The sequence below is a fragment of the Hydrogenophaga sp. L310 genome (assembly GCF_055703065.1).
This window is the reverse complement of the sequence record NZ_JBVPZA010000007.1, coordinates 108905-164368: the sequence shown is the minus strand read 5'-3', so window position 1 is coordinate 164368 and position 55464 is coordinate 108905. Positions and strand designations below refer to the sequence as shown.

Annotated in this window: 55 protein-coding genes and 1 pseudogene (2 of these 56 only partly in view); 17 read left to right on the top strand and 39 right to left on the bottom strand. The window is 66.0% G+C overall.

Annotated elements, in window-relative coordinates:
* The 4 genes from AC0GNO_RS13775 to AC0GNO_RS13760 all read right to left on the bottom strand — a co-directional run.
* A protein-coding gene (locus AC0GNO_RS13775; protein WP_472904337.1) for an SNF2-related protein crosses the window boundary here: on the bottom strand, positions 1 to 2188 show its 5' portion. Its footprint begins 668 nt before the window's first position; only the first 2188 of its 2856 coding nucleotides appear in the window; it begins with the start codon at positions 2186 to 2188; its stop codon lies beyond the left edge, outside the window.
* 91 nt (positions 2189 to 2279) lie between these two features.
* The gene (locus AC0GNO_RS13770) at positions 2280 to 3089 is read right to left on the bottom strand and encodes a crotonase/enoyl-CoA hydratase family protein (protein ID WP_472904336.1); all 810 of its coding nucleotides are present in this window, start codon (positions 3087 to 3089) and stop codon (positions 2280 to 2282) included.
* Between the two features lie 68 nt (positions 3090 to 3157).
* A complete protein-coding gene (locus AC0GNO_RS13765; RefSeq protein ID WP_472904335.1) occupies positions 3158 to 4453 on the bottom strand; it encodes a c-type cytochrome in 1296 nt (431 codons plus the stop codon).
* Positions 4414 to 5142 carry a c-type cytochrome gene (locus tag AC0GNO_RS13760; protein ID WP_472904334.1) on the bottom strand — a complete coding sequence of 243 codons (729 nt, stop codon included), beginning with the start codon at positions 5140 to 5142 and terminating at the stop codon, positions 4414 to 4416. Before AC0GNO_RS13760 ends, AC0GNO_RS13765 begins: the two co-directional genes overlap by 40 nt.
* Positions 5143 to 5202: 60 nt before the next feature.
* Here AC0GNO_RS13760 and AC0GNO_RS13755 point away from each other — a divergent pair, with 60 nt between their 5' ends.
* The 5 genes from AC0GNO_RS13755 to AC0GNO_RS13735 all read left to right on the top strand — a co-directional run bounded on the left by AC0GNO_RS13755 (position 5203) and on the right by AC0GNO_RS13735 (position 8503).
* Complete coding sequence (locus tag AC0GNO_RS13755; protein WP_472889932.1) at positions 5203 to 5448, top strand: cysteine-rich CWC family protein; 246 nt, start codon at positions 5203 to 5205, stop codon at positions 5446 to 5448.
* Positions 5448 to 5681 carry a hypothetical protein gene (locus AC0GNO_RS13750; protein ID WP_472889931.1) on the top strand — a complete coding sequence of 78 codons (234 nt, stop codon included), beginning with the start codon at positions 5448 to 5450 and terminating at the stop codon, positions 5679 to 5681. Before AC0GNO_RS13755 ends, AC0GNO_RS13750 begins: the two co-directional genes overlap by 1 nt.
* The gene (locus AC0GNO_RS13745; protein ID WP_472904333.1) at positions 5678 to 7171 is read left to right on the top strand and encodes a DHA2 family efflux MFS transporter permease subunit; all 1494 of its coding nucleotides are present in this window, start codon (positions 5678 to 5680) and stop codon (positions 7169 to 7171) included. The genes AC0GNO_RS13750 and AC0GNO_RS13745 overlap by 4 nt, the downstream gene beginning before the upstream one ends.
* 226 nt (positions 7172 to 7397) lie before the next feature.
* Positions 7398 to 8174, top strand: a complete 777-nt coding sequence (locus tag AC0GNO_RS13740) for a class II glutamine amidotransferase (protein ID WP_472904332.1) — start codon at positions 7398 to 7400, stop codon at positions 8172 to 8174.
* Positions 8171 to 8503 (top strand): DMT family transporter, encoded by a 333-nt coding sequence (locus AC0GNO_RS13735; protein ID WP_472889928.1) that lies wholly within the window; start codon positions 8171 to 8173, stop codon positions 8501 to 8503. Before AC0GNO_RS13740 ends, AC0GNO_RS13735 begins: the two co-directional genes overlap by 4 nt.
* Before the next feature lie 21 nt (positions 8504 to 8524).
* Here the strand turns inward: AC0GNO_RS13735 and AC0GNO_RS13730 are convergent, their stop codons facing one another.
* From AC0GNO_RS13730 to AC0GNO_RS13660, 15 genes and pseudogenes are all read right to left on the bottom strand, one after another.
* Positions 8525 to 9088 carry a hypothetical protein gene (locus tag AC0GNO_RS13730; RefSeq protein WP_472904331.1) on the bottom strand — a complete coding sequence of 188 codons (564 nt, stop codon included), beginning with the start codon at positions 9086 to 9088 and terminating at the stop codon, positions 8525 to 8527.
* Positions 9089 to 9327: 239 nt separating this feature from the next.
* Entirely contained in the window at positions 9328 to 9615 is a 288-nt protein-coding gene (locus AC0GNO_RS13725) for a VF530 family protein (RefSeq protein ID WP_472889926.1), read from the bottom strand.
* A gap of 133 nt (positions 9616 to 9748) precedes the next feature.
* Positions 9749 to 10693, bottom strand: coding sequence for a glutathione synthase (gene gshB, locus AC0GNO_RS13720; RefSeq protein ID WP_472904330.1), 945 nt, complete (start codon positions 10691 to 10693; stop codon positions 9749 to 9751).
* Positions 10690 to 11876, bottom strand: a pseudogene (locus tag AC0GNO_RS13715) (benzoate/H(+) symporter BenE family transporter). Before AC0GNO_RS13715 ends, gshB begins: the two are co-directional and overlap by 4 nt.
* Positions 11877 to 12071: 195 nt before the next feature.
* A complete protein-coding gene (locus AC0GNO_RS13710) occupies positions 12072 to 13940 on the bottom strand; it encodes a potassium transporter Kup (RefSeq protein WP_472904329.1) in 1869 nt (622 codons plus the stop codon).
* Between the two features lie 370 nt (positions 13941 to 14310).
* Positions 14311 to 15603, bottom strand: coding sequence for a glutamate--cysteine ligase (gshA, locus tag AC0GNO_RS13705; RefSeq protein ID WP_472904328.1), 1293 nt, complete (start codon positions 15601 to 15603; stop codon positions 14311 to 14313).
* 232 nt (positions 15604 to 15835) lie between these two features.
* Positions 15836 to 17116, bottom strand: a complete 1281-nt coding sequence (locus AC0GNO_RS13700) for a glutamate-5-semialdehyde dehydrogenase (RefSeq protein WP_472904327.1) — start codon at positions 17114 to 17116, stop codon at positions 15836 to 15838.
* A 147-nt stretch (positions 17117 to 17263) separates the two neighbouring features.
* On the bottom strand, positions 17264 to 18316 hold the full coding sequence (gene holA / locus AC0GNO_RS13695) for a DNA polymerase III subunit delta (protein ID WP_472889921.1): 1053 nt from the start codon (positions 18314 to 18316) through the stop codon (positions 17264 to 17266).
* A gap of 7 nt (positions 18317 to 18323) precedes the next feature.
* Positions 18324 to 18890 carry an LPS-assembly lipoprotein LptE gene (locus tag AC0GNO_RS13690; protein WP_472904326.1) on the bottom strand — a complete coding sequence of 189 codons (567 nt, stop codon included), beginning with the start codon at positions 18888 to 18890 and terminating at the stop codon, positions 18324 to 18326.
* A gap of 38 nt (positions 18891 to 18928) precedes the next feature.
* Positions 18929 to 21607: a leucine--tRNA ligase gene (leuS, locus tag AC0GNO_RS13685; RefSeq protein WP_472904325.1), complete on the bottom strand. Its 2679-nt coding sequence runs from the start codon at positions 21605 to 21607 to the stop codon at positions 18929 to 18931.
* A gap of 257 nt (positions 21608 to 21864) precedes the next feature.
* Entirely contained in the window at positions 21865 to 22242 is a 378-nt protein-coding gene (locus AC0GNO_RS13680) for a hypothetical protein (RefSeq protein WP_472889918.1), read from the bottom strand.
* 180 nt (positions 22243 to 22422) lie between these two features.
* The gene (locus tag AC0GNO_RS13675; RefSeq protein WP_472889917.1) at positions 22423 to 22887 is read right to left on the bottom strand and encodes an ExbD/TolR family protein; all 465 of its coding nucleotides are present in this window, start codon (positions 22885 to 22887) and stop codon (positions 22423 to 22425) included.
* A gap of 55 nt (positions 22888 to 22942) precedes the next feature.
* Complete coding sequence (locus tag AC0GNO_RS13670) at positions 22943 to 23602, bottom strand: MotA/TolQ/ExbB proton channel family protein (RefSeq protein ID WP_472889916.1); 660 nt, start codon at positions 23600 to 23602, stop codon at positions 22943 to 22945.
* A 219-nt stretch (positions 23603 to 23821) separates the two neighbouring features.
* Positions 23822 to 24646 (bottom strand): 4-hydroxy-tetrahydrodipicolinate reductase, encoded by an 825-nt coding sequence (gene dapB, locus AC0GNO_RS13665; protein WP_472889915.1) that lies wholly within the window; start codon positions 24644 to 24646, stop codon positions 23822 to 23824.
* The gene (locus AC0GNO_RS13660; RefSeq protein ID WP_472904324.1) at positions 24643 to 25095 is read right to left on the bottom strand and encodes an outer membrane protein assembly factor BamE; all 453 of its coding nucleotides are present in this window, start codon (positions 25093 to 25095) and stop codon (positions 24643 to 24645) included. Before AC0GNO_RS13660 ends, dapB begins: the two co-directional genes overlap by 4 nt.
* A 340-nt stretch (positions 25096 to 25435) precedes the next feature.
* Between AC0GNO_RS13660 and fur the strand changes: the two genes are divergently transcribed.
* Positions 25436 to 25876 carry a ferric iron uptake transcriptional regulator gene (gene fur / locus AC0GNO_RS13655; protein WP_472889913.1) on the top strand — a complete coding sequence of 147 codons (441 nt, stop codon included), beginning with the start codon at positions 25436 to 25438 and terminating at the stop codon, positions 25874 to 25876.
* Between the two features lie 63 nt (positions 25877 to 25939).
* Here the strand turns inward: fur and hprK are convergent, their stop codons facing one another.
* From hprK to AC0GNO_RS13635, 4 genes are all read right to left on the bottom strand, one after another.
* The gene (gene hprK, locus AC0GNO_RS13650) at positions 25940 to 26890 is read right to left on the bottom strand and encodes an HPr(Ser) kinase/phosphatase (protein WP_226463849.1); all 951 of its coding nucleotides are present in this window, start codon (positions 26888 to 26890) and stop codon (positions 25940 to 25942) included.
* On the bottom strand, positions 26887 to 27357 hold the full coding sequence (locus tag AC0GNO_RS13645) for a PTS sugar transporter subunit IIA (RefSeq protein WP_472904323.1): 471 nt from the start codon (positions 27355 to 27357) through the stop codon (positions 26887 to 26889). Before AC0GNO_RS13645 ends, hprK begins: the two co-directional genes overlap by 4 nt.
* A gap of 143 nt (positions 27358 to 27500) precedes the next feature.
* On the bottom strand, positions 27501 to 27830 hold the full coding sequence (gene hpf / locus AC0GNO_RS13640; protein ID WP_177132680.1) for a ribosome hibernation-promoting factor, HPF/YfiA family: 330 nt from the start codon (positions 27828 to 27830) through the stop codon (positions 27501 to 27503).
* Between the two features lie 152 nt (positions 27831 to 27982).
* Entirely contained in the window at positions 27983 to 29236 is a 1254-nt protein-coding gene (locus AC0GNO_RS13635) for an MFS transporter (RefSeq protein WP_472904322.1), read from the bottom strand.
* A gap of 66 nt (positions 29237 to 29302) precedes the next feature.
* On the opposite strand from AC0GNO_RS13635, the gene AC0GNO_RS13630 reads away from it, so the two are divergent.
* Both AC0GNO_RS13630 and corA read left to right on the top strand, forming a co-directional pair.
* Positions 29303 to 30571: a patatin-like phospholipase family protein gene (locus AC0GNO_RS13630; RefSeq protein WP_472904321.1), complete on the top strand. Its 1269-nt coding sequence runs from the start codon at positions 29303 to 29305 to the stop codon at positions 30569 to 30571.
* 211 nt (positions 30572 to 30782) lie between these two features.
* Entirely contained in the window at positions 30783 to 31769 is a 987-nt protein-coding gene (gene corA, locus AC0GNO_RS13625) for a magnesium/cobalt transporter CorA (RefSeq protein ID WP_472889909.1), read from the top strand.
* On the opposite strand, the gene AC0GNO_RS13620 is transcribed toward corA, so the two are convergent.
* From AC0GNO_RS13620 to AC0GNO_RS13605, 4 genes are all read right to left on the bottom strand, one after another.
* Entirely contained in the window at positions 31762 to 32448 is a 687-nt protein-coding gene (locus tag AC0GNO_RS13620) for a 5'-methylthioadenosine/adenosylhomocysteine nucleosidase (protein WP_472904320.1), read from the bottom strand. The genes corA and AC0GNO_RS13620 overlap by 8 nt on opposite strands.
* A 174-nt stretch (positions 32449 to 32622) precedes the next feature.
* Positions 32623 to 34311 carry a long-chain-fatty-acid--CoA ligase gene (locus AC0GNO_RS13615; protein WP_472904319.1) on the bottom strand — a complete coding sequence of 563 codons (1689 nt, stop codon included), beginning with the start codon at positions 34309 to 34311 and terminating at the stop codon, positions 32623 to 32625.
* A gap of 242 nt (positions 34312 to 34553) precedes the next feature.
* Positions 34554 to 35972 (bottom strand): Re/Si-specific NAD(P)(+) transhydrogenase subunit beta, encoded by a 1419-nt coding sequence (gene pntB, locus AC0GNO_RS13610; protein WP_472904318.1) that lies wholly within the window; start codon positions 35970 to 35972, stop codon positions 34554 to 34556.
* 14 nt (positions 35973 to 35986) lie between these two features.
* Positions 35987 to 37603 carry a Re/Si-specific NAD(P)(+) transhydrogenase subunit alpha gene (locus tag AC0GNO_RS13605; protein WP_472889905.1) on the bottom strand — a complete coding sequence of 539 codons (1617 nt, stop codon included), beginning with the start codon at positions 37601 to 37603 and terminating at the stop codon, positions 35987 to 35989.
* Between the two features lie 206 nt (positions 37604 to 37809).
* Between AC0GNO_RS13605 and AC0GNO_RS13600 the strand changes: the two genes are divergently transcribed.
* From AC0GNO_RS13600 to AC0GNO_RS13590, 3 genes are all read left to right on the top strand, one after another.
* Positions 37810 to 38295: an NUDIX hydrolase gene (locus AC0GNO_RS13600; RefSeq protein ID WP_472889904.1), complete on the top strand. Its 486-nt coding sequence runs from the start codon at positions 37810 to 37812 to the stop codon at positions 38293 to 38295.
* Between the two features lie 76 nt (positions 38296 to 38371).
* The gene (locus tag AC0GNO_RS13595) at positions 38372 to 38872 is read left to right on the top strand and encodes a pyridoxamine 5'-phosphate oxidase family protein (RefSeq protein ID WP_472889903.1); all 501 of its coding nucleotides are present in this window, start codon (positions 38372 to 38374) and stop codon (positions 38870 to 38872) included.
* Complete coding sequence (locus AC0GNO_RS13590) at positions 38869 to 40218, top strand: GAF domain-containing protein (protein ID WP_472889902.1); 1350 nt, start codon at positions 38869 to 38871, stop codon at positions 40216 to 40218. Before AC0GNO_RS13595 ends, AC0GNO_RS13590 begins: the two co-directional genes overlap by 4 nt.
* Positions 40219 to 40236: 18 nt before the next feature.
* On the opposite strand, the gene AC0GNO_RS13585 is transcribed toward AC0GNO_RS13590, so the two are convergent.
* The 4 genes from AC0GNO_RS13585 to AC0GNO_RS13570 form a co-directional block, all read right to left on the bottom strand.
* Positions 40237 to 40980 (bottom strand): hemerythrin domain-containing protein, encoded by a 744-nt coding sequence (locus tag AC0GNO_RS13585; protein WP_472904317.1) that lies wholly within the window; start codon positions 40978 to 40980, stop codon positions 40237 to 40239.
* A 159-nt stretch (positions 40981 to 41139) separates the two neighbouring features.
* Positions 41140 to 41544, bottom strand: coding sequence for an alternative ribosome rescue aminoacyl-tRNA hydrolase ArfB (arfB, locus tag AC0GNO_RS13580; protein ID WP_472889900.1), 405 nt, complete (start codon positions 41542 to 41544; stop codon positions 41140 to 41142).
* Between the two features lie 88 nt (positions 41545 to 41632).
* Positions 41633 to 42172 (bottom strand): cytochrome b/b6 domain-containing protein, encoded by a 540-nt coding sequence (locus AC0GNO_RS13575; protein WP_472904316.1) that lies wholly within the window; start codon positions 42170 to 42172, stop codon positions 41633 to 41635.
* A gap of 30 nt (positions 42173 to 42202) precedes the next feature.
* Positions 42203 to 42460 (bottom strand): PepSY domain-containing protein, encoded by a 258-nt coding sequence (locus AC0GNO_RS13570; RefSeq protein WP_177132712.1) that lies wholly within the window; start codon positions 42458 to 42460, stop codon positions 42203 to 42205.
* A gap of 562 nt (positions 42461 to 43022) precedes the next feature.
* Between AC0GNO_RS13570 and AC0GNO_RS13565 the strand changes: the two genes are divergently transcribed.
* Together AC0GNO_RS13565 and AC0GNO_RS13560 are read left to right on the top strand one after the other, a co-directional pair.
* Positions 43023 to 44456, top strand: coding sequence for an ethylbenzene dehydrogenase-related protein (locus tag AC0GNO_RS13565; protein WP_472904315.1), 1434 nt, complete (start codon positions 43023 to 43025; stop codon positions 44454 to 44456).
* 2 nt (positions 44457 to 44458) lie between these two features.
* Positions 44459 to 45007, top strand: a complete 549-nt coding sequence (locus AC0GNO_RS13560) for a DUF2231 domain-containing protein (protein WP_472904314.1) — start codon at positions 44459 to 44461, stop codon at positions 45005 to 45007.
* 36 nt (positions 45008 to 45043) lie between these two features.
* Here AC0GNO_RS13560 and AC0GNO_RS13555 read toward each other — a convergent pair whose 3' ends face one another.
* The 7 genes from AC0GNO_RS13555 to AC0GNO_RS13525 form a co-directional block, all read right to left on the bottom strand.
* The gene (locus tag AC0GNO_RS13555; protein ID WP_472904313.1) at positions 45044 to 45898 is read right to left on the bottom strand and encodes an ABC transporter permease; all 855 of its coding nucleotides are present in this window, start codon (positions 45896 to 45898) and stop codon (positions 45044 to 45046) included.
* Position 45899: 1 nt separating this feature from the next.
* Positions 45900 to 46772 carry an ABC transporter permease gene (locus tag AC0GNO_RS13550; RefSeq protein ID WP_472904312.1) on the bottom strand — a complete coding sequence of 291 codons (873 nt, stop codon included), beginning with the start codon at positions 46770 to 46772 and terminating at the stop codon, positions 45900 to 45902.
* Between the two features lie 4 nt (positions 46773 to 46776).
* Positions 46777 to 47892, bottom strand: a complete 1116-nt coding sequence (locus AC0GNO_RS13545; protein WP_472904311.1) for an ABC transporter ATP-binding protein — start codon at positions 47890 to 47892, stop codon at positions 46777 to 46779.
* 9 nt (positions 47893 to 47901) lie between these two features.
* Positions 47902 to 48966 carry an extracellular solute-binding protein gene (locus AC0GNO_RS13540; RefSeq protein ID WP_472904310.1) on the bottom strand — a complete coding sequence of 355 codons (1065 nt, stop codon included), beginning with the start codon at positions 48964 to 48966 and terminating at the stop codon, positions 47902 to 47904.
* Between the two features lie 163 nt (positions 48967 to 49129).
* On the bottom strand, positions 49130 to 49381 hold the full coding sequence (locus tag AC0GNO_RS13535; RefSeq protein WP_472904309.1) for a hypothetical protein: 252 nt from the start codon (positions 49379 to 49381) through the stop codon (positions 49130 to 49132).
* A gap of 5 nt (positions 49382 to 49386) precedes the next feature.
* Positions 49387 to 50013, bottom strand: a complete 627-nt coding sequence (gene ypfH / locus AC0GNO_RS13530; protein ID WP_472904308.1) for an esterase — start codon at positions 50011 to 50013, stop codon at positions 49387 to 49389.
* Positions 50014 to 50036: 23 nt separating this feature from the next.
* Positions 50037 to 50864, bottom strand: coding sequence for a dioxygenase family protein (locus tag AC0GNO_RS13525; protein ID WP_472904307.1), 828 nt, complete (start codon positions 50862 to 50864; stop codon positions 50037 to 50039).
* A 212-nt stretch (positions 50865 to 51076) separates the two neighbouring features.
* Between AC0GNO_RS13525 and AC0GNO_RS13520 the strand changes: the two genes are divergently transcribed.
* The 3 genes from AC0GNO_RS13520 to AC0GNO_RS13510 all read left to right on the top strand — a co-directional run bounded on the left by AC0GNO_RS13520 (position 51077) and on the right by AC0GNO_RS13510 (position 54331).
* Positions 51077 to 52336 carry an FAD-dependent oxidoreductase gene (locus tag AC0GNO_RS13520; RefSeq protein WP_472904306.1) on the top strand — a complete coding sequence of 420 codons (1260 nt, stop codon included), beginning with the start codon at positions 51077 to 51079 and terminating at the stop codon, positions 52334 to 52336.
* 45 nt (positions 52337 to 52381) lie between these two features.
* Complete coding sequence (gene mnmA, locus AC0GNO_RS13515; protein WP_472904305.1) at positions 52382 to 53506, top strand: tRNA 2-thiouridine(34) synthase MnmA; 1125 nt, start codon at positions 52382 to 52384, stop codon at positions 53504 to 53506.
* A 186-nt stretch (positions 53507 to 53692) separates the two neighbouring features.
* Positions 53693 to 54331 carry a peroxiredoxin gene (locus tag AC0GNO_RS13510; RefSeq protein WP_472889887.1) on the top strand — a complete coding sequence of 213 codons (639 nt, stop codon included), beginning with the start codon at positions 53693 to 53695 and terminating at the stop codon, positions 54329 to 54331.
* 35 nt (positions 54332 to 54366) lie between these two features.
* On the opposite strand, the gene AC0GNO_RS13505 is transcribed toward AC0GNO_RS13510, so the two are convergent.
* Entirely contained in the window at positions 54367 to 55086 is a 720-nt protein-coding gene (locus AC0GNO_RS13505) for a class I SAM-dependent methyltransferase (protein WP_472904304.1), read from the bottom strand.
* Positions 55087 to 55219: 133 nt separating this feature from the next.
* On the opposite strand from AC0GNO_RS13505, the gene AC0GNO_RS13500 reads away from it, so the two are divergent.
* Positions 55220 to 55464, top strand: the 5' portion of a protein-coding gene (locus AC0GNO_RS13500; protein ID WP_472889885.1) for a DsrE family protein. Its footprint extends 169 nt past the window's final position; 245 of the gene's 414 nt are visible here — the first part of the coding sequence; it begins with the start codon at positions 55220 to 55222; its stop codon lies off the right edge, out of view.

The following is a 55464-nucleotide window of genomic DNA, read 5'->3' as shown; positions in this document are numbered from 1 at the left end:
GGTCGATCAGCGCCTGGGCCAGGGGGTGGCCGGTGCGGTAGAGGTGGGCTTCGCCGCTGCGGCGCGGCAGTTCGTAGCGGCCCGGCGGTGCGTCTTCGGCACTCAGGCCGGGCGGCGTGTACTGGAGTGTGAAACCGGTGTCGTCAAACTCGGCATGGTCTTCCAGCTCGGCCTGGGTCAGATCCATGAGCAGACGCTCGTAGCGGCTGCGGGCGCTGGTGCTCTCTGTCTGGCGCACCTTCAATTTGTCTTGCACCGCTTCGTCAAAGTTCTCCAGCAACAGCTGCCGGGTCTTGAGCATGGCGGTATTGATCTCGCCAGACAAGTCCAGCTGCAGCTGCTGAAACGAGCCTTCAATCTCCTGCGGGTTGCGGCAGGTTTGGTAGATCTCGGCGATGCGGCGCTCGAAGTCCACACCGCTGCCGATGGTGCCGAGCACCTCGTCGCTGGCGCCGAACACGCCTTCAAACAGCTGAAACTTCTGTGCCAGCAGCTCGTAGACGCGCTGGTCGGCAGGGTTGCTCAGGTCCACGAAGTTGACCACCACCACGTCGTGCTTCTGGCCGTAGCGGTGGCAACGGCCAATGCGCTGCTCAATGCGCTGGGGGTTCCAGGGCAGGTCGTAGTTGATGACGAGCGAGCAGAACTGCAGGTTGATGCCTTCGGCCCCAGCCTCGGTGGCGATCATGATCTTCGCGCTGTCGCGGAAGTGCTCCACCAGGGCAGCGCGCGTGTCGGCGGAGCGCGAGCCTGTGATGCGGTCAGTGCCCGCGTGGCGCTGCAGCCAGGCGGCGTGTATCTGCTGGGCCTGCGGGCTGGTGTTGGTGCCGTTGAACAAGACGGTCTTCCCCGCGTAGGGGCCTTGCTCCAGCAGACCGAGCAAATAGTCTTGCGTGCGGCGCGACTCGGTGAAGATCAGCGCCTTCTGGTTGGCGCCCAGCCGCTCCAGCTCGGCAAAGGCCTTGCCCAGCGCCTGGAGCAAGGCCTGGCCTTTGGCGTTGTCTCTGATGTGGGTGGCCAGGCGCTGGAATTCGCGCAGCTCGGCCAACTCTTCAGCCACGCTGGCGAGCTGGGTGGCCGACGCCTCTTCGGGCTCGGCCCACTCTTCTTCGATCTCGTCGAGGGATTCAAAGTCTTCGTCCAGCGATTCGGCCAGGGCCTCGGCGGGTTTCTCGGCAAGGCTGTCTTCGAGGCGCTGGGCCATGGTACCCAGGGCGCCCCCAATGGCGTAGCTGCTGGAGGCGAGCAACTTCCAAAGCACCAGCGAGATGAGCTGGCGCTGCCCCGACGGCAGGGCATTGAGCTGCGGGCGGCGCAAGTACTCGGCCACCTGTTCGCGCAGGTGTTGCTCGTCTTGCGAGGGCGAGAACTGCTCCACCATGGGGATGCGCTTGGTGTACGAGATGTAGGGCAGCACCTGGCGACGCAGCGTGCGCAGGCACACGGTCTGCAAACGGGCACGCAGTTTGGCAAAGGTGTCGGCATGGCCCAAGGCACCGAACTGGTCACGAAAACTGGAAAGGTCGCCAAACACGCGCTCGTCCACCAGACTGACCAGGCCGTACAGCTCCAGCAGGGAGTTTTGCAAAGGGGTGGCGGTGAGCAGCACCTTGGGCGCGTGGGCCAGCGCTTCTTTCAGCGTCTTGCCAATGACATTGCTGGGTTTATAGACGTTGCGCAGGCGGTGCGCTTCGTCCATGACCACCAGATCCCACGGTATCCGCTTGAGGTCGTCTGCCTTGGACTTGGCGAATTGGTAGGAACAGATGACGACGCGGTTGGTGGGCTCGAAGGGGCTGCGCTGCCCTTCCTTTTTAAGCTGGCTGTAGCTGCGGCTTTCCAGGATGAGCCCATGCAGGCTGAACTTGTCTTGCAGCTCCTGGTGCCATTGCTTGCGCAGGTTGGCCGGCACGACGATGAGGATGCGGCGCTTGCGCTCGGCCCAGCGCTGGGCGATGACCAAACCAGCCTCGATGGTTTTGCCCAGACCCACTTCGTCGGCCAGGATCACCCCTTTTGAAAGGGGGCTGTGAAATGCAAATAACGCCGCCTCCACCTGATGCGGGTTCAGGTCCACCTGCGCATCGACCAGCGTGGACGCCAACAGGTCGGCCGAATCGGCGCCCATGCGACGAGACAGCTGCCAGGCGACGTATTGGGATTGGTAGGGGGTCAGGCGAGACAGCAAGGCGGGGGCTCAGTTTTTTTGGTGTGCCTGCCATTATGAAGGGGCATCCGCGGCCCCCTTGGTCACCCGAGCGTGTTGCGCTTTGACGCCATCAGCGTCCTTTGAACACCGCCGTCCGCTTCGCCACAAACGAGGCCACGCCCTCCTTCGCATCCTCGCTGTTCGCCAGCCGCTGCTGCACCGCGTCGAACTCGGCCATGGCGACCAGCGGCCCCTGCTCCACCGCCTTCAGCGCGTTGAGCCGCGTCGCCACCACGGCCACCGGCGCCTGCTGTGCGATGGCGTCGGCGATGCGCAGGGCTTCATCGAGCTCAGTCCCCGCAGGCACAACGCGTTGCACGAAGTTCAGCCGCAGCGCTTCGGCGCTGTCGAACTGATCGCCGGTCAGCAGGTGCAAGAGCGCGTTGCCCAGACCCGCGCGTTCGGCCATGCGCAGCGTGGCGCCACCCGTGGCCATGATGCCGCGCTGGACTTCGAGCTGTGAGAAGCGGCAGTTGTCCGCCGCGACCACGATGTCGGCCGCGAGCATGAGTTCGATGCCCAGCGTGTAGGTGATGCCTTTGACCGCCACCACCATCGGCTTGGTGCGGCGGCGCCAGCCGGCATCGCCGAGGTTGAGCGGGTCCACCAGGCCGTGCGGCACGGCGTACTCGCCGCGCTGCATGAGCGGCGCGAAGCTGGGCAGGTCGAGCCCAGCGGTGAAGTGCCCGCCGTGGGCGTGCAGCACGCCCACACGCAGCGCGGGCTCGTCGTCGAGCCGGGTGTAGGCCTCGGCGAGCGCGCTCAGCATGCCCGGCGTGAAGCCGTTGCGTTTGGCTGGCCTGTCAATGCCGATGAGCAGCACATGGCCGCGCACCTCGGTGCTGATGCGGCCTTCGTCGGAGGTTGTGGCGGTGTTCATGGCACGATGGTAGTGACCCGGCGCCCCACCGCGCGGTCACCCAGGCGCCACGCGACGCAAGACCGAACTTAGCGCACGCGCTGCACCTCCAGCGAGGACACCGCGCCCGCGGCATTGCCCCAGCTCTGGCGGACGAAGCTGGCCACGGCGGCCACCTCCACATCGCTCAGCAAGGTGCGGAACGGTGGCATGCCGTAGGGTTGCGGATGGCCGGCGGTGGCGGGCGCAAAGCCGCCGCGGAGGATGGCCTGCAGGGTGTTGACCGGGGAGGTCTGGGTGACGGCGCGGTTGCCCACGAGCGGCGGGTAGGCGCCGGCGGCGCCCTGTCCGGCGGCGCCATGGCAATCCACACAATGCCGCTGGTAGAGCTGCTCGCCGAGATGCATCTGGGTGCTGTCGGCGGCACTGAAGGCGGCCTCGGGCTCTTCAAGCACCGGCAGGGCCTTGAGGTAGGTGGCCATGGCGCGCAGGTCGTCGGTCTGCAGGTGTTGCGTGCTGTGAAAAACCACGTCGGCCATCGGCCCCATGACGGTGGCACCGTCGACGCTGCCCCGCTGCAGCAATGCAACGATGCGTTCGGTGCTCCACAGCTGCACGCCGGCCTGACGCGGGTCGCTCAGCGAAGGGGCGAACCAGTGGCCGTCGGGCAGGTCGCTGGCGCCGAAGGCCGCGCTGGCGCCACCGAGGGCATCGCGCGCGCTGTGGCAGGCGGCGCAGTGGGCGGGCCCGTTGACGAGGTAGGCGCCCCGGTTCCACTCGGCCGACTGCGCGGGGTCGGGCTGGAAACGGCCCGGCTTGAAGTTCAGCAGACGCCACACCGCCAGCGCGGCCTGGGTGTCATAGGGAAAACGCAGGCTGTGCAGCCGGCTGGCCTGGTGCACCGGGGGCAGGCTGCGCAGGTGGGCGTGCAGCGCGTCCACGTCGGCCTCGGGCATGAGGGTGGTGTGGGCGTAAGGGAAGGCGGGGTAGAGCAGGCGGCCGTCGCGCGAACGGCCTTCGTGCAGGGCTCGGCGGAAGGCTTCGGGCGACCAGCGGCCGAGGCCGGTTTCCGGGTCGGGCGTGAGGTTGCCGGCGACCACGGTGCCGAAGGGCGTTTCGATGCCGCGGCCACCCGCATAGGGTGCACCACCGCGCGCGGTGTGACAGGCCATGCAGTTGCCGGCGCGCGCGAGGTAGGCCCCGCGGGCCACCTGTTCCGCCGCAGGCGGCGCCAAAGCCTCCGCGGCCGGCAGGGCATCACCCCGCAGCTCGGACCACACGGCAGCCACCAGCCCACCGCAGGCCAGCAGCAACACCGCCAGGGTGGCGCGCAGGGGCGCGACCTTCATCGAGCGCCCCCGCCGCTCTGGGACGAGAGGCCACATTTCAGCGGCAGGGCCAGGGTGGCCGGCGGCGCCGGGCGGGTGTTGGCGGGCAGGGGTTGCGCAGCGAGCCAGCCGGACACGGCCGCGACGTCGGCCGGCTGCAGGCGCTGGGCGATGTGAGCCATGCAATCGGGTTCGAAGGCCTTGCGCAAGCCGGTCTGCCAGGCACCGAGCTGGCCGATCAGGTAGTCGCGCGGCAGCCCCAGCAGGCCGGGCACGGCGGGATTGACGCCGGTCAGGGCCGCGCCGTGGCAGGCGGTGCAGGCGGGCAGTTCGCGCGCCGCATCGCCGCGGCGGACCAACGCCTCACCGCGCGCGAGTTCGTCAACCTGTGCGTCAGAGGGTTGGGGTGGCGGGTAAGGCAGGTCCAGCCCGGCGAAGTGGCCCGCGATGTCGCGCAGGTAGGTGTCGCTCAGGTGGTCGAGCAGATCGCTCATGCCGGCGTTGTTGCGCCGGCCGTCGCGAAAGTGCAGCAACTGGTGGTACAGGTAATCCGCCGGTTTGCCGGCGATGCGCGGGAAGTAGCCGGCGTTGGTGGCGCGGCCTTCCTGGCCATGGCACAGGGTGCAGGCCATCATGCGCTGGGCCAGGGTGTCGGGCACGGTGTGCAGCGGCTCGGCAGCGAGGGCGGCACCGTGAAGCAGCAGTGCCGCGAGGACGATGGAAATGGGGGTTCGAAGGTGGGGCATGGACGGTTTGAAAATACCACAGGCACCGGGCCGATACACTGAGCAGATTGTTCCATTTCCATGCAGACCACCATCTTGTCCACCGACCCGACCCGTTGCCCGCTCTGCGGCGGCGACAACCGCTGCGCCATGGAGATCCAGCGCGCCACCGGCGTGGAACAGGCGCCGTGCTGGTGCACCTCGTTCACTTTCAGCGCCGAACTGCTGGACCGCCTGCCCGAGGCGGCGCGGGGCCAGGCGTGCATCTGCGGCAACTGTCTGGCAGCCTTCCAGGCCGGTCAAAGCCCCAACGGGAGCGCTGCGTGATGGGCTGGCTGGACCGCTTCCCGTTGGTCTGGCTGGTGGTCATCGCCATCTGGCTGGCCGTGGCACCGGTGGTGCCCGAGCCGCACCTGATCGAAAAGCTGCGCATGCTGTCGCAGGGCACGCTCACCCGTCCGCTCGACCTCTTCGACCTGGCTTTGCACAGCGTGCCGCTGATCTTGCTGGCGCTGCGCCTGTGGCGTGACGCCCAGCGTCGCCGCAAGCCGCGCCCATGAGCGCCCCCCCAGCCGACCACTCCATCACCGCGCTGCGCGAACGCTATGGCGAGCGCTACCGCTGGCTGCTGCTGCTCTCGGTGATGGTGGGCACGATGGCGGCCATCATGTCGTCGACCATCATCAACGTGGCGATTCCCGACATGAGCCAGCACTTCACGCTCGGCCAGGAACGCGCACAGTGGGTCACCTCGGGCTTCATGGCCGCCATGACCGTGTCCATGCTGACCACACCCTGGCTGCTGGCGCGCTACGGCTACCGGCGCACCTACTCGGGCTGCATGTGGCTGCTGCTGGCGGGCGGCGTGGCCGGTGGATTCGCCAATCACTTTCCGCTGGTGCTCGCCGCGCGCGTGGCCGAAGGCCTGGCGGCGGGCGTGGTGCAGCCCATTCCAGCCATCATCATCCTGCGCGCCTTCGAACCGAGCGAGCAGGGCCGCGCCAGCGGCGTCTTCGGCATGGGCGTGGTGCTGGCGCCGGCCATCGGCCCCAGCATCGGCGGCCTGCTGGTGGATGGCTTTGGCTGGCGATCGATCTTTTTCATGGTGGTGCCGTTCTGCATCGCGTCGCTCTGGCTCGCGCAGCGCTTCGTGCCCGGCACCGCGCCCGGCGGCGGGGCCGCCAACCCGCAGGGCTCGGGGCTGGACTGGCGCGGTCTGCTGCTGGCCTCCGTGGGCACGCTGTGCCTGCTCAACGGCCTGGTCGAGCTGCAGGGTGGCACGGCCGCCAGCGCCGCCCTGCTGGGCGGCGCGGCGCTGGCCCTGCTGCTGTTCGTGTGGCTGCAGCGGCGCACGCTCAAGCGCAGGCTGCGGCGGCCCGACGAGGGCACCGACCCGCTGATGAACCTCTCGCTGTTCACCGACCGGCGCTTCGCCATGGGCAGCATCGTGGCGTTCATCTACGGCATCGCGCTGTTCGGCTCCACCTACCTGCTGCCGGTCTACATGCAGATGGGGCTGGGGCTTTCGCCGTCCTACGTGGGCAGCATCCTGCTGCCAGCAGGCCTGGTGCTGGCCATCACCATCGCCATCGTCGGGCGCCTGGCTGACCGCCAGCCCACGCACCGGCTGGTGAGCATCGGGCTGGTGCTGCTGGCGGCCTCGTTCGCCCTCATGTTCACGATCGACCTGCGCCGCCCCAGCCACATCATTCCGCTGCTGGTGACCTGGGCGATCCTGGGCCGCATCGGGCTGGGCTTCATCCTGCCCTCGCTCAACATCGGCGCCATGCGCGGTTTGGAGCGCACCCACATCCCGCAGGGGTCTAGCGTGATCAACTTCCTGCGCATGCTGGGCGGTGCCGCGGGCGTCAGCCTGTGTGGCATCGTGCTCGAATGGCGCTTCGCCGCCCACGGCTTCCGGCTCGACACGGCCAACCCCAGTCCGGAGCGGCTGGCCGCGTTTGACGAGACCTTCGGGTTGCTGGCGGCGATCTGCGCCCTGGCCCTGGTTGCCGCGTGGCGGCTGCGTGCAGAACGCGCGGCAGACTGATCCTGCGGTGGACCCTCGCAACCCGACCGAAGCGGCCCCGCCCCACAACGAACAGTCCGCCGCACAATAGGCTCTTCACCACCATGAGCCTCCCAACCGAGGCACGGCGCCGGAGCAGGGGATCCCCCAATCCAGCACACGCCGTGGAACCGGCTTTGCCGGGCCACAGGGCGTGGTCCCCCCTTCCAGGGGGGAAGCCGCGCAGCGGCGCAGGGGGGTCTTCCCAATGTGCCAACTGCTCGGACTCAACTGCGCCACCCCCACCGACGCCTCGTTCAGCTTCACCGGCTTCTGCCAGCGCGGAGGCAACACCGGTGAACACGCCGACGGCTGGGGCATTGCTTTCTTTGAAGGTCGCGGCCTTCGGCTGTTTGTGGACCACCAGAGCGCGGCCCGGTCGCCGATGGCGGAGTTCCTGCAAAGCTACCCGCTCAAGAGCCGCAACATCATCGCCCACGTGCGCAAGGCCACCATCGGCGAGGTGGCACTGGAAAACGCCCACCCGTTCTCGCGCGAACTCTGGGGCCGCCACTGGGTGTTTGCCCACAACGGTGACCTGAAAGACTACTTTCCCCACCTGCACAGCCACTTCCAGCCCATCGGCAGCACCGACAGCGAACGCGCGTTCTGCTGGCTGATGCAGGAACTCTCCAAATCCCACGCCAGCCTGCCCAGCACCGAAGAGCTCACGCTCACCCTGCGTGAACTCGTGCCCCAGGTGCGCCACTTCGGCAGCTTCAATTTCCTGCTCTCCAACGGCGAGGCGCTGTGGGCGCACTGCAGCACCAGGCTGCACTGGCTGGTGCGCCAGCACCCGTTTGCGCCAGCCACCCTGATGGACCGCGACTGGACCGTCAACTTTGCCGAACTCAACCACCCCGGTGACCGGGCAGCGGTGATCGTCACCACGCCCCTCACCCACAACGAAACCTGGACCGCCTTCGAGCCCGACGAGCTCAAGGTGTTCGTGGACGGCCTGCCCGTGCTGGAGAAGAGCGCTTGACCGCCTGGCTGACCCTGGGGATCGCGATCGTGGCCGAGGTCATCGGCACGACCGCGCTCAAGGCCAGCGAAGGGTTCACGCGGCTCGGCCCATCGGTGGTCGTGGTGGCGGGCTATGCGGTGGCGTTCTACTGCCTCTCGCTGGTGCTCAGGACCATACCGGTGGGTGTGACCTATGCCATCTGGTCGGGCCTGGGCATCGTGCTCATCACGCTGGTGGCCTATGTGGTGTATGGTCAGAAGATCGACCTGGCTGGCCTGCTGGGCATGGGCCTGATCATCGCGGGCGTGGCCGTGCTCAACGTCTTTTCAAAAACCGCAGCTCATTGAAGTACGCGCCACGGTGCGCGCTCAGAGCACCTTGAACAGCTTCTCCCGCAACTCGGGCAAGCGCTTGGCACCCATGCTGTGGTTGGACATGCTGCTCGCCCAGGCGTGGTAGACCACGCGCAGCTGCTCGGTGGTCTCGGCATGAAAGATGTCGTGCACCAGCGAAATGCGCATGTTCTGACCAATGATCGAGTTGATCGAGTTGATCATGAAGTTGCGCGCCATCTCGTTGTCTTTGGCGCTGCGCGAGTCGGCACTCGGCAGGCCCGGTATCTCGCTGGACAACGACCCGGTCGCCTCATTCGTCGGCACCGCGGCGGCAGCGGCCGGCGCTGGCGAGGCTATGGGTTTGGCGCGCACCTGCGCCTCGACGCAATCCAGCGTCAGCAGCTGGGCCAGGATCTCTTCGATGTCGCCGCTGCCGCTCAGAAAGGCGGCGAGTTCGCTGCCCGAGCGCTTGCCATCGATCACCACCAGGATGCGGCGCACCAAGGGTGACAAACCGAGCGAGCGGGTCTGGATTTCCTGTTGCCCAACGGCGGTCTTGGTGTAGACAGCGGTGGTCAGATCAAAAGTTTCGGGCATGGAACGGGCGGTGTGTCGGTATGGGTATGGGTATGGCTCCCTGAACACAAGCTTTTACTGCACCCGTTCGCGCACAACAAGGCGGGAAAGCCATGAGGTCGACCAGAAACACTTCTTTTGACTGACAAATTCGGACCACCAGCCCCCTCCAACATGGCCTGCCGTGGTGCATCCACGACACACGCCCACTCAAGGGGCGCAGCTATGGATTTCGAACCCGATGCAAACCGGGGCAGCGTTCAACCGCCTCTGGAGCGACCCGTGCCGCCGCCAGCGCGCCGCTCTTCGCGCAGCATGAAAAGGTACAGACCCTCGACCTTCTCGCGCGCCCAGGGTGTCTTGCGCAGAAAACGCAGGCTGGAACCCACGCTCGGGTCCACGTTGAAACAGCGCACCGGAATGCGCTGGCCCAGCTCTTCCCAGCCGTAGTGGTCGGCCAGCGCGGTGACGATGGCCTCCAGCGTCAGGCCGTGCAGCGGGTTGCGCGCCTGTTTCGTCGGCTCTGCGGGTTTTTCGATGTCGCTCATGTCGATTTTTGGGACCGCCGGAGCGCGATCCCTGTGCATGCCAAGGTGGCGCCCAGGGCACCGCCGGGCCGGCTTTGCCGGACGGCCAGTGCCGCCCCCTTGAGGGGGTAGCGCGAAGCGCTGCGGGGGTGGCTCATCTCAGCGCCGCCTCCAGCGCATCGACGAACATCGCCGGCACGTCGAAGCCGGTCTGGTCGGTGATTTCCTGGAAGCAGGTCGGGCTGGTGACGTTGATCTCGGTCACCTTGTTGCCGATCATGTCCAGCCCCACCAGCAGCAGGCCGCGCGCGGCCAGCACGGGCGCGATGGCTTCGGCCACGGCACGGTCCTCGTCCGACAGCGGCTGGGCCACACCCTTGCCGCCAACCGCGAGGTTGCCGCGCACCTCGTTGCCCTGCGGAATGCGCGCCAGCACGAAGGGCGCGACCTGCCCGCCAATCAGCAGCAGGCGCTTGTCACCCAGCGCGATCTCGGGCAGGTAGGCCTGCGCCATCACACTCGTGGCCCCACCCTCGTTGAGGGTTTCCACAATCGACCCCAGGTTCATGCCATCGGCGCCGACACGGAAAATGCCTACGCCACCCATGCCATCGAGCGGTTTCAGAATGATGTCGCGGTGCTCGGCGTGGAAGGCCCGCAGCTCGTTGGCGTTGCGCGTCACCAGCGTCGGCGGCGCGAAGGCCGCGAACTCCATCAAGGCGAGTTTTTCGGGGTGATCGCGCAGCGCACGCGGGCTGTTGAACACCTTTGCGCCTTCGCGCTCGGCCTGTTCCAGCAGATGCGTGGCATAGAAGAACTCGCTGTCAAACGGCGGGTCCTTGCGCATGATCACGGCATCAAAGCTGTGCACAGGCTCCAGCGCCTCGCTGGTCACGGTGTACCAGTCGTCGGCGTGGCTGGTGAGCTGCAGGTGGCGCACCTGGGCGATCACCGGCTGGTCGCTGCGCCAGCTCATGAAACGCGGTTCGGTGCTGGCCACCCGGTGGCCGCGCTTTTGCAGCTCGCGCATCATGGCAAAGGTGGTGTCCTTGTAGATCTTGAAGGACTCGATGGGATCGGCGACGAAGAGGATGTTCATGGTGTGTCGGTTTTCTGAGCCCTGTACTGTTGCACAAACAGCGCGATCGCGCCGGCGACCACGCCCCAGAAGGCCGAGCCGATGCCGGCAATGACCACCCCGCTGAGGGTGACAAGGAAGGTGATGAGCGCGGCTTCGCGGTGGCTGTCTTCGCGCAGCGCGGCGTGCAGGCCGCCACCGATGCTGCCCAGCAACGCCAGACCGGCGATCGCCAGCACCAGCTCTTTCGGGAACGCGATCAGCAGACCGGTGACGGCCGCGCCGAACAGGCCGATCAGCACGTAGATGGCGCCGCAGGCCACGGCCGCGGTGTAGCGCTTCTTCTTGTCCGGGTGCGCCTCTTCGCCCATGCAGATGGCGGCGGTGATGGCGCTCAGGTTGAGCGCAAAGGCACCGAAGGGCGCGAGCACCAGCGTGACCACGCCGGTCATGGTGATGATCTTCGAGATCGGCATGTCGTAGCCCGCTGCGCGGATGGTCGCCACGCCCGGCAGGTTCTGCGAGGCCATGGTGACGATGAACAGCGGCAGCGCCAGGCTCACGAAAGCGCTGAGGGTGAACTCGGGCGCGGTGAACACCGGCCTGGCCCATTCCAGCGTCAGCGCGCCCGCGTTGAACTGGCCCCGGACCAGCACATACACCACCGCCACGCCCAGCGTGAGCGGCACCGCATAGCGCGGCAGCAGGCGCCGGCCCAGCAGGTAGGCCAGCAGCATGAGCAACACCAGCGGCAGCGCGGTCTGCGCCGCCGCAAACGCCTGCAGGCCAAAACGCGCCAGCACACCGGCCAGCAGCGCCGAGGCGAGGGCCATGGGGATGCGGTTCATGATGCGCTCGAACCAGCCTGTGGCGCCCGCGAGCACGATCAGCGCGGCGGAGGCCATGAAGGCACCAACCGCCTGCGGCATGGTGAAGCCGCCCGCCAACCCGGCTGTGGCCAGCACGGCCGCGCCGGGCTTGCTCCAGGCCACCATCACCGGCTGCTTCCAGAGGAGCGAGGGAATGGCCGAGCACAGCCCCAGGCCCAGACCGAGCGCCCACATCCACGAGTGATGAGTTCGGGCGTGGCGCCAAAGGCCTGTGCGGCCTGGAAAACGGTGGCCACCGAACCGGTGAAACCCACCAGCACCGCCACGAAACCGGCCGTGGCGGCCGATAGGTTGAGATCACGGAAGAACGACATGCGGCAATTGTGACGCTGGGATGTGCAACGGCGTTTGCCCGGTGGCGCACCACCACGCCGACCGATCGGGGCGGCGGCATGTCCTGCAAAGCGAAGTCAAGGAGGAGAGGCCGCAACGCGGCCTCGGGGGACATGAGCGGCGCAGGGCATGCCGGCGCCGCGATCCCGCGATGCAGCGGCCTAAAACCGCAGAGTTCAGATCTCGATCTTGGACCCGAGCTCGATCACCGCGTTGCTCGGCAGGTTCAGGAACTCGGCCGCAGCGCCCGCGTTGTGGTGCATCTGGGCGAAGATCTTTTCGCGCCAGGGCGCCATGCCGCTGCCCAGCGTGGGCACAACCAGGTCGCGCGAGAGGAAATAGCTGGTGGTCATGGGCTCCAGCTCGCAGCCTCGGGCACGCATGAGCCGCAGCGCCTTGGGCACATCCGGGTCGTCCTTGAAACCGTAGTGGATCACCACCTGCCAGCAGTCATGGCCCAACGGCTCGACTTCCAGCCGCTTGTCCAGAGCGATCCAGGGCACCTCGTGGCTGCGCACGGTGACGAACAGGTTCTGCTCGTGCAGCACCTTGTTGTGCTTGAGGTTGTGCAGCAGCGCATTGGGCACGGTGCCGGTATCGGCCGTCAGGAACACGGCCGTGCCTTCCACCCGCAACGGCGGGGCCATGAACACCGCTTCCAGAAAGCTGTCGAGGTCCAGCGATTCGGCCTGCTGCTTGGCCGCCATCAGGGCGCGACCTTGCTTCCAGGTCATCATGAGCGCGAACACCACGCCGCCGATCAGCAGCGGGAACCAGCCGCCGGCGAACAGCTTGAGCAGGTTGGAGCTGAAGAAGGCCAGATCGACCACGAAGAAGAAGCCGGTCGCCAGCAGGCACAGCCACAGCGGGTACTTCCAGCCGTAGCGAATCACGAAGAAGGTCAGCACGGTGGTGATCAGCATGTCCAGCGTGACCGCGATGCCGTAGGCCGCGGCGAGGTTGGTCGACGATTTGAACATCACCACCGCGAGCACGATGGCGGCAAACAGGCCCCAGTTGACGACGGGCAGGTAGATCTGGCCGGTGTCGTGCACGCTGGTGTGATGCAGGTTCAGGCGCGGCAGGTAGCCGAGCTGCACCGCCTGCTTGGTCACGCTGAAGGCGCCGGAGATCAGCGCCTGGGAGGCGATCACCGTGGCCATGGTGGCCAGCCCCACCAGGGGCAGCAGCGCCCAGTCGGGCGCCATGTTGAAGAACGGGTTTTTCACCGCTTCGGGATCGGCCAGCAGCAGCGCGCCCTGGCCGAAGTAGTTCAGCGTCAGGCAGGGCATGACGATGGCGAACCAGGCCACGCGGATCGGCTTCTTGCCGAAATGCCCCAGGTCGGCGTAGAGCGCTTCGCCGCCGGTCACGCACAGCACCACCGCGCCGAGGATGATGAAGGTGGTGCCCGGCTGCTGCCACATGAAACGCAGCGCGTGGTGCGGGCTCAGTGCCGCGAGGATTTCGGGGTGGCCGACGATGTGCGACACACCCAGCACCGCGATCGCCACGAACCACAACACGGTGATCGGACCAAAGAACTTGCCGATGCCGCCGGTGCCACGTTTCTGCACGAAGAACAGGCCGAACAGCACCACCAGCGTGATCGGCACCACGTACTGCTTGAAAGCCGGGGAGACCACCTCCAGGCCCTCGACCGCCGAGAGCACCGAGATCGCGGGCGTGATCACGCCATCGCCATAAAACAGCGAGGTGCCGAAAATGCCGATGACCAGCAGCCATTTGCGCAGTTCCGGTTTGTCCTTCACCGCCTGCGACGCCAGCGCCAGCATGGCGATCAGGCCGCCCTCGCCCGCGTTGTCGGCCCGCAGCACCAGCACCACGTACTTCAGCGAAACGATGACGGTCAGGGTCCAGAAGACGATCGACAGCACGCCATAGACGTTTTCGTGGGTGAAAGGAACGTGGCCCGACCCGAAGATTTCCTTGATGGCGTACAGCACGCTGGTGCCGATATCGCCATACACCACACCAATGGCCCCCAGGGTGAGCGCGGTGAGCGAAGATTTGTTGCTGGACACAAAAATACCCGGGACTTGTCGGCCCGGGTTCGGCTGTCAGGATGGGGGCGATTCTGCGCTCAGGGCCCGCAGGCCGCCAGAGGGGAATCTGGCTGAAATGGCCAAGGCGTGAAGAATGTTGCAACGCAACAACCCCAACGGCGAGAGGGGGCCACCCAGAACGCCGCGGAACCCAACCTCAGTCGGAGCGGCGTGCCTGTCACCAGGATGCGGTGGAACCGGCTTCGCCGGGCCACTCGCATCGCCCCCTTTCAGGGGGCTGAGGACCGCGGCTCCCAGCCTGCCTGCGCAGGCTGGGACGGGACGAAGGGTCATCGGCTCCGACGATGACGCGGCCGGCAAGGCACGCGCTGCAAGCGCGGCGCGGGGGTCATTCGTACATTTCAGCGTTCGGGTCGGTGGCTTCCAGCTCGTAACTCGCGGCCAGCATGGCCAGGCGGCCGATCACGCCGTACATGTAGAAGCGGTTGGGAACGCTGGCACCCGGCTTCACACCCGGTTGCGGCAGCTGCGCGCTTTGCTCGAAGGCCAGCGGCACGAAGCTGGAGCCCGGCGCGTTGAGGTTCTCGTCCACCCCGCGCTGGGCATGCACCCGGTAGAAGCCACCCACCACATAGCGGTCCATCATGTAGACCACGGGTTCGGCCACCGCCGCGTTGATGCGCTCGTTGGTGAGCACGCCTTCCTGGATGATGACCTCGTGAACCGGCTGGCCGGCCTGGACCGTGGCCATGCGCTCGCGCGTGCCCACCGACAGGGCATCGATGTCCTTGGCATCGCGCACGGTGAGGATGCCCATGCCACCGGTTCCGTTGTCGGCCTTGATCACGACGAACGGCTTTTCGTTGATGCCGTATTCCTTGTACTTGCGGCGGATCTTGCCGAGCAGCGCGTCGGCGTTGGTGCGCAGGCATTCCAGTCCGTGCTCTTCGGCAAAATTGACCTGGCCGCACTGGTTGAACATCGGGTTGATGAGCCAGTGGTCCATGCCCAGCAGCTTGCCGAAGCGCTTGGACACCTCTTCATACGCCTTGAAGTGGTGGCTCTTGCGGCGTGTGCCCCAGCCCGCGTGCAGCGGCGGCAGCAGGTACTGCTCATGCAGGTCTTCCAGGATGCCCGGTACACCGGCGCTCAGGTCGTTGTTGAGCAGGATGGTGCAGGGGTCGAAATGTTTGAGGCCCAGGCGGCGCCGGCTGCGGATGAGCGGCTCCAGCGTGACCGACTCCCCACCCGGCAGGTCGATCGTGGTGGGGGCGGTGATGTCGTTGGACAAGGAACCGAGACGCACATTGAGGCCGGCCTGGTAAAAGATGCGCTGCAGTTGCCGCAGGTTGCTCAGGTAAAACACGTCGGTGCTGTTCTCGGGCACCAGCAGCAGGTTCTTGGCCTCGGGGCAGATCTTTTCGATGGCGGCCATGGCGGCCTGCACCGCCAGTGGCAACATCTCGGGCGTGAGGTGGTTCCAGCCGCCGGGGTAGAGGTTGGTGTCCACCGGCGCCAGCTTGAAGCCCGCGTTGCGCACATCCACCGAGCTGTAGAACGGCGGCGTGTGCTCCATCCACTCCAGCCGGAACCAGCGCTCGATCACCGGCGTGGATTCGAGGATGCGCTGCTCGAGTTCGTTGATGGGGCCGGTCAGGGCGGTAACAAGATGCGGGACCATGGGTGCCTTTTTGTGGGAACTTCCTGGCCCATTGTAGGGAGCGGAAGTTGCGGTCGAAAGGCAGAAATGGGGGCAATCGGTGCACCTGCAAGGCAGGTTCGACCGAAATTCAGAATTACCGCAAATACGCCGCGCCTGGAGATGTTCCGTCCAGGAGCACCGCCGGGCCGGATCGACCGGACGGCTGGTGTCGCTCCCTCACAGGGGGAGGCGCCGAAGGCGGCGTGGAAGATCAGTTCCTTGTTTCACCCTCACCGAGCACCACATATTTCAGGGACGTGAGGCCCTCGACGCCCACCGGACCACGGGCGTGGAATTTGTCGGTGCTGATGCCGATTTCGGCTCCCAGTCCGAACTCGAATCCGTCTGCGAAGCGGGTGCTCGCATTCACCATGACGCTGGCTGAATCCACCTCGCGCAGGAAGCGCTGGGCGTGCACGTGGTCGGTGGTGAGGATGGCGTCGGTGTGGTGGCTGGAGTATTTGTTGATGTGCGCGATGGCTTCGTCCACCCCTTCGACGACCTTGATGCTGATCACCGGTGCGAGGTATTCCTCGGACCAGTCGGCTTCGGACGCAGTCGTCACGGTCGCACCCGGGACCGCAGCCAGGATCGCCTTCGACTCGGCGCAGCCACGCATCTCCACCCCTTTGGCGGCGTAGATGGCGCCGATCTTCGGCAGGAAATCTGCCGCCACGGCGCGCGCCACCAGCAGGCTCTCGGTGGCGTTGCAGGGGCTGTACTTCTGCGTCTTGGCGTTGTCGGCCACCGTCACCGCCATGGCGATGTCGCAAGGGTCGTCCACGTAAGTGTGGCAGTTGCCGTCCAGGTGCTTGATCACCGGCACCTTGGCCTCGGCGCTGATGCGCTCGATCAGGCCCTTGCCGCCGCGCGGGATGATCACATCCACGTACTGCGGCATGGTGATGAGCTGGCCGACGGCGGCGCGGTCGGTGGTGGGCACGAGCTGCACCGCGTCGGTCGGCAGGCCGGCGGCGGCCAGCGCCTGCTGCACCAGCGAAGCCAGGGCGCGGTTGGAGTCAATGGCTTCCGAGCCGCCACGCAGGATGCAGGCGTTGCCACTCTTGATCGACAGGCTGGCGGCCTCGATGGTCACGTTCGGGCGGCTCTCATAGATCATGCCGAACACGCCGATCGGCACCCGCATCTGGCCGACGCGGATGCCACTGGGCATCTGTTTCAGGCCCGAGATTTCACCGATGATGTCGGCCATGGCCGCGAGCTGCTCACAGCCTTCGGCACAGGTTTCGATGACTTTGGGCGTGAGCTTGAGACGGTCCACCATCGGCTCGGCCAGGCCGGCGGCGCGGGCGCGATCCAGGTCTTTTGCGTTTTCCACCTGCAGCGGTGCCACGTTGGCCCGCAACAGCGCGGCCAGGCCTCGAAGGGCCTTGAGTTTGGTCGCCGCACTGGCCTTGGCCATGAGCGCCGAGGCCGCCTTGGCCTGCAGCCCCAGGGTGTTCATGAGTTCGGTGGTGTTGGTCGCGTTCATGGTGCGATTTTCGCACCATGCCCTACACCATGTGCCCACCACTGTCCGAGTTCGAACCAGCGACGAGGACAACGCTGCAAGCACCCATGCAAACGCCGAGGAAACGGCTTCGCCGAGCCAAAGGCGTGGTCCGCTGGGAAAGGAGGGCTATTTCAGCGCGCAGGCCTGCGCGACCCGCAAGGCCATGCGGTTCAAAGCCCCCCAGGGATCCGCGGGCCAGTCGGACTGCTTGAGTCCCTTGACAATGCCATCCACCGTGTGCGCGTCCTGCAGCCACTGGGCCAACGTAGCCGGTTTGAGCAGCGGCAGCACGCGCTCCATCAGTTTTTCCTTCACGCCCCAGACACGGTTTTCACGCAGGGCCATGGGCAACGGGCGGCCCGCGTCCATCGCGCCGCGGACCCGGTTGAGCGTGCGGATGTCTTCCGCCAACGCCCAGTGCACCAGCACCGCGGCCTCGCCCTCGGCCTGCAGCCCGTCGAGCATGCGCTGCACACGCAGCACCTGACCGCCCAGCACCGCCTCGGCGAGTTTGAACGGGGTGTAGCGCGCCACGTTGAGCACCGCGTTTTCGACCTGCTCCAGCGACAGCTCGCCGGCCGGATGCAGCAGGCCGAGCTTCTGGATTTCCTGGTGCGCGGCCAAGAGGTTGCCCTCGACCCGGTCAGCAAAAAACTGCAGCGTGCGCTGACCCTCTTCCCCTGCGGCCACGCGCTGACCCTGCTGCTGCAGGCGCTGCGCGATCCAGGCTGGCAGCGCCTGGCGCTCGACCGGGTCCACCTTGACCGTCACGCCGAAACTGTCCAGCGCAGCAAACCAGGCGCCTTTCAGGGTGGCGGCATCCAGCCGGGGCAGGCTCACCAGCGTGAGCGTGCTGTCGTTGTCCCGTGCGGCCTCGGCCATCTGCTGCAACACCTGTGAACCGTCCTTGCCCGGCTTGCCCGAGGGCACGCGGATCTCGATCAGCTGCCTGTCGGCAAACAGGCTCATGGAGCCGCCGCTGGCCAGTACCTCGCCCCAGTCAAAGTGCGCACCGGCCACCGTGTGCACGGTGCGTTCGGTGAAGCCCTGCTCACGTGCGGCAGCGCGGATCGCATCAGCCGCTTCCTGTATCAGCAGCGGCTCGTCGCCATGCAGGGTGTACAGGCCCTTGAGCCCTCGCTGCAGCTGGCTGGCGAGCTGCGTCGCAGGAACCTGCATGGCGCCCTTACAGCGACTTCACCGCCGCCAGGCGGCGCATGACCTGCTGCACGATGTCATTCTGCATGTCGTTGAACATCAGCTGCTCTTCGGCCGCCTTGGCCAGAGCCCCGGTTTCGGTGAAGCTGATGTCGCGCTCCAGCAGCATCTCGGTTTCTTCGATCAGGCGTTTGCCGCTCGGGGTGCTCAACCGGTAGCGGAACCGGGTTCGCAACTGCAGTTCGCGGATCTGCCCCGAAGCGGTCTGCCCCACCACCGCGCGCTCGCGCTGATCCAACAAGACCTCCAGCACCACCTGGACCGGGGGCTGGCCGGCGACCGCTGCCGTGTTCACCACCTGAATGCCAGAGGCAGCCAACTCACGCTGCAGGGCACGGGAGACCGGAGTACCCACATAAACGGCCACCCGCAGCGAGGAAAACGCGAAGTTGGGCGCCTGGCGCAACGCAAAACCGCAGCCACCCAGCCCCCCGGCCATCACAAAGAGTCCGGCCCCGGCCAATGCGGTCCACACGGCACGCCGGGGCACAACAGCAGGCAGATCGGGTGACCGTGATGCAGGGCGAGGGTTCATGACAGAGGTATTTGAAATGGGCTTCATGGCGCAGGGTTTTATACCACCACGTTGACCAGCCGACCCGGCACGACCACCACCTTCTTCGGCGCAGCACCCTGGGCCTGCCTGATGAAGGCCTCGCTGGCCAGGGCCGCAGCCTCGATAGCGGCCTTGTCGGCACTGGCCGGCACGGTCACGCTGCCACGCAGCTTGCCGTTGATCTGCAGCATCAGTTCGATCTCGTCGCGCTGCAGGGCAGCCTCATCGGCCTGCAGCCAAGGGGCGTCAAGCAAATCACCGGCAGCGGCGGCGTAGCCGAGTCCGGTCCAGAGGCTGTGTGCGATGTGCGGCGTAGCGGGGTAGATGCAGCGCAACAGGATGCCGAAGCCTTCGGCCAGCGCGGCGTTGTCACCGGCCGAGCCATCGGGTTTGAAGTCGTCGAGCGCGTTGAGCATCTTCATCGCACCCGAGACGACGGTGTTGTATTGCATGCGCTGGTAGTCGTAGTCCACCTGCTTGAGCACGGTGTGCACTTCCAGGCGCAGCGCCTTGGCCGCCTTGGAGAGCGACAGCTTGCCCACGCTGGTGGCCAGCGCGCCCAGGTCCGCCGTGGCCGAGAGCTTGTTGCCGAAGCCCCAGACACGACGCAGGAAGCGGTAGCTGCCTTCCACCGCCGCGTCGTTCCACTCCAGCGTGGCCTCGGGCGGCGCGGTGAACATGGTGTACAGGCGCGCGGTGTCGGCGCCGTACTTCTCGATCAGATCCTGCGGATCGACACCGTTGTTCTTGGACTTGGACATGGTGCCCACGCCCTCGTAGTCGATCGCCGTGCCCACAGGCAGGTCGCCCACGGCCTTGATCAGCTTGGCGCCGATGACCTTGCCGGCCTCGTCAAACACGTGTTCCACGTCCTGCGGCCAGAAGTAGTCCTTGCCGCCCTTCTCGGTGCGGCGCGAGTAGATGTGGTTGAGCACCATGCCCTGGGTCAGCAGCTTGCTGAAGGGCTCGTCGATCTTCACGAGGCCGAGGTCGCGCATGACCTTGGTCCAGAAGCGCGCGTACAGCAGGTGCAGGATGGCGTGTTCGATGCCGCCGATGTACTGGTCCATCGGCATCCAGTAGTCGGCGCCTTCGGCGACCATCTTCTCGCTGTTGGTGGGATCGCAATAGCGCATGAAGTACCAGGACGAATCCACGAAGGTGTCCATGGTGTCGGTCTCGCGCCGCGCGGGTTTACCGCACACCGGGCAGACCACGCCAGCGTGGAAGCCTTCGTGCTTGTGCAGCGGGTTGCCCGAGCCGTCGGGTATGCAGTCCTGCGGCAGCACCACCGGCAGGTCTTGCTCAGGCACCGGCACCGCGCCGTGTTCGTCACAGTGGATGATGGGAATGGGTGTGCCCCAGTAGCGCTGGCGACTCACACCCCAGTCGCGCAGGCGGAAGGTGGTCTTCTTCTCGCCCAAACCCTGGGCGGCCAGCAGCTCGGCGACCTTGTCCACGGAGGCCTTCTGGGACAGGCCATCGAGCACGCCGGAGTTGACGCACACGCCGCGTTGCTTGTCGGCGTAGCTGTCGGCCCAGACTTCGTTGGAGAACGTCTCACCGTCCACCGCAATCACCTGCTTGATCGGCAACTGGTACTTGAGCGCAAACGCGAAGTCGCGCTCGTCGTGCGCCGGCACGCCCATCACGGCGCCGTCGCCGTAGCTCATGAGCACGTAGTTGCCGACCCAGACCTCGACCTGCGCGCCAGTCAGCGGGTGTGTGACGAACAGGCCGGTGGCCATGCCTTTCTTTTCCTGCGTGGCGAGCTCGGCTTCGGTGGTGCCGCCGGACTTGCATTCTTCGATGAAGACGGCCAGCGCAGGGTTGGTCAAAGCAGCGTGGTGGGCCAGCGGGTGCTCGGCTGCCACGGCGCAGAAGGTCACGCCCATGATGGTGTCGGCCCGCGTGGTGAACACGTACATCCGGCCGTCGCCGATCAGCGCGCCGTCAGTGCCCTTGATCGTGTGCGGGAACGCGAAGCGAACGCCCTCGCTCTTGCCGATCCAGTTCTCCTGCATCAGCCGCACCTTGTCGGGCCAGCCGTTGAGCGTGGCCTTGGGGTTGCCCAGCTGCACATGGTCGAGCAACTCGTCGGCGTACGCCGTGATGTTCAGGTAGTAGCCGGGGATTTCGCGCTTTTCCACCGTGGCGCCTGTGCGCCAGCCCTTGCCGTCGATCACCTGCTCATTGGCCAGAACGGTCTGGTCCACCGGGTCCCAGTTGACGATCTGGGTCTTGCGGTAAGCAATGCCTTTTTCCAGCATCTTCAGGAACAGCCACTGGTTCCACTTGTAATAACTGGGGTCGCACGTGGCCACCTCACGCGACCAGTCGATGGCCAGCCCCATCGCCTGCATCTGCTGCTTCATGTAGGCGATGTTTTCATACGTCCACTTGGCCGGCGGCACACCGTTCTTCAGCGCCGCGTTCTCGGCCGGCAGGCCGAACGCGTCCCAGCCCATGGGCATGAGCACGTTGTGACCGTTCATGCGCAGGTAACGCGTGAGCATGTCGTTGATGGTGTAGTTGCGCACATGGCCCATGTGCAGCTTGCCGCTGGGGTAGGGCAGCATGGAACAGGCGTAGAACTTCTTCTTGCCTGCGTCTTCGCTCACGCGGTAGGCGTCGGTGGCGTTCCAGTGGGCGTGCGCGGCGCGCTCGACATCCTTGTGGGCGTATTTTTCTTGCATGAAACTGGGAGGCAGGGGGCCTGATGGCTGGTTTGAGTGGCTGGCGCGGAACCCTATCCGGTGGCCCCGGCCGACGCACCAGAACAGGTGCGACATCAGTGGAGGATTTTAGGGCTTGCAAACAGCAAGGAATCCTTTGCCGCAACAAAGGCACATCCCCAGCCCCAAGAGAAGGGAGGGGATGGGATGGAGGCGCTCCTGCATGCCCCCACCGCAGCCGGTCGCGGCCTGCAGCAGGCCCATGCCCGGAACGCGAATCAGAAGTCCTTGCGCAAGGACCGACTCACCGTACCCGCCGCTTGAATAAACCAATAGACATTGGCTGTCACAATCTGCCCCCCCACGACCTGAAATGTCACAGTCAGCCCCTGCGATGAATCATACGAATAGTCGGACCACTGCAAAGTGCCATTGGTCTCTTGATGCGGAGCTTGCCCCACGATGCCAATCACCTGGGCTTTGCTCATACCCGCGCCGATCGCGTTGAACGAGCTTTCCAGGTTGCGAGCCCCTTGTTTGTCCGGCTCATCGCCATCTTCATTGCCACCGCAGGCAACCAGAACGAGCCCCGCAACACCGGTCAACGCCAGTTTTGCAAAAGCCCGCCGCCCCAATGGATGTTCTCCCCGCTTCATTGACGCACTCCTCAAGTTGGTGAAATTCGCATGACAATCCGGAGGCCGGGGGCGTGGCGCCACCGATACCCACAATCGTAACGAAAGCTTACCGCATAGCCCGGAGCAACACCAATCAGGACATGCGGCATGACGACGGGGCGCAACACCTCATGCAGGCCCCTTGTGGAATTTCAAGCATCACCTGGGTGCACCGGATACCGGCAAGCCGAGCGCTTTCGCGGTATCCGCATCTGTCACAAACCCGATACGGGCCAAACCAGCGGCCTGCGCCATGGCAATGAGTCGAGCCACCTGGCCGTATGGCACGGACGTGTCCAACCGAAGTTGCACCTCGGTCGCCGGATCGCGACGGGCTGTTTCTCGCAGGCGCTCACCCAGCACCTCCATGTCCACCGGCTGCTCGTCCCAGAACATCTGGCCCGAGGCATCCACACCGAGTGAAACAAAGACCTCAGGCTCAGACGCCTGACTCCCGGCAGGATTCGCAGTCCGCGGCAGTTCCAGCTCCAGACGGCTGGCCATGAGGGGCGCCGTGATGATGAAGATCACCAGCAGCACCAGCATCACGTCCACCAGCGGGGTGACGTTGATGTCGCTCATGGGCTGGTGCCCGGCGGGCTTTTCCAGACGACCAAAACTCATGACGGACGTGCTCCGCCGCGCGGCTGAACCTCAGACCCGGAGGGGGCTTTTTGGCTCATACCGCGGACTCCTTGTAGGCCAGCAGTTCGCGCAGGTCGCGGGCGAAGCCCTCCAGGTCGGCCTCGATACGGGCCACCTGGCGGCCGAGCACGTTGTAGGCCAGCACCGCCGGAATGGCGACCGCCAGCCCCGCCGCGGTCATGACCAGCGCCTCACCCACCGGGCCGGACACCTGTTCGATCCGGAACTGGCCATCCAGTCCGATTTCCGTGAGGGCGTGGTAAATGCCCCAGACCGTGCCCAGCAGGCCCACAAACGGTGCGGTGGACCCCACCGTGGCCAGCAGAACCTGCCCAAACTGCAGACGGTGCAGAACCCGGTGCAGCGCATCGCGCAGCACACGGGTGAGCTGCTGGGACCGGTCGCCAGCGGCGGCCAGGGTCTGAGGCGCAGCCTGTTCAATGGTGCGGGCCGCCTGCAGCAGGGGCAACACCAGCCGTCGCGGGTCAAAGGCCTGCAGGCGCTGCTGCGCATCGTCCAGGTGCGCCGCCTGCCAGAAGGCCGCCGTGGACAGCTGCACATCTTTCACGGCCCTGCGAAGCATCCAGCTTTTCCAGAGAATCACCACCCAGCTGGCCACCGACATGACGAGCAACAGCAGTGCCACACTGCGGCTGATCGCATCCCCCTGCAGCACCGTTTGCCACACACCCATTTCAGTTCTCCATGCTTGCGAAACGCCGCCCGAGGTGTACGACCGCGCCCCCCCTGTGGACACCGCCGGGCCGGCTTCGCCGGACCGCTGGTGTCGCCCCCTTGAGGGGGCTGAGGGCTGCGGCTCTGAGCCTGCCTGCGCAGGCTCGGACAGCCCGAAGAAGCATCGACTCTGGCGATGCTGCGACCTGCAAGGCGCGCGAAGCGCTGCGGGGGTGTTTCATTTCGGCAGTCCGAGCACGTCGAACATGTCGTACAGGCCGCTCGTCCTGTTCGCCAGGAAACGCACGGCGCGCAGGCTGCCCTGCGCGTAGGTGACGCGGCTGCTGGATTTGTGCGTGATCTCGATGCGCTCGCCGGTCCCGGCAAACAACACGGTGTGGTCGCCCACGATATCCCCGCCGCGGATGGTGGCGAAACCGATGCTGGACGGGTCACGCTCGCCGGTCACGCCTTCACGGGCGTAGACCGCGCAGTCCTTCAGGTCGCGACCCAGCGCCTGAGCAACCACTTCCCCCATCTTGAGCGCCGTGCCGCTGGGCGCGTCCACCTTGTGCCGATGATGCGCCTCGATGATCTCGATGTCGTAGCCGGTTGACAGCGCCCTGGCCGCCATTTCCAGCAGCTTCAGCGTGACATTCACGCCCACGCTCATGTTGGGGGCCATCATGATGGCGATGGACTTCGAGGCTTCGGCGATGTCGACCTTCTGCGCCTCGCTGAAGCCGGTGGTGCCGATCACCACGTTCACGCCATGCTTCACGCACGCGTGCAGGTGGGCCAATGTGCCCTCGGGCCGGGTGAAGTCGATCAGGAACCGGCTGCCGGCAAGGCCCTGGTCCAGATCGGCTGTGATGGTCACACCGGTGGGCTGACCACCGAAGGCCCCTGCGTCCTGCCCCAGGGCCGGGCTGGACGGAATGTCCAATGCGCCAGTGAGCGTGCAGTCACCGCTGGTGCGCACAGCCTCCACCAGCATCTGCCCCATGCGGCCGCTGGCACCGGCCACACACACACGGTGTGGATGCTGGGGCACGGCGCTCATCGGACAGCTCCCGGGGTTTCCAGGGGTGGGTAGCTGGTGGATGCAGGTGGTGCGGCAGGCACCGGTGGCGGCGCGCCCGCTGGCGTGGCATTGCGCTCCTGGAAGGCCCTGAGCTGCTCGTCCGAGGCTTGCAACGAGGGCACCTTGCCGGACTTGCGCTTCACATCCAGCGATGACACGAACTCCTCTTCACTGGGCAGTTCGTCGGCTTCAAATCGCTCCAGTGCCTCGGCCTTGAAGTACACGGTCAACTTGCGTTGCTGGGTCGCCTGCCCCTGGCGGCGGAACGTGAACACATAGTCCCAGCGGTCGGCGTGGAACACGCTGGCCAACAAGGGCGAACCCAACAGCTCGCGAACCTGCTGGCGCGACATGCCCACCTGCAAGGCCTGGGCCTGTTCGCGCGTGACCACATTGCCCTGGACAATATCGATTTTGTAAGGTGTCACCAGTCCGCCGAGGGTGCTCGCATCGGGCAATTTGTCACCCCATCCGGAACAGGCAGAGAGCATGCCCACTGCGACCAGGGCACTCAAAGCGTGCCTCACGCGACGCGGACTCGCGGCCAGGCAGAAAGAAAAACGGGAAATTGACTGGTGCATGAAGGCAACCCATGTAAGGCACGCGTTACCGCCTTGGGCCGCAGGGACATGCAGCAGGCAACACGCTGGCGATATGATCACTTCATTGTAGCCCCGGGGTCCGGCCTGCCGTGCCGCCTGAGCACCACGTGCATTGGCAACCATGACCGAGGTCCCACCGTTCCATACCATGCCAACAGCCTCGCCCATGACCAACATCGATGAACTGAAAAGCACGGGACTCAAAGCCACGCTGCCGCGACTGAAGATCCTGGAGGTGTTCCAGAACGCCAAGCAGCGCCACATGACGGCCGAAGATGTCTACCGTGTGCTGCTCGAAGAGCATTCCGACATTGGTCTGGCCACGGTGTACCGCGTGCTGATGCAGTTCGAGCAGGCCAGCCTGCTCACGCGCAGCAACTTCGAGTCGGGCAAAGCGGTGTACGAGCTCAACGAAGGGCAGCACCACGACCACCTGGTCTGCCTGGACTGCGGACGGGTGGAAGAATTTTTCGATCCGGAAATTGAAAAACGCCAGCAGATGGTCGCCAAGACGCGTGGCTTCATCCTGCAGGAACACGCCCTGTCGCTTTACGCGAACTGCAACAAGGTGAACTGCCCCCACCGCAGCGAGCCGGGCCACCGCTGACCCAAGCGACACCACTGTGCGTGCCGGACCCGCGCTGAAACGGCAACCACCCTCAAACAGCGATCACTCGCTGTGCAACATCGCCGCCCGGTGGCGCGCAACAAATTCCTGGTAGGTATCGATGCCGCGCAACTGCAGAATCGTATTGCGCACCGCCGCCTCCACCAGAACGGCGATGTTGCGACCCGCCACCACCTGGATCACCGCCTTGCGCACCGGCACACCGAGCACGTCCTGGTACAGCGGCTCGTGCGGCATGCGGTCGTAATCGCGCTCCATGGTTTCCTTGCGCACCAGGTGCACGATCAGGGTCAACCGCATCTTGCGCCGCACCGCGGTCTCGCCAAAGATGGCCTTGATGTCGAGCAGACCGATGCCTCGCACTTCGAGCAGGTTCTGCAGCAGCTCGGGGCAGCGGCCCTCGATGCTGGTCTGGTTGATGCGGTAGAGATCCACCGCATCGTCGGCCACCAGACCGTGGCCGCGTGAAATCAGCTCCAGCCCCAGCTCACTCTTGCCGAGGCCGGATTCACCGGTGATCATCACCCCCATGCCCAGGATGTCCATGAACACGCCGTGCATCGAGGCACGGTCGGCAAAATGGCGCGACAGGTAGGCGCGCAGCACATCGATCACGAAAGCTGCCGGCTCGGGCGTGGCAAACATGGGGATCTGCGCCCGCTCGCACATGGCCATGAGCGCATCGGGCGCGGTCTGCCCATCGGCCACCACCAGCACCGGTGGCTCCAGTGTCACGATGCGCGCCACGCGGCGGCGGTTGTCTTCTTCGCTCGGGCTCGTCAGGTAAGCGACCTCTCGCTCGCCAAACACCTGTACACGATAGGGGTGAATGTAGTTGAGATAACCGACCAGATCGGCCCCGGAACGGGCCTCCCGGATGGCCACCTCGTCAAACCGCCGCTCCGAAGCCCCCAGCCCTGCCACCCACTGCCACTTCAGGGCATCACGGTGGTCTTCAAAGAGGACGTCGGCGCTGACGACGGTGGGTTTCATGCAGCCGCATGGGCCGACTGCCACCCGGTGATCAGGCGATGCAGTGCGCCCGACTCCACCGAGGTCTTCATCTGCTCGCGCAGAACGCTGTCACTCAGCAACTCGGCAATTTCCGAGAGGATTTCCAGGTGTTTCTGGGTTGCCGCCTCGGGCACCAGCAGAAAGATCATCAGCTGCACCGGCTGCTCATCGGGCGCGTCAAAACCGATCGGGCTCGCCAGTTGGAACACCGCCGCCAACGGCTGTTTCAAACCCTTGATGCGACCATGGGGAATGGCGACGCCGTGCCCCAGCCCCGTGGAGCCCAGGCGTTCGCGGGCGAACAAGCTGTCGGTGATCAGGGCCCGGTTGAGACCATGCAGGGTCTCGAACAACAAGCCCGCTTCTTCAAACGCGCGTTTCTTGCTGGTCGCGTCAACGCTGACGAGCACTTGCGCAGCAGGCAATATGGCAGATAGTCGATTCATGGGGGCCTCTTGGACCGCAAATTATGCCGAGTTGAGCGGCGTTGGCTAGACTGCAGGCACAAAAAAGCCGCTTGACTTTTGAAGCGGCCTGTTGCATTGCAACATTGTTTACCGGGCTGCATGGCACGGCCCGGTTCCACGCATCACATCAGGCGCTTGGCCGAGTCGTGGTGGTGGTCTTGGCTCTTGTCTTTGTAGCGCAGAACCTGGCGGTCGAGCTTGTCTGCCAGCTCGTCCACGGCTGCGTACAAATCAGCGTGTGCGCTTTCGGCGAACAAATCCCGGCCTTTCACATGGATATTGCATTCGGCCTTCTGGCGCAAGTCTTTCTCCTTCAGGTTGTCCACTGTCAGCAGCACCTTGATATCGACCACCTGGTCAAAATGTCGGGAAATGCGTTCGAGTTTGGTCGTGACGTAACCGCGCAAGGCGGGCGTGACTTCGAGATGGTGACCGCTGATCGTAAGGTTCATAGAAGAGCCTCCTTATGCTCCGGGTTGACACAAGCCGCCGGACGGGCAGACCTCCCGGCGGCCACGGGGATGTCTTGAGTCCACTATGCCCATGAAACCGCAGGGACGCAAGCCTGCACTGCAAGAAAGCGGGAAATAGCGAACCTTGTCACTCACCCGGGCTGCACCAGATCTCCGGCAGTGGCATGCACCACGCCGCCCGAGCCGTGCATGCGCAGGCGGCGCGCCATCAGGATCGCCGCCACACTGGCGCAGGCGCCCAGCAGACCCGACATCCAGTAGTTCTGCACCAGGCCCGCTGCATCGCGGCTGATGATGAGCCCGCCCAGAAAGGAAGCCAGGCCCATGGCCGCCGATTGCACCGACGCGTTGAGCGCCATGAAGGTGCCGCGCAACGCCGGGTTGGCCGCACCGGTGACCAGCGCCATGCCGGGAATCATGCGGCCACTCATGAATATGAACAGGCTGGTGGACACCACGAGCACGGCCCACAGCGGCCACTGCGGCATGAGTGTGGTCGCCAGCAAGGGCCCGATCACCGTCAGCGCGAGTGCGTTGAACGTGCGCTGCTTGCCCCACCGGTCGGCCAGACGGCCGAACAGCCGTGCCGTGAACAGGGTGGCCATACCGCCGCACAGGTAGAGGTAAGGCACCTCTTCGGCCAGCACGCCCACGTTGGTCTGCATGTAGATGGTGAGGTAGGGCAAAACGGTAAAGCCGGTGAACATCAACAAGGCCGAAAAGACAAAGGCGCGCTGGTGGTTGGGCTCCGCCAGAACCATGCCGATGCCACGCCAGGCAGACGGCCGGTCCGCAGCGCGCAGGTGGTGATCCAGCGTGGGCAAGGTCAGCGCCGCCCCCGCAGCGAACACACCGCTGAGCAGCGCAATGCCGATGAAGGGCGCCTGCCAGCTCAGGTGGCTCGCGAGAAACAGGCCCAGGGGCACGCCCGCGACCGTGGACACCGAGAACGACGACATCACGATGCCCATGGCGCGCCCACGCCGTTCGAACGGAATCACGTCGGCCACGATGGTCTGCGACAGCGCCGACAGCACACCGCCGAACATACCGGCGGCCACCCGAGCGAGCATCAGAAACCCGTAGCCCTGAGCCAGCCCGCAAGCCAGCGTGGCCAGCGCAAACAGCACATACAGCACCAGCAGCAGGCGTTTGCGGTCAAAGCGGTCCACGTAGGTGGCGGCTGCCAGACCCGACACGCCGGCCGCGAGCGTGTAGGCCGAAACCAGCAGGCCGAACTGTGCGTCCGTGATACCAAAGAGCCGCGTGAACTGCGGCCCCAGGGGCATCATGATCATGAAGTCGAGGATGTGGGTGAACTGGATGCCGGCGATGGTCAGCAGCAGCCAGAGCTCGCGGCGGGGTGAGAGTCGGGGATGTGTCATGATTTTGGGCAATGGCACACTGTATCTGCACACACCAGGTGCCCGTCCGGAAGGTTTTTTCATCCTGTGTCCCTCGATACGCTGATCGCCCAGAACCTGCTGGGCACTGATGTGCCCGATCGTTCAGGCGATGCCTGCGCCCTGGTGCTCCTGGGCGGCGGTGCGCGCACCGCCTACCAGGCCGGCGTGCTCAAGGCACTCGCTGCCATGCTGGCAGCCAACAGCCCCGCGGCGGACAACACGGCGCCAGCGTTCCCGTTCAAGTGGCTGTTTGGCACCTCGGCGGGCGCACTCAACGCCAGCTACCTGGCCAGCCGGGCTTCGCTCGGCCTGCAGGCGTTGCCCCAGCTGGCGGCGTTCTGGAGCCAGCTGAGATCGAGCCACATCTACCGGCTGGAGGCCCCGGGCTGGGTGCGCGCCAACCGGGTGTTCGCTGGCTGGACGCTCGCCCGGCAGGTCAAGCGACACCACGCACTGCTCGACACACTGCCCCTGGTCGACACCCTGCACCGTGCGATCGACCTGCCCGGGCTTGAGCGCGCCCTGCTCCAGCACGACATTGACGTGCTGGGCGTCACGGCCTCCAGCTACACCACCGGCGAACACTGGACCTTCTGCCAGACGCGGCCCGATCCGTCCACCCGACCCTGGAGCCGCCCCGGACGGCGCGCGTCCTTCCAGCCCATCACCATCGAACACCTGATGGCGTCGAGCGCCATCCCTTTCCTGTTCCCGGCGGTGCCGCTGTGGGTCGAGGGCCACAAGGAACATTTTGGTGACGGCTCCATGCGCCAGCTCTCGCCGCTGTCGCCCGCCATCCAGTTCGGTGCCCGGCGCATCCTGGTGATGGGCGTCGGGCAGCCTCAGCGCTCCGGCCTGGGTGGCAACGGCAACGGCGAACCCACGGCCGGCACCATCGCCGGCCACGCCATGGCCAGCGTGTTTCACGACACGCTGCAGGCCGACGTGGAGCAGGCGCAGCGGGTCAGCCAGACCCTGAGCCGGCTGCCGCCCGAGCTCGCAACGGCCCTTCCCTACACCCCGCTGGAAGTGCTGGCGCTGCAACCCAGCTTTTCACTCGACGAACTGGCGAGGAAACACATCGGCTCCCTGCCCGCCCCCACGCGCAACACCCTGACCGGCCTGGGGGCGCTCGACACGGGTCGGGGCTCCGCCGGCAGCGCTGCCGCGCTCGCCAGCTACCTGTTGTTTGAACCCGATTTTGTCCATGCGCTGATCGAGTTGGGCGAACACGACGCCTGGCGCCGCAAAGACGAATTGCTGGCCTTTTTTGGAGCAACACAAACGGTCGGCGCATCGCTGGCGATGCCATAATCGGCGGCAGTTCCCTCATGGAGTTCCCAATGGAAAGCACACCCCCCAGTTGCGTGCTTTCAGCCATCCCCGCTCCCGCCTGAGCGCCGCCCCCTGCGCGGTGGCCAGGGCCAGGGCCAGGCGGCAGGACGGCTGAAAGCGCCGTCCGCCCCGCCCGCCGCTGCGGCCTCCGAACGCACCGGCCTCTCAGACACCCCGCCCGGGAGCACCCATGCTCAACGTATTCACCCTGGCCAATGGCCGCCTGTTCCAGGAAGAAATCGAGTCGCTCGAAGAGCTGGCCCAGTTCAAGCCGATCTGGGTCGACCTCGAAGACCCCACGCCCGAAGAGCGCCGCTGGGTCAAACAGCATTTCGGCCTGTCGATCCCCGAAGACGCGATGGACGAGGACATCGAGGAGTCGGCCCGCTTCTTCGAAGAAGACAACGGCGAGCTGCATGTTCGCAGCGACTTCCTGATCGATGACGACGAGGACCCCCGCGCCATCCGCGTGGCCTTCATCCTCAACGAACACAACGACTCGCTCAAGAGCCAGGGCGTGCTGTTCTCCATCCACGACGAAGACGTGCCGGTGTTCCGCCTGCTGCGCATGCGCGCGCGGCGCATGCCCGGCCTGATCGAAAACGCCAAGGATGTGCTCCTGATGCTGTTCGACGCCGACGCCGAATACTGCGCCGACACGCTGGAGAACATCTACGACGACCTGGAGAAAGTCAGTCGCCAGGTGCTGGCGGGTGCCGTGACGGACGACACCGCCGGACAGGTGCTCTCGGCCATTGCGCGCCACGAAGACATGTCAGGCCGCATCCGCCGCAACGTGATGGACACGCGCCGCGCCGTCAGCTTCATGATGCGCACGCGCATGCTGAGCGCCGAGCAGTTCGAAGACGCGCGGCAGATCCTGCGCGACCTCGACTCGCTCGACAGCCACACCGCCTTCCTGTTCGACAAGATCAACTTCCTGATGGACGCGACGGTCGGTTTCATCAACATCAACCAGAACAAGATCATCAAACTGTTCTCGGTGGCCAGCGTGGCGCTGCTGCCCCCGACCATGATCGCCAGCCTCTACGGCATGAACTTCGAATACATGCCGGAACTGAGCCAGAAATGGGGTTACCCGTTTGCGCTGGGATTGATGGTGCTCTCAGCCGTGGGGCCCATGCTTTACTTCCGCAAAAGAGGATGGCTCAAGTGAAGAGCGCCTCGACCACCGCGCCGCTGTAACGGCTGGCCACCTCCCGCAGAAAACGCGGAAAGTCCACGTGCGCGGCGTCGTCGGCGCGGTCGGAGATGGTGCGCACCACCGCCAGCGGCACGGCGAAGTCGTGACACACCTGCGCGAAGGCGGCACCCTCCATGTCCACCGCCAAGGCGTCCGGCAGTTCACGCTGCAAGGCCTGGCTTTCGGCGGTGGTGGCGACAAAGCGGTCGCCGCTGATGAGCAGGCCCTGGTGAAGACGCGGTGTGTGCAGGCCGAACGCGGCCACCGTCTCGGTGCCCAGACGCTGCGGCAGCGTGTGCAACATGCGGTCGCAGGCCAGCTCCAGTGCATCGGTCAGCGCCGAATCGGCATCGAAGCGTGCGCGGCCGTAACCCGGCACCTCGTGGCGGGGAAACAGTGGCGAGGCATCCATGTCGTGCTGAAGGAAACTGCGCGCCAGCACCACATCGCCCACGTTCACGCCTTCACCCAGGCCGCCGGCCACACCGGTGAAGACGATGCGCCGCACGCCAAAGTGCTGGATCAACAGCGCAGCAGTTGTCGCAGCCGCCACCTTGCCGATGCCGCAGAGCACTGCCACCACGTCCTGCCCGTGCAAATGGCCGACCCAGAACGCGCGCCCGGCCACAGTCTGCTTGTGCTCGTCAGGCATCTGCGCCAGCACGGACGCGAGTTCGTTGTGCAGGGCAGAAACGATGGCGATGCATGGACGATCCCCTCCTGCGCCGCTTCGCGGCTTCCCCCCTGGCTGGGGGGACCCCACTGGTGGCCCGGCAAAGCCGGTTCCACGGTGGGTGCTGATAGGCGCTTCTTCAGACACGCGAAATTACTTCTTGTCTCTGAGTTCGCGGCGCAGGATCTTGCCCACCGGGGTCTTGGGCAGTTCGGTGCGGAACTCCACCACCTTGGGCTGCTTGTAGCCGGTGAGGTTGCTCTTGCAGAAGTCGCGCACCTGCGCTTCGGTCAGTGCCGGGTCCTTCTTCACGATCACCAGCTTGACGGCCTCGCCCGACTTGTCGTCGGGTACGCCGACCACAGCGCATTCCATCACGCCCGGCAGTTGGGCCACCACGTCTTCCACCTCGTTCGGGTAGACGTTGAAGCCGCTGACCAGCACCATGTCTTTCTTGCGATCGACGATCTTGAAGTAGCCGCGCTCGTCCATGATGCCCACGTCGCCGCTCTTGAAGAAGCCGTCGGCGGTCATGACCTTGGCGGTTTCATCGGGCCGCTGCCAGTAGCCCGCCATCACCTGCGGGCCCTTGATGGCGATCTCGCCGGCCTGGCCCTGCGGCACTTCGTTGCCCTCGTCGTCCAGGCATTTCATGAAGGTGTTGGGCAGGGGCACGCCGATGGTCGCGGTGAACTCGGTGTTGGTCACCGGGTTGCAGCTCGCCGAGGGGCTGGTTTCGGACAGGCCATAACCTTCACAGATCGGGCAGCCGGTTTTCTCCAGCCAGAGCCTGGCCACCGCGCCCTGCACCGCCATGCCACCACCCACCGACACTTTGAGGTTCTTCCAGTTGACGGTGTTGAAGTCCGGGTGGTTGGCCAGGCCATTGAACAGGGTGTTCACGGCCGGGAAGCTGTGGAAGGTGTGCTTGCTCAGCTCCTTGAGCACCGCCGGCAGGTCGCGCGGATTGGGGATGAGGATCACTTTGCCGCCGGTGCGCATGCCCAGCATCATGTTCACCGTGAAGGCGAAGATGTGGTACAGCGGCAGGGCGCAGACACTGGTGGGCTGCTCGCCCGCCGGCACCTGCTTCATCACCGGGTCGTTCCAGGCTTCGGACTGCAGCACGTTGGCGATCACGTTGCGGTGCAGCAGCACCGCGCCCTTGCTCACGCCGGTGGTACCGCCGGTGTACTGCAGCACGGCCACGTCTTCCGGCCCGATCTCGGGGCGCTTGAGCGTGCCGCGTGTGCCCCTGGCAATGGCGTCATTGAAGCGCACCGCCTGCGGCAGGCTGAAGGTGGGCACCATCTTCTTCACGTTGCGCACCACGTAGTTGACGATGGCGCCCTTGAGCAGGCCCAGCAGGTCGCCCATCGCGGCCAGCACCACGTGCTTGACCGGCGTGTTCGCGATGCACTGCTCCAGCGTGCCGGCGAAGTTCTCGATGATGACGATGGCCTTGGCGCCCGAGTCCTTGAGCTGGTGCTCCAGCTCACGCGGGGTGTACAGCGGGTTCACGTTGACCACCACAAAGCCCGCGCGCAGGATGCCCGCCACCGCCACCGGGTACTGCGGCACGTTGGGCATCATGATCGCCACGCGGTCGCCCTTGACCAGGCCCAGCCCCTGCAGGTAGGCCGCGAAGGCCTGCGACAGGCTGTCGGTCTGGGCGAAGCTGAGCTCCTTGCCCATGAAGCTGTAGGCGGTGCGGGCCGCGTTTTTGTGGAAGCTCTCCTCCATCAGATGCACCAGCGACGGGTACTGCGCCACATCGATGTCGGCGGGCACACCTGCGGGGTAGGCGCCCAGCCAGGGACGATCGGCCGTCGGTTCGGTCATGCGGTATCTCCAGATCTCTTGTGGGTTGTCGGCAACTGCGCATTGTCGTCCGGGCCGAGGTCTTTCGGCCTCGTGTTTTTCCCTTACGAACGACTGACAGGCTACTCTAAAACCTGTGGTGTCCTTGCCTCAGTGCTACAAAAACAAAGAGCCTGTGGTGACACCGGCTCTTTGTTTTTTCTGGTGCGGCATCGCCAAAGCGCATCGATCACCACCCGCCCATCGCCCGGGCCAATGCGCGGTCAGGTCTTCAAAGCGACCAGGACCTCGTCGAGCATCTTCTTCGCATCGCCGAACAGCATGCGGTTGTTGTCCTTGTAGAAGAGCGGGTTGTCCACGCCCGCATAGCCCGAAGCCATGCTGCGCTTCATGACGATGGAAGTGCGCGCCTTCCAGACCTCCAGCACCGGCATGCCGGCGATGGGGCTGGTCGGGTCTTCCTGCGCCGCCGGGTTCACGATGTCGTTGGCGCCGATCACGATGGCCACATCGGTGTCGGGGAAGTCGTCGTTGAGCTCGTCCATCTCGAACACGATGTCGTAGGGCACCCGGGCCTCGGCCAGCAGCACGTTCATGTGGCCCGGCATGCGGCCGGCCACCGGATGGATGCCGAAGCGCACGTTGACGCCCTTCTCGCGCAGGTGCCTGGTGATCTCGAACACCGTGTGCTGCGCCTGCGCCACCGCCATGCCGTAGCCAGGCACGATGATTACGTTCTTGGCTTCGCGCAGCATCTCGGCGGTCTCGCCGGCGAGGATGGGGTTGACTTCACCGACGGGCTCGGCGGCACCGCCTGCTGGCTTGGGTGCGGCGCTGGTGGTGCCGAAGCCGCCGGCGATCACGCTGATGAAGCTGCGGTTCATCGCGTTGCACATGATGTAGGACAGGATGGCGCCGCTGGACCCGACCAGCGCACCGGTCACGATCAGCAGGTCGTTGCTCAGCATGAAGCCGGTGGCCGCGGCCGCCCAGCCCGAATAGCTGTTGAGCATCGACACCACCACCGGCATGTCGGCGCCGCCGATGGCCATCACCATGTGGATGCCGAACAGCAGCGCGATGGCGCTCATGACGAACAGCGGGAGCATGCCGTCCTGCAGCGTCTCGGCCTGCAGGAACAGGCGGCCGAAATAGATCACCGCGATCAGACCGGCCAGGTTCATCCAGTGGCGGCCGGGCAGCAGCATCGGCTTGCCACCGATACGGCCCGACAGCTTGCCGAAGGCGATGACCGAGCCCGAGAAGGTGACCGCGCCGATGAAGATGCCGATGTAGATCTCCATCGCGTGGATGGTGTGCGCGGCGCTGTCGAGGTTCTTGGAGGCTTCCGGGTCGACGTAGGTGGCGTAGCCCACCAGCACCGCGGCCATGCCGACCATGCTGTGCATCAGCGCCACCAGCTCGGGCATCTGGGTCATCTGCACGGTGCGCGCGGCGTACAGTCCGATGGCCCCGCCGACCACCATGGCCCCGATGATCCAGGGAATGCCGGCGGCGGTGACCTGCGGGCCGAACACCGTGGCCGCCACGGCCAGTGCCATGCCGACCATGCCGTACAGGTTGCCGCGGCGCGCCGTTTCCTGGTTCGACAGGCCGCCCAGGCTGAGGATGAAGAGAATGGTCGCTCCGATGTAGGAGACCGTGGCCAGACTTGCAGACATTCAGGGTCTCCTTCTTATTTGCGGAACATCGCCAGCATGCGCTGGGTGACGGCAAAGCCGCCGAACATGTTGATGGCGGTCAGCACCAGTGCCAGTGCAGCCAAAGCCATGATCAGCGTGTTGGGTCGCCCGGCCGCGCTGGCCATGGGCGAGATCTGCACCAGCGCGCCGATGGCGATGATGGAGCTGATCGCGTTGGTCACGCTCATCAGCGGCGTGTGCAGCGCGGGCTTGACGTTCCACACCACCATGTAGCCGACGAAGCAGGCCAGCACGAACACCGTGAAGTGCGACAGGAACGCGGCCGGCGCGTAGGCCCCCACCAGCGCGAACAACACCGCCGTGACGCCGGCCACGATGGCCAGCTTGCCCGCGGGCATGGGCCCCGAGGCCTCGCCATGGCCGTGGCCTTTCTTCGCAGCGGGAGCCGCAGCGGGCTTGGCCACCGGCTTCGGTGCCGCCACCAGCGGCGGGGCCGGCCAGGTGATCTCGCCGTTCTTGATCACGGTCAGACCGCGGATGGCGTCGTCTTCCATGTTGACGTTGATGACGCCGTCCTTGGTCTTGCACAGCTCTTCGCTCAGGCGAAACAGGTTGGTCGCGTACAGCGTGGACGACTGGCGGGCCATGCGCGAGGCCAGGTCGGTGTAGCCAACGATGGTCACGCCGTGGCGCACCACCGCTTCACCGGGCACGGTCAGCTCGCAGTTGCCGCCCTGCTCGGCCGCCATGTCGACGATCACGCTGCCGGGCTTCATGGACTTCACCATCTCGGCCGTGATCAGCTTGGGCGCCGGCTTGCCCGGGATCAGCGCGGTGGTGATGATGATGTCGACTTCGCGCGCCTGCTTGGCGTACATCTCGCGCTGGGCCTGCTGGAAACCTTCGCTCATGACCTTGGCGTAACCGCCACCGCCCGAGCCCTCTTCTTCGTAGTCGACCTTGACGAACTCGCCGCCCAGCGAGACCACCTGGTCGGCCACCTCGGCGCGCGTGTCGTTGGCGCGCACGATGGCGCCCAGGCTGGCCGCAGCACCGATGGCGGCCAGACCGGCCACGCCGGCACCGGCGATGAACACCTTGGCCGGCGGCACCTTGCCCGCGGCCGTGATCTGGCCGTTGAAGAAGCGGCCGAAGGCGTTGGCCGCCTCGACCACGGCGCGGTAGCCGCTGACGCCAGCCATCGAGGTCAGCGCGTCCATCTTCTGCGCCCGGCTCAGCGTGCGCGGCAGCGCGTCGATGGACAGCACCGTGACCTTCTGCGCCGCCAGCAACTGCATCAGCTCCGGGTTCTGGGCCGGCCAGATGAAGCCGATCAGCGTCTGCCCTGCGTGCATCAGCGCCACTTCGTCTGGCGTCGGGGCGCGCACCTTGAAGACGATGTCGCTGCCGCTCCACAGCTCGGCAGCGGTGGGCGCAATGGTCGCGCCGGCTTCCACGTAGTCGGCGTCGCTGAGTTGGGCCAGCTCGCCCGCGCCGCTTTCCACCACCACGGCAAAGCCCAGTTTGACCAGTTTGACCACGGCCTCGGGCACGGTGGCGACCCGTTTTTCGCCCGGGAAAATTTCCCGCGGCACGCCAATGCGCTGCGGTGTGGGTGCGATGGTGTCGGTCGTTGCACCAGAAGTCATGGGATTCCTCGCTCACTCGTGGATGAATTGCGCGCCAGCTTAACCGATGGCACCCACGGCCCCGGCGCGCGCAAACCCTTGTCGCACAAGGACTTGTGCCCGCGGCGGTGGCGACGCCAGGCCACTGGACCTCGCGCACATTTCACGATATGGAAGGACCTCCCGTTTCAAGGAACGCCCGACCGGTCGGCCGGGATAATGCTTCCATGAACATCCGATGGAAACCCAGCGTCACCGTGGCCGCGATCATCGAGCGCGACGGCCGTTACCTGCTGGTCGAAGAACACACCCCGGAAGGTCTGCGCCTGAACAACCCGGCCGGCCACCTGGACCCGGGCGAGAGCCCGCTGCAGGGCGTTGCGCGCGAGGCGCTGGAGGAAACCGCCCACGCATTCACGCCGACCGCGCTGGTGGGTGTTTACCTCTCGCGCTTCCAGCGTCCCGCCACCGGCGAGGACATCACCTACCTGCGCTTCGCCTACACCGGTGATGTCGGCCCCCAGCAGCCCGACCGTGAGCTCGACACCGGCATCGTGCGCACCCTGTGGATGACGCCCGACGAGATCCGCGCCAGCGCCGAACGGCACCGCAGCCCGCTGGTGCAACGCTGCATCGAAGACCACCTGGCGGGGCAACGCTTTCCCGTGGACCTGGTGTTCACCGATCCTTCGGTGCTGCAGCCACCAGCCTGACGGGCTCGCACCGCTTGGCTGCGAGCGGGCGGCTGGCTATCATGCGGTGCTTGTCCGACACGAGGTCCCGCACACCGTGGAAACACCCGCCGCCACACCGCTGCTGCCACCGGATCACCTCGCCATGATGGCGCGCGGGGTCTCGGTGATCGTCAGCTCCTGCGGCCACGACCTCACGCCCAGCCTGATGCGCGCAGTGGGCAGCCAGATCAGCCCGCAGGGTGACCGCATCACGGTGTTCCTCAACCGCCAGCAGTCCACCCAGTTGCTGCGCGACGTCGCCAGCACCGGACGCGTGGCGGTGGTGTTCAGCGAACCGCACAGCCACCGCACGGTGCAGCTCAAGTCGCGCCAGGCGCGCCTGCGCGAGGTCACAGCGGACGACGCGCCCGCCCTGCAGCGCTACCTGCAGGCGATGCAGGGCGAGCTGGCCCGCATCGGCTTCACGCCCGATTTTGCCGCCGCCATGCTGGCGCACCGCTTCGACGACCTGAGCGCCATCGAGTTCACGCCGTCGCAGGCCTTCGACCAGACGCCCGGCCCGAACGCCGGCCAGCCGCTGGGGGTGAACCCATGAACGCGGTCACCCTCGGTGAAGTGCGCCCCTGCCTGGAAGGCGCCATCCCGGCCATCATGGCCACCTGCGCGGCCGACGGCACGCCCAACGTGGCCTACATCTCGCAGGTTTTCTACGTGGACGAGCGGCACGTGGCGCTGTCGTTCCAGTTCTTCAACAAGACGCGCCAGAACATCCTGGCCCACCCGCGCGCCACCGTGTTGCTGCTGCACCCGGTGACCGCGCAGTTCTACCGCCTGCACCTGGGCTACCTGCGCACCGAGACCGGGGGCCCGGTGTTCGAGAGCATGAAGGCCCAGCTCGCGGGCATCGCCTCGCACAGCGGCATGGCCAGCGTGTTCGTGCTGCGCGGCGCCGACGTGTACGAGGTACTCGGCATCGAGCGCCTGGACGGTCAACCCCTGCCGGCAGCCGCACCGCGCTGCAGCCTGCTGGGCGCACTGCGCCGCGGCAGCTCGCGCCTGGCCCAGGCCACCACGCTCGCCGCCGCGCTGGAGGCCACGCTGCAGACACTGGAACAGGACATGGACATCCCGCACGCCATGGTGCTGATCCTCGACCCCGCCACGCAGCGGCTCTACACCGTGGCCAGCCGCGGTTACGCCACCTCGGGCGTGGGCTCGGAAATCGCGCTGGGCGACGGCGTGATCGGCGTGGCCGCGCGCGAGGGCACACCGGTGCGCATCATGCACATGACCAGCGCCTACCTCTACAGCCAGGCGGTGCGCAGCGGCCTGGAAGACCGGGGTCTGCTGGACACGCCGGCCTGCACCGAGATCCCCTACCCCGGCCTGCCCGAGCCGCACAGCCAGCTCGCCGTGCCGCTGCGCTCGGCCGGCCGCGTGCTGGGCGTGCTGTTCGTGGAGAGTCCGCAGGACCTGCGCTTCAGTTTCGAGGACGAAGACCTGCTGGTCACGCTGGGCGGCCAGCTGGCCGCGGCGATCGACCTGATGCAGGAAGAGCCGGAAGCCGCCGCAGCCACCGGGGACGGCGAAGCCACGCTCGCCGCCCTGCCCCGGGGACCGGCGCTGCAGGTGCACTATTACCCGGCCAACGACAGCGTCTTCATCGACAACGCCTACCTCATCAAGGGCGTGGCCGGCGCCATCTTGTGGAAGCTGCTGCGGGACCACCAGCGCAGCGGCCGCAGCGAGTTCAGCAACCGCGAGCTGCGGCTCGACACCACGCTGGGCCTGCCCGACGTGGCCGACAACCTCGAAGCGCGCCTGCTGCTGCTCTCGCGCCGCCTGCAGGAGCAGTGCCCCAAGCTCTGCATTGAAAAGACCGGCCGCGGGCGCTTCCGCCTGTGCGTGGGCGGGCCGGTCGAACTCCAGGCCGTGGCCTGAAGTCCGAGCGCCCGCACCTTACACCGCCGCCGCCAGACCCGGCACCGCGGGCAGTCCCAGGCCCTGCGTGAGCTTGGCCCAGTCGCGCGGGCTCAGGTGCGGCTGCACGACATCGAGCACGGCCTGGAACACCGGCGCCGGCGCGCCCTGGCGCATGCCACCGAGCACCTGCAGGCGCTCCAGCGCGTGCATCTGCGGCAGCATCCAGCGCATCACCTGCATCATGTCGGCCGGCTCGATCGTGGCCACCAGCGCGTCGTGGATGGCGCGCAGCTCGGTGTCGGTGTAGGCGCTCCAGAGTGCGGCGTTGTGCCGCGTCTCCTCCACGTGCATGTGCTGCAGGTTGTCGGCGACGAAGAGCGAGAGTTCCAGGTACAGCGCGTGCAGGGCGCCCGCCTGCAGCTGCGCGTCCAGCCCAGTCAGTTGCTGCGCCGCCGCCCGCAGTCGCTGAATGTGGTGCAGGTGCTCGACGTGATCCTGTGCCACCTCGCCGCAGACACCCGGTATGCGGGCCTCGATCGCCGGGTGCACAAAGCTGTTTTCGTGCTGCACGTGCGCTTCGCACTGCGCCATCAGCCCGATCACGCGCCCGCTGGCGTCGGCCACGTCCTGCGGGTCCGACGGGTCGGCGCGACCGACCGCGAGCAGGGTGTCGGTCATCACGGCGCGCAGCGCCTTGTGGATGCCAGCGTAGAGGTTTTCGCGCGAGCTGCTGGTGCTGGCCGCGGCCAGCTGGTTCATTTCCTGTTGGGTGAACTGCATGAAGACTTCCTTGGGCGGAACGGGTCCGCGTTTGCTGCCTGGCGGCGGCGCCCCATGCGTCACCTGCCATGGAAGAAAGTCTAAAAATCCGGCCGCGGGCGCGCTGCTAAATTGCGCTTAAGAACATCCTAAAAAATACCTAAACGGCGCGCCGGGCGTTCAATCGACGCCGCGCACCCGTCCACGCTGCTGCTTCACCTGCGAGCGCGTGGCCTTGCCTTCGAGCCGGCGCTGTTTGGAACCGAAAGTGGGCTTGGTGGGCTTGCGCGCCTTGGGCAGCGTGGCCACGCTGTCCACCAGCGCCTGCAGCCGCTCCAGCGCCTCGGCCTTGTTCTGTTCCAGGCTGCGGCTGGTCTGCGCCTTGATCACCACCACGCCCTCGGTGGTGATGCGCTGGTCGCTCAGGGCCAGCAGGCGCTCCTTGACGGCTTCAGGCAGTGACGACGCGTGCACCGCGAAACGCAGGTGCACCGCGTTGGACACCTTGTTGACGTTCTGCCCGCCCGCGCCTTGCGCGCGGATGGCGGTGAAATCCACTTCGGCGGGGTTGACGGTGGCGGGCATGGCGGCAGTGTGCCATGCGCCCGGCGACCCGCGCTGCGGTGGAGCCCCGGTCCACGCCAGTGAAGGCGTGGGACGCAAGGGGGACATTTCAGTACGTTTCTTTGATCCCGGTGACCATGGCCTTGACCAGGCGCGTGCGCTCCAGTCGACCCATCACGATCGCGGCAGCACCGTGCAGGCCGGCCGACAGCAGCAGGAGATCACCGGCCAGCGCATGCAGATCCTGCAGCCATTCTTCGCCCCAGAAGGCGTCGAGCGACTGCATCCAGCCCGTAACCCCGAGCGCCAGCACCAGCGCCATGAGCACCAGCATCATCACGGCGCCGAGCGGGTTGTGACCCCAGTGTTTCTCGGGCTGGCCCGAGAACATCCCGCGCAGGTGCCGCATCAGGCGGGCCGGCGTGGGAAAGAAGTCGGCAAACCGGGCGTGCTTCGAACCAATGAAGCCCCAGACGATGCGGGTCACCACCAGTGCGCTGGCCAGATAGCCCAGCCACTGGTGCAGGTCTTCACCGTCGTCCAGCACAAAGCTGTTGAGCAGCACACAGGACACCAGCGTCCAGTGGAAGACCCGCACGAAGCGGTCCCACACGGGGCGCGCCGTGACCGGCGATGCGGAGAGGTTCATCGTTGCATGCATACGGCCCGCCTCGCTGGCTTATTTGGTTTCCAGAACGGCCGCGGTGACCGGGTCGAAATAGATCTCGACCTTCTTGCCGGTCTTGTCAAAGCCATAGATCTCGTAGCACTGGCCCTTGCTGACCTTGAAGGTCTTGATCTGGTAACCCTGGTCTTCCAGACCCTTTTTGAAGCTGGCTTCGGGCATCCATTTTTCCTTCGGGGCATTGCACGCAGGACCTGCCAGCGCCACACCAGAAACAGCCAACAGAACCGCAGAGAGAACAACCGATTTCATGAAAGTGATCCTTTTTCAATAGCAACCCAGCAAGTGCTGGTGGATGTATTGAAAGAGTTCAAGATGAAGCTTCGCTTAAGGGGTCCGGTAACAAACGTGAGCTTGCGTGGTTCACCGTAACCGGTTGTGCGGCCCTTTTCACCGACCACCAGGAGGCCGGTTCAGAACAGAAATCGGCGCAGCAGGCGCGCTCCCACACGATGCGGTTCAGAACCGGGGGTTGGTCTGGCGGGTTTGGGCGCTTTGGGCCGTGTGGGCACACGAACGTTTGCAAACATCCAACCGGCCTCAGCCCCCACAGCAAAGGCTGTGACGGGCAAGGTTCTGACCTTCAACGGATTGAATCTGCCCGGATGTGTTGAAGCACCTCCTGCGCAATCCCGCAAAAGTCCACGTCTTTTCCCCGACCAATTGTTAGGCGAGCCTTAAATCGAAGGCCTATTTTTAAGACTGTTGCCCTATGGCTGACAGCTCGCGGTCGCCCATGGCATTTATTGACAAATATCAACCGAGGCCTGCCGGTGAGGCCTAGGCTGAGCGCTCATCTTCACAGGAGCCACCCATGAAAAAAACCACTGCGCAAAGCGGCCTGCTGGTCGCCGTGGCGTTGTTCGGCGGAGCCTTGCTGCTCTCCTGGATCACCCACGGCACCGGTGTCGTGCGCGACGACCCCAAGCGCAACATCAGCATCCCCCAGCAGTTGACCGTGCCCCTGCAGGTGCAGGCCGCCTACAACGGCAGCGACATGTTCTTCCGCTACCGCTGGCCCGCCGAGAAGCCGGGCATCTTTCACGACGTCGTCATGTTCGAGGACGGCAAGTGGGTCACCAAAGGCAAGGCGGTCCCCGGCTCTGAGCCCAATGGCCTGCACGAGGACCGCGTGGCCATGATGCTGGACGACGGCAGCGTGCCCGAGTTCGCGCGCTACGGTGGTTACCTGGCCATCGGCCCCGGCATCGCCACCTTCTCAAAGCATGCGGCGGGCGACGACGTGAAGGCGCACCCTTACCTGGGCAAAAAGCTCAAGCAGGAAGAGGTCAGCAAGCACCTGCCGCAGACGCGTACCGACATCAACGACTGGGCCAGCACGCAGACCGAAGACACCTTGAAGGCGCAACGGGCCGCCGGCTACTTCCTGGACCTGTGGCACTGGCGCGGTCATCGCTCCAACCCGATCAACATGTCCGACGACCAGGTGGTCGCCGAAGCGCGGATGGGCGATGCCGGCAAGAGCAGCGCGGCGTCCAACTGGGACGGTGAACTCAAGCAACCCAAGCTGATGTTCAACAGCGCCACCACCGGCTACAAGGCCCTGAAGTGGGACGATGTGGCGGGCGGCAAGCTGTCGCAGGACAGCACCTACTTCCTGCGCGACGGGGACGCGGTGCCATTTGATCCTGCTGCCGGATGGCAGAACGGCGACACCCTGCCCCGGCGCATCCTGCGCACGCCCGAAGAATCGATGGCCGATATTGCCGTGCAAGGCAAAGGGCGCTGGGCCGATGGTTTCTGGGACGTGACGCTCACGCGCAAGCTCGACACCGGCCATCCGCTGGACGACAAGGTCCTGAAAGACCAGGGCGCCTACGCGGTGGCGTTCGCCATCCACCGCAACGCCACCGGTGGGCGCTGGCACTACGTGTCACTGCCGGCCACGCTGGGCCTGGGCCGCGACGCCCACATCGTGGCGCAGAAGTTCGACGGCGCCGCGCCCGTCTGGAAAGACCAGTGGACCACGGTGGAGCTCTTCTACCCCGGCCAGGTGAGCTGGCCGCACCTCAACAGCACACGGCACGCTGGCGCGAGGTTCATCAAACAGGGACAACCCGTGACCACGCACCACGGTGTGGACCAGCTCAAGCACTACGGCATCGAAGCCGAATTCGCCAGCGAGATCTACAACCAGTGGCGCTGGACGCTGCTCGCCGGCCTCGCGCTGATCGCGGCATTCGGCTTTGCCCTCAACCAGTTGCTCAAGCGCAATACAGGAGTTTGATCATGGATGCCTATCACGTCTTGATGGTTCACTTTCCCATTGCGCTGTGGATGACCGCCACGCTGGCGATCTTCCTGCGCGTGTTCTCCGATGGCCCGCTCGCCAAGTCCGTCGACCACGCGCTGGTGCCGCTGCTCAGCGCCAGCCTGGTGTTCGGCATCATCGCGTTCTCCATCGGCCTGATGGTGTGGCCCTGGGAAACGATCTCGGCGTCGGCCCTGGGCCGCAACCACGTGCTGCTCGCCAGCTGGACCGTGGCCTACTGGGCCGTGATCCTGTTCGTGCGCTGGCGCCGTGGCGAGAGCGTGTGGCAAGGCACATCACGCTGGGTCATGGCCGGTCTGGCCTTCCTGGGCAGCGCCCTGCTGGGCATCACCGGCACGCTGGGCGGCCACCTCGTGGGCATCTACACCGAGGTGTCTGACCTGCTGCGCCTGCTGGGCTGGGAGGTGTACACCACCTACTACGTGCCCAACACCACGCTGATCGCCTTGGGCGTGATTTCGCTGCTGCTGCTGGTCATGGCTTTCTGGGGTCGCAAAGCCGCCTGATCCCGGCCCGCACGCACCGCAACCGTCTGGCGCAGTTCACTGCGCCTGCGGCTTGCGCCACAGCAGCATCAGCGCCAGCAGGGCCGAGGCCACCATGAGGAAGAGGCTGATCGCGTTGAGCACCGGCGTGGCGCCTTCGCGCATGCGGCTGTACATCAGCACGGTGAGCGGTGAGTCCGAGCCCACCAGCATCAGCGTGGTGTTGAAGTTCTCGAACGACATCAGGAAGGCCATGGCCGCGGCACCGATCATGCTCGGCCGCAGGTAGGGCAAGGTGATGGTCCAGAGCACCGCGAGGCGGCTCGCGCCCAGGTTGTAGGCGGCTTCTTCGAGCGTGCGGTCGAAGCGGCGCAGGCTGGCCGAGATGGTGAGCGTGGCGATGGTCACGATGTAGCAGAACTGGCCAAGGATCACCAGCGGCAGGCCGGGCCGCAGGAAGTCCAGCTCCAGACCCCATGTCTCGTCGGCGAAGTTGGCGATGCGGCTGGCGAAGGCGAGGATGGAGATGCCCAGGATCACGCCCGGGATGACCAGCGGCAGCATGGCCAGCAGCGCAATCGCGCTCTTGCCCGGGAACTCGAAGCGCTCCAGCAGGAAAGCGTTGCAGGTGCCCACGCCCACCGACAGCAGCGTCACCCAGAGCGCCACCCAGGCGCTCACGCCCATGCTCTGCAGCAACTCGCCGTCGGCCAGCAGACCGGTGCGCGCGTCGTTGTCGGCCACGAACCAGTCGAGCGTGAAGCCCATCCAGGGCGGCGTCGGGTAGTCGGCGTTGTTGAACGCGAACACCGCCACCACCAGCAGCGGCACGAACAGGAACACGAAAAAGCCGGCGACGAAGGCACCGAGGCCAAAGCGCTGCAAGGCGGGACGGGGCAGGCTGGGGATCATGTCAGCTTGCTTTCATGACGGCGCCAAAGCGTTGCCCTGTCAGTCGAAGCCCCACCCACACCAGCAGGCTGGAAAGGAACAACAAGAGGAAGCCGAAGGCCGCGCCCTGGTTCCAGTTGAACCGCGTGATGAACTGGGTGTAGATCTGCTCGGTGAACCAGAGCGAGTTCTTGCCGCCCAGCAGCGTGGGCGTGAGGTAGTTGCCGAGGCAGAGCATGAAGACGACGATGCTGCCGGCGGCGATGCCCGGCGCGGCGTGCGGGATGACGATGCGGCGCACGATGTTGGCGGTGCTGCCGCCGAGGTCGTAAGCCGCTTCGATCAGGCTGTCGTCGAGACTTTCCAGGCTGTTCACGAGCGGGATCACCATGAACAGCAGCGATGCATAAACCAGGCCCACCAGGATGGTGGCGTCGTGGTACAGCAGCTCCACCGGCTGGTCAGCCAGGCCCACGGCCTGCAGCAGGCTGGAAACCACGCCGGTCTCGCGCAGCAGGATCAGCCAGCCCAGGGTGCGCACCATTTCGCTGACCCAGAACGGCAGCAGGCACAGCACCAGCAGCACCATCTTGAGCCGACCCCGCGCCACCTTGGCGATGTACCAGGCGGCCGGAAACGCCAGCAGCAGCGTGAGCCCGGTGGCCAACACCGAGATGACCGCCGTGCGCACAAAGGTGTTCCAGTACAGCGGCTCGTCGACGAAGGTGCGGTACTGGTCGAGGCTGGCGGCGTATTCCCCCGGCCCCACGCGCGCCTGCAGCGACAGCAGCAGCAACTCCACATGCGGCAGGATCACCAGGCCCACCAGCCACAGCAGCGCCGGGGCCAGCAGCAGGCCGAGCATCCAGCGGTGGTGCGCGGTGGCGTCGTTCATGGCCTCAAGCCGAAAAACACCAGGCCTGTGCGGGCTGGTAGCCGAAGTGCACGGTCTCGCCAGACTTCAGATCGGCGAGGCGGCCGGTGAGTGGCAGCGCGATGTGCAGCGGCGTCTGGCTCTTGTCTTCGAGCACCAGCACGGTGGAGTTGCCGCCATCGAACAGCACGCTCTGCACGCTCGCGCTCCAGGCCGGTTCACCGGCGGGCAGCTCGCGCGGGCTGCGCCCGATCTCGATGGCCTCGGGACGGATGAACAGGGTGGCCGACTGGCCCACGTCCAGCGTGCCCACGCGCTGCGACCACAGCCCCATGCCACTGGTCGTGCGCAGCAGCACCTGCTCGCCGTTGCGCGATTCGATGGTGCCTTCAAAGCGGTTGTTGTTGCCCACGAAGCCGGCGACGAACGCGGTCTGCGGTTGGTAATACAGCTGTTGGGGCGTGCCCAGCTGCTCGAAGCGGCCGTGGTTCATCACCGCCACCTGGTCCGACATGACCAGCGCTTCCGACTGGTCGTGCGTGATGTAGACGAAGGTGGTGCCCACCTCAGCCTGCAGCTGCTTCAGCTCCACCTTCATGTGCTCGCGCAGCTTGAGGTCGAGCGCACCCAGCGGCTCGTCGAGCAACAGCAGCGCGGGCTCCAGCACCAGCGAACGCGCGATCGCCACGCGCTGCTTCTGGCCGCCCGAGAGCTGGTGAATGCGCTTGCCTTCGCTGCCCGGCAGGCCGACGCGCCGCAGCATGTCGGTCACCTTGGCCCTGGCGGCAGCGCCCTTCACGCCACGGCGCTCCAGGCCGTAGGCGATGTTCTCGCCCACGCTCATCATGGGGAACAGCGCCAGGTGCTGGAACACCATGTTCACCGGGCGCCTGTTGGGCGCGACGCCGCGCATCGACGCGCCCTTGATCACGATGTCGCCCGCATCGGGTTCGATGAAACCCGCCACCATGCGCAGCAGCGTGGTCTTGCCACAGCCCGAAGGCCCGAGGATGGAGAAGAACGAACCCCGCCGCACGGAAAAGCTCAGGTCATCCACCGCCGCAAACGCGCCATAGCGTTTGCGCACGGACTGGATGTCGAGATCGTGCGTGGCGGGGCCGCCCGCGGCCGGCGTCGGCACCGCCACGGCTTACTTGGCGGCCTTGACGCGGTCGAGCACGCGGCCCTCGATGTCTTCGATGCCGGCCGGCACGGCCGGGTACCACTTGATGTTCTTCAGCGCGGCTTCGGGGAAGCTCTCGGCGAACTGCTTCTTGAGCACCGGGTCCATCATCTGGTCGGCACCCTGGCTGGCGGTGAAGTTGCCGGCCGAGGAAGCCACCTTGGCGGCGATCTCGGGGCGCATGTTGAAGTTGATCCAGGCGTAGGCGGCGGCGTCGTTCTTGCCCTTGGCGGGGATGGCGAAGGTGTCCACCCAGCCCAGCGCGCCCGATTTCGGTGCCACGAACTTCACGTCGGGGTTGGCCTTGTTCAGCTCCCAGCCACCGGTGTCCCACATCATGGCCGTGGTGAGTTCACCCGAGCGGATGCCGGCGAGCAGCTGGTCCTTGCCGTCCCAGTAGAACTTCACGTTTTTCTTGCACTCGGTGAGCTTCTTGCCCATGTCGTCCATCAGGGCGCTGTAGGCTTTGGCGTCGCCGTAGAGCGCAAACGGGTCCTTGCCGGAGGCGAAGGCCATGGCGATCAGCGTGGGGCGCTTCAGGCGCATGCTGACCTTGCCGGCGTTTTCAGCCGCGCACAGGTCGGCGTAGTCGGTGGCCTTGGAGGTCTTGGTGTTGACCACCAGGCCGTCGGTGCCCCAGATGTGCGGCAGGCCGTAGACCTTGCCGCCGACCGTGGTGTTTTTCTTGGTCGCGTCGAGCATGGACGGGATGAACAGATCGGCCTTGATCTGCCCCATGTCGAGCGGCTTGTAGATCTTGAACTCGGTCTGCGGCCCGGCGATGCGGTCCTGGCTGGGCTGGGCGAGGTCGAAGCCGGCGCCCGCAGTGGCGCGCAGCTTGGAGATCATCTCTTCGTTGTTGGAGGTGGTCACCTCGACCTTGAAACCGGTCTCCTTGGTGAACTGCTCGATCACGTCCTTGGGCGCGTAACCACCCCAGGTCAGCAGGCGCAGGGTCTTGTCTTGCGCCTGTGCGACGCCAGCGGCCAGCAACAGCGTGGCCAGAACGATAGGGGACAACTTGCTCTTCATGGAGAAGCTCGCTTTCAGAGTGGGTGTGACAGATCGGAACAGAGGGGCGTCCGCAAGCCGAGCCGCGGGCGCCCGCCGGATTTGCAGACACGCAGAATCCGGTAAAGGCCAGAATAAGTCAAGGCTGTGAAAGACGTGTGACATGCGCGTGCTGCGTCAGCGCTCAAGCGTCGGGATGCACGGCGTCGAAGCCCGGGTGGTGCAGGCCTTCGATCTGGTCTTCCACGGTCTGGATCGCGGTCTCCAGTTCCAGAGGCGAAGGCCCGCCACGGTGACCAGGCGCGGACCAGAGCGTGTTGCATCCGATCGGCAGCACGAAACGCTGGACCTCAGCCTCTGGCGCCCTCAGCGACGCCACGGTTTCCAGCGCGCCGATGTGCAGATGCAGCGTGGCCGGCGCGGTGTTCGCGGGCATGGCGTTCAAGCCTCCACGTCCGGGTCGAGCGCCGCGCTCAGCAGCGTCAATACGCGGCCATCGATGCCATGGCCCAGGCCGGGCAGCAGGTCCACCCGCGGCGCGGCACCCAGCGCGCGCAGGCGCTCGGCCGCGGCCACGCTGAAGGCCGGCGCGATCACCGGGTCCTGCTCGCCGTGGATGAAATGCAGCGCCGTGCCGTCCGGCGCCAGCCGCGGCGGCTGGGCGAAGCGCCCGGCCATGGCGAACACGCGCGCGGCGATGGGCGGCGCCTGCTGTGTGGACTCCAGCGCCATGATGGCGCCTTGCGAAAAACCCGCCAGCGCCGTGGCCGACGCATCCAGCCCGGTGCGCGCCTGCCAGGCATGAACGGTCTGCACGAAACGCGGCATCACCGCCGCGATGCGCTCGATGCGATTGGCCTCGTCAACGCCACGCACCGAAAACCACTGCCAGCCACCGCCCATGTCGGACGGAAACGGCGAGCGCACGCTGACCACCCAGCGGTCGGGCCGGGCCAGCGCCTGGCCCAGTGGCAGCAGGCCTTCGGGCGATGCCCCGACGCCGTGGAACAGCAGCACCAGATGGCGCGCGGGCACGGTGGGCTGGTGAACGATGAGGTCGTCTTGCATGGTGTCTTTCCGGGTGGGTGGCTTCAGGCCGCCAGCGCGTCGGCCGCCACCGACGCTGGCAGCGGCAGTGTGCCGAACAGGTACGAGTCCATGGCCAGCACGCCGTGCGTGATGCCACCCTCGATGCGCGTGGCCGGCACTTCAGCGCCCGCTGCGCCCGCGGCCACCATCAACGGCCACAGGTGCTCGGGCGTGGGGTGGGCCCGCTGCGCGTGCGGCGCGATGGCCATGGTCTGCTGCAGGCGGGCGTGGTCGCGGTTCAACACGGCCTGCGTGATCCAGGCCGAGAACTCGCGCGCGTAGTCCTCGCCAGCGGCGCCGGCCGCGTCGAAACGCACTTCGTGGAGGTTGTGCGTGAGGCTGCCCGAACCGACGATGAGCACGCCTTCGTCGGCCAGCGGCGCCAGCGCCTGGCCAAAGGCGTAGGCGCGCGCACCGTCGAGCCGCGCCGGCAGCGAGACCTGGAACACCGGCACGTCGGCCTGCGGCAACAGGTGCAGCAGCGGCACCCAGGCACCGTGGTCCAGGCCCCACTGGGGGTCTGCCTCGACCGCCCAGCCCGCGGCGCGCAGCACCTCGATGGCGCGCTGCGCCACCTCGGGCGCACCCGGCGCGGGGTACTGCAACTGGTAAAGGGCTGGAGGGAAACCGCCGAAATCGTGCACGGTCTGCGGCGCGGCGCTGGTGGCCACGCGCGGCTCGCGCGTCATCCAGTGCGGCGACACCACCAGCACGGCCTTCGGGCGCGGCAGCGACTTGCCCAGGGCGGTGAGCGCAGGGCCGGCGATGCCGGGTTCGATGGCGAACGTGGGTGCACCGTGGGAGATGAAGAGTGTGGGCAAGCGGGTCATGGCGGGGTTCCAGTGGCGGTGCAGGCCTGTGTGCTGCACACGCCTCCACTGTAGAGAGTCGGGGGGCGCGCACCGTTCAATGGAAATGGTCGCTGCGTTGAAACGGGTTGACCGATGCCCCGGGCATCTACGGGTTTGTCCGCTGTCTCCCCCGCTGCCAGCCTCCTAGCATTAACCATACCCCGTTCAGTATTTGACCTTGGAGATCTCCCATGCCGATGCCATTCACCCCCCGTCGCCGCGACATGCTTCAGGCCACCGCCATCGGCGTCGCGGCCCTCGCCACCGGGTGTGCCGCCATCGGCACGGGGGCCAAGCCACGCGTGGTGGTGGTCGGTGGCGGCTGGGGCGGGCTGGGTGCGGTGCGCGGCCTGCTGGCCGCGGGTGGCGCCGACGTGACCCTGGTCGAGCCCAACGAGGGTTTCATGTCCTGCCCGCTGAGCGCGCACTTCATCGCCGGCTTCCAGCCCGCCAGCGATTTCCAGCGCAGCTACGCGCGCATCGACCAGTTGGGCGCGCGGCGCGTGCGCGAACGTGTGACCGCGATCGACCGCACCAAGCGCGAGGTGGTGACCGCCACGCAGCGCCTGCCCTACGACTTCCTGGTGCTGTCGCCTGGCGTCGAATACATGGAGGACGGCATCCAGGGCTACGCCGAAGCGCGCGCTCAGCTGCCGGTGGGCTTTCGCGCCTTCGAGCAGATGGCCGTGCGCCAGCAGGTGGACGAGTTCCTCGCCAAGGGCGGCAACTTCGTCATCAGCGCGCCCAAGCCACCCTACCGCTGCCCGCCCGCGCCCTACGAGCGCGCCTTCCTGATCGCCGAGCAGATGAAGCAGCGCGGCACCAAGGGCAAGATCATCCTGATCGACGCCAACCCCAACCCGATGCCGTTGCCGATCGCCAAGCCCATCCTGAACGGCATGAAGAGCCTGTACGCCAGCCAGATCGAATACATGCCCGACACCGCCATCACCTCAGTGGACATGGGCAAACGCCAGCTCGCCACCTCGTCGGGCGACGTGCCTTTCGCGCACGCTAACCTCATCCTCCCCATGCGCGCACCGGCGCTGATCCGCCAGGCTGGCCTGGGCGAGCGCTGGGCCGCGGTGAAGCTGCCGAGCTTCCAGAGCCAGGCCGACGAGCGCATCTACGTGATCGGCGACTCGCAGGGCTCTCCCCTGCCCAAGAGCGGTCACATCGCCTTCGGCAGTGGCCAGCAGGTGGCCGAAGCCATCACGGACCGCATCGCCGGCAAGACTCCTGCGCCAGCGGCAGGTCCGGTCGACCTGCCGCTGGGCATCTGCTGGGCCAACGTGACGCACAAGGACGCGATCAACATCAACGTGGCGTCGAGCGTGGCGCCCGGCGAGGCCCCCAAACTCAAAATCACTGTGGACCCGGAACACAACGCCCGCTCGGGCGCTGCCGCCACCAGCTGGGGCAACGGCATGTGGAAGGCCATGCTCGGCTGAACCCCACGCAACGGGAGGACACGCCGGCGGCGGGATAATCCCGTCATGGCAAAGAAACAGCGTGTGGTGGTCGGTTTGAGCGGTGGAGTGGACTCCGCGGTGAGCGCGCACCTGCTCAAGGAACAGGGCTACGAGGTCATCGGCATCTTCATGAAGAACTGGGAAGACGATGACAACGGCGAGTACTGCTCGTCCAACATCGACTTCGTCGACGCCGCCGCGGTGGCCGACGTGATCGGCATCGAGATCGAACACGTCAACTTCGCCGCCGAGTACAAGGACCGCGTGTTCGCCGAATTCCTGCGCGAATACCAGGCCGGGCGCACGCCCAACCCGGACATCCTGTGCAACGCCGAGATCAAGTTCAAGGCCTTCCTCGACCACGCGATGCGCCTGGGCGCCGAGAAGATCGCCACCGGCCACTACGCCCGCGTTCGTCTGAACGAAGCGACCGGCCAACACGAGCTGCTCAAGGGCCTGGACCCGCTGAAGGACCAGAGCTACTTCCTGCACCGCCTGAACCAGGCGCAGCTGAGCAAGACGCTGTTCCCGGTGGGCGAGCTGCCGAAGACCGAGGTGCGCCGCATCGCGGCAGAGATCGGCCTGCCCAACGCGAAGAAGAAAGACAGCACCGGCATCTGCTTCATCGGCGAGCGGCCGTTCCGCGATTTCCTCAACCGCTACATCGCCAAAGAGCCGGGCCCCATCAAGGACCCGAGCGGCCGCACCATCGGCCAGCACGTGGGCCTCTCGTTCTACACGCTGGGCCAGCGCCAGGGTCTGGGCATTGGCGGCATCCGTGAAAAGGGCGCACAGAAAGGCGGCAACGAACACGAGCCCTGGTTCGTCGCGCGCAAGGACATGGCCAACAACATCCTCTGGGTGGTGCAGGGCCATGACCACCCCTGGCTGCTCTCGCCCAGCCTGCGCGCCGAAGATCTGAGCTGGGTCGCGGGCGAGGCACCGCAGGTCACCGACATCGCGGCCAAGACGCGCTACCGCCAGGCCGATGCGCCCTGCACGCTGGCGACCGATGCCACCGGCATCACCCTGCGTTTTGCCGAACCGCAATGGGCGGTGACGCCGGGCCAGAGTGCCGTGATCTACGACGGCGAGGTCTGCCTGGGCGGCGGTGTGATCCACACCGAGGCGGCCAACGCGCCCGTCTGAGCGACTACCCGCCGAAGCCCTTGCTTGGTACGGGGAAAAGGCTGGCTATCGGCGCGGTTGGAACTGCCAATGGCCGGCTTGACAAAACGCAATCTATTGCCATGTGCGCATCCATAGACTTCATTCATCGGACAAGCCATCCTGCTTTCCCGGTTCTTCCGAAACCCGACCTGAATGGAGTACCTCATGGAAAACCTTGCCACCTTCCCCCGCCTCAACGAAGCCGCACCGGCCTTCAACGCCAAGACCACCCACGGTGACCGCACGCTCGCCGACTACAAAGGCAAGTGGCTGATCCTGTTCTCGCACCCGGCCGATTTCACGCCCGTCTGCACCACCGAGTTCATCGGCTTCCAGAAACACGCCGAGACCTTCCGCGGCATGAACTGCGAGCTGCTCGGCCTGTCCATCGACAGCCTGTATTCGCACCTGGCCTGGACGCAGAACATCCAGGAAAAATTCGGTGTCGAGATCAGCTTCCCGATCATCGAAGACATCAAGATGGATGTCGCCAAGGCCTACGGCATGGTGCATCCCGGTGCCGCCGACACGCAGGCCGTGCGCGCCACCTTCTTCATCGATCCCGACGGCATCCTGCGCGCCATGGTCTATTACCCGATGAGCAACGGACGCAGCATCGACGAGTTCGTGCGCCTGCTGCAGGCCATGCAGACCAGCGACGCCAACAAGGTCGCCACGCCCGAAGGCTGGACGCCCGGCTGCGACGTGATCGTGCCACCGCCCAAGAGCCCCGACGCCATCAAGGCGCGTCTGGCCGAAGGCTACAAGACGACCGACTGGTACTACTCGACCAGGTCGCTGTGATCGGCTGAAGGACCTGCCCGAACAGGGCGGGCCCTTCAACCCGTGCGGCGCAGCAGTCGCACGTGCATCGGCCGCACGAAATGCGCACCGTCCGCACCCATGTGCGGCATGAAGGCGTCGCGCACTCGGGCAACCAGCGCAGGCGTGATGTGGTGGTCGGCGAAGCTGGGGTAGAGCATGCGCTGCTCGAACTCAGCCCAGTCCTTGAAGTGCGCAGGCTGCGCAAAACGCCGCTCGCCCGCTGCATCCCATTGGGTACCGATGGTCAGCGCACGGTCCAGTGCGGCCTGCGCGGCCCGACGCACGGTGTTCTCGTCGTTGTAGAGGCGCACGATCTCGTTGAGCGCGCCGCCGTATATCGGCTCGCTCACGTAGAACCAGCCACCGGGTTTGACCACGCGCGCCACCTCGGCGAGCGCCGCGTCCATGCCGTCGAGCGGCACGTGGTGCAGGCTCTTGAGCATCATCGCGCCGTCAAAGCCCGCATCGGGGAACGGCACGGCTTCGGCGCTGCCGGCCACGAACAGCAGCCGCTCCTGCGGACTCGAAACGTTCTTGGTGTGCTGCACGGCGTCCACCTCCAGCCCCACCACCTGGCTGCCCGCATGGCGCAGCACCAGGCTGCGCGCCAGCCGCGCGTTGCCACAACCCAGTTCGATGATGCGCTGCCCGGCCAGCGGCACCAGGTCGCCCAGCACATCGAGTTCGTCGCGCACGAGCGGCAGTTGATCGGGATCGGCTTGGTGTTCGTTCATTTTGTTGCTCTTGAATCCGCAGCATTCACAGGAGCTTGCGTTTTCTCATGGATACCTCAATGAGTATAGGAAGAATGGCGGCAACCACCGCAATCGCGGTGGAATGCCAACCGAATTTTCAAGGAGTTCCTGCATGAAGCACCTGATCGCCCTGGGCACCGCCGCCCTGCTGGCCACCGGCACGGTCCACGCCGAAGAGCTGTTCGTCAACATCCACAGCGGCAGCGCCATGGCACAGGGCGCGGGCCTGGTGCTCGCCGGCCAGGCGCTGGAGCAGAAGGCCAGCGTGCGCGTGCTGCTGTGCGACGCTGCAGGCGACATGGCCGTCGTGGGCAAGGAAGGCCCGAAGCTCAAGCCGCGCGACGTGACCACGCAGCA

Excerpts from the sequence above, each read along its gene's own strand:
- AC0GNO_RS13565 (WP_472904315.1), top strand. The coding sequence starts at position 43,023 with ATGAAAAAAACCACTGCGCAAAGCGGCCTGCTGGTCGCCGTGGCGTTG.
- AC0GNO_RS13510 (WP_472889887.1), top strand. The coding sequence starts at position 53,693 with ATGGAAAACCTTGCCACCTTCCCCCGCCTCAACGAAGCCGCACCGGCC.
- AC0GNO_RS13615 (WP_472904319.1), bottom strand. The coding sequence starts at position 34,311 with ATGACCGAACCGACGGCCGATCGTCCCTGGCTGGGCGCCTACCCCGCA.
- AC0GNO_RS13535 (WP_472904309.1), bottom strand. The coding sequence starts at position 49,381 with ATGCCCGCGAACACCGCGCCGGCCACGCTGCATCTGCACATCGGCGCG.
- AC0GNO_RS13560 (WP_472904314.1), top strand. The coding sequence starts at position 44,459 with ATGGATGCCTATCACGTCTTGATGGTTCACTTTCCCATTGCGCTGTGG.
- hprK (WP_226463849.1), bottom strand. The coding sequence starts at position 26,890 with ATGAAACCCACCGTCGTCAGCGCCGACGTCCTCTTTGAAGACCACCGT.
- AC0GNO_RS13730 (WP_472904331.1), bottom strand. The coding sequence starts at position 9,088 with ATGCCCGAAACTTTTGATCTGACCACCGCTGTCTACACCAAGACCGCC.
- ypfH (WP_472904308.1), bottom strand. The coding sequence starts at position 50,013 with ATGCAAGACGACCTCATCGTTCACCAGCCCACCGTGCCCGCGCGCCAT.
- mnmA (WP_472904305.1), top strand. The coding sequence starts at position 52,382 with ATGGCAAAGAAACAGCGTGTGGTGGTCGGTTTGAGCGGTGGAGTGGAC.
- leuS (WP_472904325.1), bottom strand. The coding sequence starts at position 21,607 with ATGCAAGAAAAATACGCCCACAAGGATGTCGAGCGCGCCGCGCACGCC.
- AC0GNO_RS13740 (WP_472904332.1), top strand. The coding sequence starts at position 7,398 with ATGTGCCAACTGCTCGGACTCAACTGCGCCACCCCCACCGACGCCTCG.
- AC0GNO_RS13750 (WP_472889931.1), top strand. The coding sequence starts at position 5,448 with ATGGGCTGGCTGGACCGCTTCCCGTTGGTCTGGCTGGTGGTCATCGCC.
- AC0GNO_RS13770 (WP_472904336.1), bottom strand. The coding sequence starts at position 3,089 with ATGAACACCGCCACAACCTCCGACGAAGGCCGCATCAGCACCGAGGTG.
- AC0GNO_RS13680 (WP_472889918.1), bottom strand. The coding sequence starts at position 22,242 with ATGAAGCGGGGAGAACATCCATTGGGGCGGCGGGCTTTTGCAAAACTG.
- hpf (WP_177132680.1), bottom strand. The coding sequence starts at position 27,830 with ATGAACCTTACGATCAGCGGTCACCATCTCGAAGTCACGCCCGCCTTG.
- AC0GNO_RS13585 (WP_472904317.1), bottom strand. The coding sequence starts at position 40,980 with ATGCAGTTCACCCAACAGGAAATGAACCAGCTGGCCGCGGCCAGCACC.
- AC0GNO_RS13675 (WP_472889917.1), bottom strand. The coding sequence starts at position 22,887 with ATGAGTTTTGGTCGTCTGGAAAAGCCCGCCGGGCACCAGCCCATGAGC.
- AC0GNO_RS13505 (WP_472904304.1), bottom strand. The coding sequence starts at position 55,086 with ATGAACGAACACCAAGCCGATCCCGATCAACTGCCGCTCGTGCGCGAC.
- fur (WP_472889913.1), top strand. The coding sequence starts at position 25,436 with ATGACCAACATCGATGAACTGAAAAGCACGGGACTCAAAGCCACGCTG.
- AC0GNO_RS13555 (WP_472904313.1), bottom strand. The coding sequence starts at position 45,898 with ATGATCCCCAGCCTGCCCCGTCCCGCCTTGCAGCGCTTTGGCCTCGGT.
- AC0GNO_RS13725 (WP_472889926.1), bottom strand. The coding sequence starts at position 9,615 with ATGAGCGACATCGAAAAACCCGCAGAGCCGACGAAACAGGCGCGCAAC.
- AC0GNO_RS13690 (WP_472904326.1), bottom strand. The coding sequence starts at position 18,890 with ATGAACCCTCGCCCTGCATCACGGTCACCCGATCTGCCTGCTGTTGTG.
- corA (WP_472889909.1), top strand. The coding sequence starts at position 30,783 with ATGCTCAACGTATTCACCCTGGCCAATGGCCGCCTGTTCCAGGAAGAA.
- AC0GNO_RS13645 (WP_472904323.1), bottom strand. The coding sequence starts at position 27,357 with ATGAATCGACTATCTGCCATATTGCCTGCTGCGCAAGTGCTCGTCAGC.
- arfB (WP_472889900.1), bottom strand. The coding sequence starts at position 41,544 with ATGCCCGCCACCGTCAACCCCGCCGAAGTGGATTTCACCGCCATCCGC.
- gshA (WP_472904328.1), bottom strand. The coding sequence starts at position 15,603 with ATGGTCCCGCATCTTGTTACCGCCCTGACCGGCCCCATCAACGAACTC.
- AC0GNO_RS13570 (WP_177132712.1), bottom strand. The coding sequence starts at position 42,460 with ATGAAATCGGTTGTTCTCTCTGCGGTTCTGTTGGCTGTTTCTGGTGTG.
- AC0GNO_RS13600 (WP_472889904.1), top strand. The coding sequence starts at position 37,810 with ATGAACATCCGATGGAAACCCAGCGTCACCGTGGCCGCGATCATCGAG.
- AC0GNO_RS13540 (WP_472904310.1), bottom strand. The coding sequence starts at position 48,966 with ATGAAGAGCAAGTTGTCCCCTATCGTTCTGGCCACGCTGTTGCTGGCC.
- gshB (WP_472904330.1), bottom strand. The coding sequence starts at position 10,693 with ATGAACATCCTCTTCGTCGCCGATCCCATCGAGTCCTTCAAGATCTAC.
- AC0GNO_RS13575 (WP_472904316.1), bottom strand. The coding sequence starts at position 42,172 with ATGAACCTCTCCGCATCGCCGGTCACGGCGCGCCCCGTGTGGGACCGC.
- AC0GNO_RS13745 (WP_472904333.1), top strand. The coding sequence starts at position 5,678 with ATGAGCGCCCCCCCAGCCGACCACTCCATCACCGCGCTGCGCGAACGC.
- AC0GNO_RS13590 (WP_472889902.1), top strand. The coding sequence starts at position 38,869 with ATGAACGCGGTCACCCTCGGTGAAGTGCGCCCCTGCCTGGAAGGCGCC.
- AC0GNO_RS13620 (WP_472904320.1), bottom strand. The coding sequence starts at position 32,448 with ATGCCTGACGAGCACAAGCAGACTGTGGCCGGGCGCGCGTTCTGGGTC.
- AC0GNO_RS13760 (WP_472904334.1), bottom strand. The coding sequence starts at position 5,142 with ATGCCCCACCTTCGAACCCCCATTTCCATCGTCCTCGCGGCACTGCTG.
- AC0GNO_RS13755 (WP_472889932.1), top strand. The coding sequence starts at position 5,203 with ATGCAGACCACCATCTTGTCCACCGACCCGACCCGTTGCCCGCTCTGC.
- AC0GNO_RS13550 (WP_472904312.1), bottom strand. The coding sequence starts at position 46,772 with ATGAACGACGCCACCGCGCACCACCGCTGGATGCTCGGCCTGCTGCTG.
- AC0GNO_RS13605 (WP_472889905.1), bottom strand. The coding sequence starts at position 37,603 with ATGACTTCTGGTGCAACGACCGACACCATCGCACCCACACCGCAGCGC.
- AC0GNO_RS13700 (WP_472904327.1), bottom strand. The coding sequence starts at position 17,116 with ATGAACGCGACCAACACCACCGAACTCATGAACACCCTGGGGCTGCAG.
- pntB (WP_472904318.1), bottom strand. The coding sequence starts at position 35,972 with ATGTCTGCAAGTCTGGCCACGGTCTCCTACATCGGAGCGACCATTCTC.
- dapB (WP_472889915.1), bottom strand. The coding sequence starts at position 24,646 with ATGAGCGCCGTGCCCCAGCATCCACACCGTGTGTGTGTGGCCGGTGCC.
- AC0GNO_RS13525 (WP_472904307.1), bottom strand. The coding sequence starts at position 50,864 with ATGACCCGCTTGCCCACACTCTTCATCTCCCACGGTGCACCCACGTTC.
- holA (WP_472889921.1), bottom strand. The coding sequence starts at position 18,316 with ATGCAGGTTCCTGCGACGCAGCTCGCCAGCCAGCTGCAGCGAGGGCTC.
- AC0GNO_RS13520 (WP_472904306.1), top strand. The coding sequence starts at position 51,077 with ATGCCGATGCCATTCACCCCCCGTCGCCGCGACATGCTTCAGGCCACC.
- AC0GNO_RS13635 (WP_472904322.1), bottom strand. The coding sequence starts at position 29,236 with ATGACACATCCCCGACTCTCACCCCGCCGCGAGCTCTGGCTGCTGCTG.
- AC0GNO_RS13670 (WP_472889916.1), bottom strand. The coding sequence starts at position 23,602 with ATGGGTGTGTGGCAAACGGTGCTGCAGGGGGATGCGATCAGCCGCAGT.
- AC0GNO_RS13765 (WP_472904335.1), bottom strand. The coding sequence starts at position 4,453 with ATGTGGCCTCTCGTCCCAGAGCGGCGGGGGCGCTCGATGAAGGTCGCG.